General features: G+C 67.0%; 48 protein-coding genes (1 of these 48 running past the window's edge). 18 read left to right on the top strand and 30 right to left on the bottom strand.

Annotation, left to right across the window (positions count from 1 at the left end):
• On the top strand, positions 1-370 hold the 3' portion of the coding sequence (locus PI246_RS13140) for a DUF2461 domain-containing protein (protein ID WP_320551759.1). The gene continues 320 nt to the left of window position 1, outside the view; the window shows 370 of its 690 coding nt (coding positions 321-690); the start codon falls outside the window, past its left edge; it ends in the stop codon at positions 368-370.
• Between the two features lie 150 nt (positions 371-520).
• Here the strand turns inward: PI246_RS13140 and gloA2 are convergent, their stop codons facing one another.
• From gloA2 to ligA, 3 genes are read right to left on the bottom strand one after another with little or no spacing between them, the layout of a single operon-like run.
• Positions 521-904 carry an SMU1112c/YaeR family gloxylase I-like metalloprotein gene (gene gloA2 / locus PI246_RS13135; RefSeq protein ID WP_320551758.1) on the bottom strand — a complete coding sequence of 128 codons (384 nt, stop codon included), beginning with the start codon at positions 902-904 and terminating at the stop codon, positions 521-523.
• A 1-nt stretch (position 905) separates the two neighbouring features.
• Positions 906-1,859 (bottom strand): EF-P lysine aminoacylase EpmA, encoded by a 954-nt coding sequence (gene epmA, locus PI246_RS13130; protein ID WP_320551757.1) that lies wholly within the window; start codon positions 1,857-1,859, stop codon positions 906-908.
• Positions 1,856-4,246 carry an NAD-dependent DNA ligase LigA gene (ligA, locus tag PI246_RS13125; protein WP_320551756.1) on the bottom strand — a complete coding sequence of 797 codons (2,391 nt, stop codon included), beginning with the start codon at positions 4,244-4,246 and terminating at the stop codon, positions 1,856-1,858. The genes epmA and ligA overlap by 4 nt, the downstream gene beginning before the upstream one ends.
• Before the next feature lie 105 nt (positions 4,247-4,351).
• Here ligA and PI246_RS13120 point away from each other — a divergent pair, with 105 nt between their 5' ends.
• Positions 4,352-5,824, top strand: a complete 1,473-nt coding sequence (locus PI246_RS13120) for an MFS transporter (RefSeq protein WP_320551755.1) — start codon at positions 4,352-4,354, stop codon at positions 5,822-5,824.
• Positions 5,825-5,866: 42 nt separating this feature from the next.
• Positions 5,867-7,054: a cation:proton antiporter gene (locus PI246_RS13115; RefSeq protein ID WP_320551754.1), complete on the top strand. Its 1,188-nt coding sequence runs from the start codon at positions 5,867-5,869 to the stop codon at positions 7,052-7,054.
• Here the strand turns inward: PI246_RS13115 and PI246_RS13110 are convergent.
• Positions 7,020-8,435 carry a cryptochrome/photolyase family protein gene (locus PI246_RS13110; protein ID WP_320551753.1) on the bottom strand — a complete coding sequence of 472 codons (1,416 nt, stop codon included), beginning with the start codon at positions 8,433-8,435 and terminating at the stop codon, positions 7,020-7,022. The two genes, PI246_RS13115 and PI246_RS13110, sit on opposite strands and share 35 nt — an antisense overlap.
• A 116-nt stretch (positions 8,436-8,551) precedes the next feature.
• Between PI246_RS13110 and PI246_RS13105 the strand changes: the two genes are divergently transcribed.
• Positions 8,552-9,001 (top strand): glycine zipper 2TM domain-containing protein, encoded by a 450-nt coding sequence (locus tag PI246_RS13105; RefSeq protein WP_320551752.1) that lies wholly within the window; start codon positions 8,552-8,554, stop codon positions 8,999-9,001.
• 71 nt (positions 9,002-9,072) lie between these two features.
• On the opposite strand, the gene PI246_RS13100 is transcribed toward PI246_RS13105, so the two are convergent.
• The 8 genes from PI246_RS13100 to PI246_RS13065 all read right to left on the bottom strand — a co-directional run bounded on the left by PI246_RS13100 (position 9,073) and on the right by PI246_RS13065 (position 20,544).
• Entirely contained in the window at positions 9,073-9,693 is a 621-nt protein-coding gene (locus PI246_RS13100) for a hypothetical protein (protein WP_320551751.1), read from the bottom strand.
• 140 nt (positions 9,694-9,833) lie between these two features.
• Entirely contained in the window at positions 9,834-10,760 is a 927-nt protein-coding gene (lpxK, locus tag PI246_RS13095; RefSeq protein WP_320551750.1) for a tetraacyldisaccharide 4'-kinase, read from the bottom strand.
• 57 nt (positions 10,761-10,817) lie between these two features.
• Positions 10,818-12,596 carry a lipid A export permease/ATP-binding protein MsbA gene (gene msbA / locus PI246_RS13090; protein WP_320551749.1) on the bottom strand — a complete coding sequence of 593 codons (1,779 nt, stop codon included), beginning with the start codon at positions 12,594-12,596 and terminating at the stop codon, positions 10,818-10,820.
• Positions 12,593-13,018, bottom strand: coding sequence for an ExbD/TolR family protein (locus tag PI246_RS13085; RefSeq protein WP_320551748.1), 426 nt, complete (start codon positions 13,016-13,018; stop codon positions 12,593-12,595). The genes msbA and PI246_RS13085 overlap by 4 nt, the downstream gene beginning before the upstream one ends.
• A gap of 3 nt (positions 13,019-13,021) precedes the next feature.
• Positions 13,022-13,681, bottom strand: coding sequence for a MotA/TolQ/ExbB proton channel family protein (locus PI246_RS13080; RefSeq protein WP_320551747.1), 660 nt, complete (start codon positions 13,679-13,681; stop codon positions 13,022-13,024).
• Between the two features lie 232 nt (positions 13,682-13,913).
• Positions 13,914-17,261: a GH92 family glycosyl hydrolase gene (locus tag PI246_RS13075; protein WP_320551746.1), complete on the bottom strand. Its 3,348-nt coding sequence runs from the start codon at positions 17,259-17,261 to the stop codon at positions 13,914-13,916.
• Between the two features lie 80 nt (positions 17,262-17,341).
• Entirely contained in the window at positions 17,342-19,585 is a 2,244-nt protein-coding gene (locus PI246_RS13070; protein WP_320551745.1) for a DNA internalization-related competence protein ComEC/Rec2, read from the bottom strand.
• Positions 19,586-20,304: 719 nt separating this feature from the next.
• Positions 20,305-20,544: a hypothetical protein gene (locus tag PI246_RS13065; protein ID WP_320551744.1), complete on the bottom strand. Its 240-nt coding sequence runs from the start codon at positions 20,542-20,544 to the stop codon at positions 20,305-20,307.
• Here PI246_RS13065 and PI246_RS13060 point away from each other — a divergent pair.
• Positions 20,543-21,199 carry a hypothetical protein gene (locus tag PI246_RS13060; RefSeq protein ID WP_320551743.1) on the top strand — a complete coding sequence of 219 codons (657 nt, stop codon included), beginning with the start codon at positions 20,543-20,545 and terminating at the stop codon, positions 21,197-21,199. The genes PI246_RS13065 and PI246_RS13060 overlap by 2 nt on opposite strands.
• Positions 21,200-21,313: 114 nt before the next feature.
• On the opposite strand, the gene PI246_RS13055 is transcribed toward PI246_RS13060, so the two are convergent.
• Entirely contained in the window at positions 21,314-21,919 is a 606-nt protein-coding gene (locus tag PI246_RS13055; RefSeq protein WP_320551742.1) for a rhomboid family intramembrane serine protease, read from the bottom strand.
• A 126-nt stretch (positions 21,920-22,045) separates the two neighbouring features.
• Between PI246_RS13055 and PI246_RS13050 the strand changes: the two genes are divergently transcribed.
• The gene (locus PI246_RS13050; protein ID WP_320551741.1) at positions 22,046-22,918 is read left to right on the top strand and encodes a PhzF family phenazine biosynthesis protein; all 873 of its coding nucleotides are present in this window, start codon (positions 22,046-22,048) and stop codon (positions 22,916-22,918) included.
• 69 nt (positions 22,919-22,987) lie between these two features.
• On the opposite strand, the gene PI246_RS13045 is transcribed toward PI246_RS13050, so the two are convergent.
• From PI246_RS13045 to PI246_RS13035, 3 genes are all read right to left on the bottom strand, one after another.
• Positions 22,988-23,269: a hypothetical protein gene (locus PI246_RS13045; RefSeq protein WP_320551740.1), complete on the bottom strand. Its 282-nt coding sequence runs from the start codon at positions 23,267-23,269 to the stop codon at positions 22,988-22,990.
• Between the two features lie 70 nt (positions 23,270-23,339).
• Positions 23,340-24,221 carry an NAD(P)-dependent oxidoreductase gene (locus PI246_RS13040; RefSeq protein ID WP_320551739.1) on the bottom strand — a complete coding sequence of 294 codons (882 nt, stop codon included), beginning with the start codon at positions 24,219-24,221 and terminating at the stop codon, positions 23,340-23,342.
• A 15-nt stretch (positions 24,222-24,236) separates the two neighbouring features.
• Positions 24,237-25,412, bottom strand: coding sequence for a BaiN/RdsA family NAD(P)/FAD-dependent oxidoreductase (locus PI246_RS13035; RefSeq protein ID WP_320551738.1), 1,176 nt, complete (start codon positions 25,410-25,412; stop codon positions 24,237-24,239).
• Between the two features lie 84 nt (positions 25,413-25,496).
• Here PI246_RS13035 and PI246_RS13030 point away from each other — a divergent pair, with 84 nt between their 5' ends.
• Positions 25,497-25,979 (top strand): YajQ family cyclic di-GMP-binding protein, encoded by a 483-nt coding sequence (locus PI246_RS13030; RefSeq protein ID WP_320551737.1) that lies wholly within the window; start codon positions 25,497-25,499, stop codon positions 25,977-25,979.
• 6 nt (positions 25,980-25,985) lie between these two features.
• Here the strand turns inward: PI246_RS13030 and PI246_RS13025 are convergent, their stop codons facing one another.
• The 4 genes from PI246_RS13025 to PI246_RS13010 form a co-directional block, all read right to left on the bottom strand.
• Positions 25,986-29,075 carry a ligand-binding sensor domain-containing protein gene (locus tag PI246_RS13025; protein WP_320551736.1) on the bottom strand — a complete coding sequence of 1,030 codons (3,090 nt, stop codon included), beginning with the start codon at positions 29,073-29,075 and terminating at the stop codon, positions 25,986-25,988.
• On the bottom strand, positions 29,065-30,510 hold the full coding sequence (locus tag PI246_RS13020) for a putative bifunctional diguanylate cyclase/phosphodiesterase (RefSeq protein ID WP_320551735.1): 1,446 nt from the start codon (positions 30,508-30,510) through the stop codon (positions 29,065-29,067). The genes PI246_RS13025 and PI246_RS13020 overlap by 11 nt, the downstream gene beginning before the upstream one ends.
• Before the next feature lie 261 nt (positions 30,511-30,771).
• Positions 30,772-32,811: a S9 family peptidase gene (locus PI246_RS13015; protein WP_320551734.1), complete on the bottom strand. Its 2,040-nt coding sequence runs from the start codon at positions 32,809-32,811 to the stop codon at positions 30,772-30,774.
• A 129-nt stretch (positions 32,812-32,940) separates the two neighbouring features.
• Entirely contained in the window at positions 32,941-33,234 is a 294-nt protein-coding gene (locus PI246_RS13010; RefSeq protein WP_320551733.1) for a GNAT family N-acetyltransferase, read from the bottom strand.
• Positions 33,235-33,323: 89 nt separating this feature from the next.
• On the opposite strand from PI246_RS13010, the gene PI246_RS13005 reads away from it, so the two are divergent.
• The 3 genes from PI246_RS13005 (at position 33,324) to PI246_RS12995 (ending at position 36,043) form a co-directional block, all read left to right on the top strand.
• A complete protein-coding gene (locus PI246_RS13005) occupies positions 33,324-33,749 on the top strand; it encodes an OsmC family protein (RefSeq protein ID WP_320551732.1) in 426 nt (141 codons plus the stop codon).
• A gap of 33 nt (positions 33,750-33,782) precedes the next feature.
• Positions 33,783-34,742, top strand: coding sequence for a CorA family divalent cation transporter (locus PI246_RS13000; RefSeq protein ID WP_320551731.1), 960 nt, complete (start codon positions 33,783-33,785; stop codon positions 34,740-34,742).
• Between the two features lie 233 nt (positions 34,743-34,975).
• The gene (locus PI246_RS12995; RefSeq protein WP_320551730.1) at positions 34,976-36,043 is read left to right on the top strand and encodes a GGDEF domain-containing protein; all 1,068 of its coding nucleotides are present in this window, start codon (positions 34,976-34,978) and stop codon (positions 36,041-36,043) included.
• Between the two features lie 91 nt (positions 36,044-36,134).
• Here PI246_RS12995 and sodC read toward each other — a convergent pair whose 3' ends face one another.
• The 4 genes from sodC to PI246_RS12975 all read right to left on the bottom strand — a co-directional run bounded on the left by sodC (position 36,135) and on the right by PI246_RS12975 (position 40,095).
• The gene (gene sodC, locus PI246_RS12990; RefSeq protein WP_320551729.1) at positions 36,135-36,662 is read right to left on the bottom strand and encodes a superoxide dismutase [Cu-Zn] SodC; all 528 of its coding nucleotides are present in this window, start codon (positions 36,660-36,662) and stop codon (positions 36,135-36,137) included.
• A 73-nt stretch (positions 36,663-36,735) separates the two neighbouring features.
• Positions 36,736-37,443, bottom strand: a complete 708-nt coding sequence (locus PI246_RS12985) for a pseudouridine synthase (protein WP_320551728.1) — start codon at positions 37,441-37,443, stop codon at positions 36,736-36,738.
• The gene (locus PI246_RS12980; RefSeq protein ID WP_320551727.1) at positions 37,440-38,495 is read right to left on the bottom strand and encodes a class I SAM-dependent methyltransferase; all 1,056 of its coding nucleotides are present in this window, start codon (positions 38,493-38,495) and stop codon (positions 37,440-37,442) included. Before PI246_RS12980 ends, PI246_RS12985 begins: the two co-directional genes overlap by 4 nt.
• 46 nt (positions 38,496-38,541) lie before the next feature.
• The gene (locus tag PI246_RS12975) at positions 38,542-40,095 is read right to left on the bottom strand and encodes a protein adenylyltransferase SelO (RefSeq protein ID WP_320551726.1); all 1,554 of its coding nucleotides are present in this window, start codon (positions 40,093-40,095) and stop codon (positions 38,542-38,544) included.
• Between the two features lie 132 nt (positions 40,096-40,227).
• Between PI246_RS12975 and PI246_RS12970 the strand changes: the two genes are divergently transcribed.
• A complete protein-coding gene (locus PI246_RS12970) occupies positions 40,228-40,860 on the top strand; it encodes a hypothetical protein (protein WP_320551725.1) in 633 nt (210 codons plus the stop codon).
• Here the strand turns inward: PI246_RS12970 and PI246_RS12965 are convergent.
• Both PI246_RS12965 and gspD (PI246_RS12960) read right to left on the bottom strand, forming a co-directional pair.
• A complete protein-coding gene (locus PI246_RS12965) occupies positions 40,845-42,500 on the bottom strand; it encodes a putative bifunctional diguanylate cyclase/phosphodiesterase (protein ID WP_320551724.1) in 1,656 nt (551 codons plus the stop codon). The two genes, PI246_RS12970 and PI246_RS12965, sit on opposite strands and share 16 nt — an antisense overlap.
• 65 nt (positions 42,501-42,565) lie before the next feature.
• Positions 42,566-44,848, bottom strand: a complete 2,283-nt coding sequence (gspD, locus tag PI246_RS12960) for a type II secretion system secretin GspD (protein WP_320551723.1) — start codon at positions 44,846-44,848, stop codon at positions 42,566-42,568.
• A 178-nt stretch (positions 44,849-45,026) separates the two neighbouring features.
• Here gspD (PI246_RS12960) and PI246_RS12955 point away from each other — a divergent pair, with 178 nt between their 5' ends.
• On the top strand, positions 45,027-45,161 hold the full coding sequence (locus PI246_RS12955) for a hypothetical protein (RefSeq protein ID WP_320551722.1): 135 nt from the start codon (positions 45,027-45,029) through the stop codon (positions 45,159-45,161).
• A gap of 35 nt (positions 45,162-45,196) precedes the next feature.
• Here the strand turns inward: PI246_RS12955 and gspD (PI246_RS12950) are convergent, their stop codons facing one another.
• Positions 45,197-47,554 (bottom strand): type II secretion system secretin GspD, encoded by a 2,358-nt coding sequence (gspD, locus tag PI246_RS12950; RefSeq protein ID WP_320551721.1) that lies wholly within the window; start codon positions 47,552-47,554, stop codon positions 45,197-45,199.
• Positions 47,555-47,729: 175 nt separating this feature from the next.
• A complete protein-coding gene (gene gndA, locus PI246_RS12945; protein WP_320551720.1) occupies positions 47,730-49,151 on the bottom strand; it encodes an NADP-dependent phosphogluconate dehydrogenase in 1,422 nt (473 codons plus the stop codon).
• Between the two features lie 141 nt (positions 49,152-49,292).
• Here gndA and PI246_RS12940 point away from each other — a divergent pair, with 141 nt between their 5' ends.
• From PI246_RS12940 to ykgO, 4 genes are all read left to right on the top strand, one after another.
• Complete coding sequence (locus PI246_RS12940; protein WP_320551719.1) at positions 49,293-50,012, top strand: CoA transferase subunit A; 720 nt, start codon at positions 49,293-49,295, stop codon at positions 50,010-50,012.
• A 12-nt stretch (positions 50,013-50,024) separates the two neighbouring features.
• On the top strand, positions 50,025-50,666 hold the full coding sequence (locus tag PI246_RS12935; RefSeq protein ID WP_320551718.1) for a 3-oxoacid CoA-transferase subunit B: 642 nt from the start codon (positions 50,025-50,027) through the stop codon (positions 50,664-50,666).
• A gap of 511 nt (positions 50,667-51,177) precedes the next feature.
• Positions 51,178-52,095 (top strand): LysR substrate-binding domain-containing protein, encoded by a 918-nt coding sequence (locus tag PI246_RS12930; protein ID WP_320551717.1) that lies wholly within the window; start codon positions 51,178-51,180, stop codon positions 52,093-52,095.
• Positions 52,096-52,183: 88 nt separating this feature from the next.
• Positions 52,184-52,309, top strand: coding sequence for a type B 50S ribosomal protein L36 (ykgO, locus tag PI246_RS12925; protein WP_029213509.1), 126 nt, complete (start codon positions 52,184-52,186; stop codon positions 52,307-52,309).
• A 79-nt stretch (positions 52,310-52,388) separates the two neighbouring features.
• On the opposite strand, the gene PI246_RS12920 is transcribed toward ykgO, so the two are convergent.
• Both PI246_RS12920 and PI246_RS12915 read right to left on the bottom strand, forming a co-directional pair.
• Positions 52,389-54,164, bottom strand: coding sequence for a GGDEF domain-containing protein (locus PI246_RS12920; RefSeq protein ID WP_320551716.1), 1,776 nt, complete (start codon positions 54,162-54,164; stop codon positions 52,389-52,391).
• A 338-nt stretch (positions 54,165-54,502) separates the two neighbouring features.
• Positions 54,503-56,146 (bottom strand): OFA family MFS transporter, encoded by a 1,644-nt coding sequence (locus tag PI246_RS12915; RefSeq protein ID WP_320551715.1) that lies wholly within the window; start codon positions 56,144-56,146, stop codon positions 54,503-54,505.
• Positions 56,147-56,386: 240 nt separating this feature from the next.
• On the opposite strand from PI246_RS12915, the gene PI246_RS12910 reads away from it, so the two are divergent.
• Entirely contained in the window at positions 56,387-57,025 is a 639-nt protein-coding gene (locus tag PI246_RS12910) for a hypothetical protein (RefSeq protein ID WP_320551714.1), read from the top strand.
• A gap of 42 nt (positions 57,026-57,067) precedes the next feature.
• The coding region (locus tag PI246_RS12905; RefSeq protein ID WP_407069816.1) for a lipase family protein at positions 57,068-57,671 on the top strand (604 nt) is incomplete at its 3' end.

The following is a 57,671-nucleotide window of genomic DNA, read 5'->3' as shown; positions in this document are numbered from 1 at the left end:
CTTTTACCTGCACATCCAGCCCGGCGAATGCTTCGCCGGCGCGGGGCTGTGGCATCCGGAGCCGCCGGTGCTGAAGAAGCTGCGCGAGTTTCTGGCCGACAACCCGGGGGCGTGGAAACGGGCGACGCACACGAAGGCTTTCCGCGACCGTTTCGCATTCTGGGGCGAGAGCCTGTCCCGGCCGCCGCGCGGGTTCGACGCCAACCACGAGCTGATCGACGACCTGAAGCGGAAGAACTTCGCGGCCGGCCAGAACATCGACGAGTCGATGGCCTGTTCGGCCGAGTTGCTGCCCTTCGTGGTCGACACCTTCAAGCGACTCGCGCCGATGGTGGATTACCTGTGCGCGGCGCAGGAGCTGGAGTTCTGAGGCAACGGCCCGTCGACGGTTGCTGCGCGCCCGACGCGCGATTCCCCGCTGCCGCAAGGCAGGAAAGCCTGTCGCCGATACGATCGGCGATGCGCCGCGCCTCGACGGCTAGCCCACCTCAGGCACGCCTGGCAACGCCCCCGCGCGGACTCAGTCCTCGTAAAGCTCGATCGGCAAATCGTCCGGATCGGCGAAAAACGTAAATCGCCGACCCGTGTACTCATCGACGCGGATCGGCTCGCACGCCACGCCATGCGCGGCCAGGCGATCCACCGCCTCGTCGATATCACCTACCGAAAACGCCAGGTGCCGCAGTCCCTGGGCCTCGGGCCGCGACACCCGGGGCGGCGGCGCGGGAAACGAAAACAATTCGACCTGCACGCCCGGGCTCACTTCAAGATCGAGCTTCCACGAATCGCGCGCCTCGCGATACGCCTCATGCACCACGCGCAAACCGAGCACCTCGGTATAAAAGGCTTTCGACCGTGCGTAGTCCGAACAGATGATTGCCACGTGGTGGAGGGCCCGCAGCATCTCAAGCCTCCGCGAACGGGTAGGCCATGACGTCGGCGATGGCGTCGGTATCGGCCAGCACCATCAGCAGGCGCTCGATGCCGAGGGCCACGCCCGCGCAATCGGGCAGGCGGTCGAGCACCGCGAGCAGGCGCTCGTCGATGGGCACCTCGCGTGCCCCGCGTTCGCGCCGTACGGCGTTGTCCCGTTCGAAACGGGCCCGCTGTTCGCCGGCGTCGTTGAGCTCGTGATAACCGTTGGCCACTTCGTAGCGCCCCAGGTAGACCTCGAAGCGTTCGGCGACCGGCGGGTCGCCCGGTCGGATCCGCGCCAACGCGCACTGGCTTGCCGGGTAGTCGTAGATCACGGTGATGCGGTCGCGCGGAAAATCCGGCTGGATGCGATGCGTCATGAGCAGGTCGAGCCAGTCGTCCCGCCCGAGACCGTCAGGGTCGATCGTCACCTCGCCCAGTGCCTCGCGCAGCCGATCGACCGACGCCGTCAACGGATCCACGCCGAGCCGGCCCATGTAGAGGCTCCGGTACTCGGTTTCCACCACGTCGACCGTTCGACCGGCCTGCAGCATGAAGCGTTCGAAGAGGTCGATCACCTCGCGCGCCAGTCGCGTGTGGTCCCAGCCGACGCGGTACCACTCGAGCATCGTGAATTCCGGGTTGTGTCGTCCCCCGGCCTCGCCGTCGCGAAATACCCGGCCCAGTTCGTAGCAGTCGCCCATGCCCTCGGCGAGCAGCCGCTTGAGCGGAAATTCCGGCGACGTGCGCAACCAGCGCTCCGCGGCCCCGGCGTCGACGTGGCCGGTAAAGCACGTGCTGAAACTCTGGATGTTCGGATCGGTATTGCCGGCGGCGGAGAGGATCGGCGTCTCCACCTCGGTGACCCCTCGCTCGGCGAAGAAGGCGCGCAGACGCGCGTAGGTCTTCGCGCGCAGACGCAGGCGATCCAGGCGCACCGTCACGGTGCCACCCCGTGTTCGGTCAGCAGCGCGAGCAAGTCGGCCTCGCCATGCACCGGCACGCCCAGCTCGGTCGCCTTGTCGAGCTTGGAACCCGCTGCCTCGCCCGCGAACACCGCCGTGGTCTTCTTCGATACCGAGCCGGCCACCTTCGCCCCGAGCGATTCCAGGCGCTCGGTCGCGTCGTCACGCTTGAGCGAGGCCATCGTGCCGGTGATGACGTAGGTATGCCCTTCAAGCGGCAGCGCCGCGGCGGACTTGGCGGGTAGCCGGTCGAGCAGCCACTGCATGTCGGCGAAATCGTTGACCAAATGGCGGTAGTGGGTGGAATCGCTGACGTACGCCCAAAGATGGGTCGCCGCCGCCGTCGGCACACCGGCTACGATCCACTGGTGCTCGCCGGCCTGCACGAGGTCGGTCACGGTCGCGTAGGTCTTCGCCAGCAACGCGGTGCTCTTGGGCCCGAGCTTGGACACCTTCGCCGCGTCCAGCAGCACGTCGAGGCCGAGCCGCTCGCGCAGCTTCGGCGACGGCGCGCCCTCGTCGGCAAAGGTGATACCGGCGCCGAGCAAGGCGTCGACCACCGCCTGGTTGCCCTCCTGCCCAAAGAATGCCGCGATCGACGTGGCGACCTCGTCGCCGATGTCCGGCAGCGCGCGCAGCACGGACGCGGGTGCCCGACGCACCGCCTCGAGCGAGCCCAGCCAGAGGGCGAGCGTCTTCGCCGTGCTTTCGCCGATGTGCATGATGCCCAACGCGAACAGGAAGCGCGGCAAGGTGGAGCGCTTGCTCGCCTGGATGGAGGCCACGAGGTTCTCGGCCCACTTGGTGGCGACCTTGCCCTGTTTGACCGTTTCCGGCGTGGTGCCGTCGCGCTCGTCGGCCAGTCGTTTCATCTGGACGAAACGCTCGACGGTCAGCTCGTAGAGGTCGGCCGGCGTGTGCACGATGTCCAGTTCGACCAGCGCGTCGACGAAGCGGTCGCCCAGGCCGTCGATATCCATCGCCCGGCGCGACGCGAAGTGGATGATCGCCTCCTTGCGCTGCGCCGCGCAGACGAGGCCGCCGGAGCAGCGATAGGCGGCCGCGCCCTCCTCCCGCAAAAGTTCGGAATGGCACACCGGACAGGCCGCCGGCATCGACCACGGCACGGTGCCTTCGGGGCGGCGCTCGTCCACCACCCGTGCCACTTCGGGAATCACGTCGCCCGCACGGCGCACGATCACCGTGTCGCCCACCCGCACGTCCAGTCGGGCGACCTGGTCGGCGTTGTGCAAGGTGGCATTGGTCACCGTGACGCCGCCGACCTGCACCGGGGCAAGACGGGCGACGGGCGTCGCCGCGCCCGTCCGGCCGATCTGGATCTCGATGCCCTCGACCGTGGTCGTCTGCTCCTGCGCGGGGTATTTGTGCGCGATGGCCCAGCGTGGGGCGCGCGATACGAAACCCATCTCGCGCTGGCCCTCGTAGTCGTCGAGCTTGTACACGACACCGTCGATGTCGTAAGGGAGGCTGTCGCGCTTGTCGCCGATCCGGCGGAAATAGCGGATGAGGCCGTCGAAGCCTTTCGCCGTGGAAACGTCCGGGGATATGGGAAAACCCCACTCGCGCAGGCACGCCAGGGTCGCCGAATGCGTCGGCGGCAACTCACCACCCTCGACCAACCCGACCGCGTAGGCGAAGAAGGCGAGCGGCCGCTTCGCCGTCACCGCGGGGTCGAGCTGGCGCAGCGAGCCCGCCGCGCCGTTGCGTGGATTGGCCAGCGGCTTCTCGCCCGCCTCACGTGCGCGCGCGTTGAAGGCATCGAACGCGGCGCGCGGCATGATGACCTCGCCGCGCACCTCCAGTACGCGCGGCCAGCCCTCGCCGCGCAACCGCAGCGGAATGGCTTTCACGGTGCGAAGGTTGGCGGTGACGTCTTCACCGACCGCACCGTCGCCGCGCGTCGCCCCCTGCACGAAGACGCCGTTCTCGTAGCGCAGGCTGATCGCCAGGCCGTCGAGCTTGGGTTCGACGGAAAACACCGGTTCGCGACGTCCCAGCGTCTGTTCGATCCGTCGCTCGAAGTCGGCGACGTCACGGTAGCGCTCGCGATCGCTGTCGCCCTCCTGCTCGAACGCGTTGCCCAGCGAGAGCATCGGCACCGCGTGGGTCACCTCGGCGAAACCGCCCTGTGCCCGTGCCCCGACTTTGCGCGTGGGCGAATCGATGGCGGCGAGGTCGGCGTACTCGGCTTCCAGGGCTTCCAGCTCGCGCATCGAGCGGTCGTAGTCGGCGTCGGTGATCGTCGGCTCGTCGAGCACGTGGTAGCGATAGTTCGCCTCCTCGATGAGGCGCCGGAGCGTAGCGGCGCGTTCGATGGCCTCGGCGGGAGCGGTGGGCTGGGACATGTGGAGAATCCGTGATGGGGCGACCGGGCGCGAGCGGCCGACAAATGTCGGCCGGGGACGGTCCAAAAGCAAGCGGTCGACAACGACGCTATAATGTGACACGCCATGCCCCTACAAGACGTCATCGACTCCCCCTCCGAGAACGACGTCCACCGCCTGCCTTCCGACCGACCGGCCCTCGCGCCGGCCGAGCCGTCGAGCCGTGTCCGCTACCGCGGGCTCATCTGGCTCGTCGCGGCTGCGTTCTTCATGCAGGCGCTGGACTCCACCATCGTCAACACGGCGGTGCCTGCCATCGCGCGCGCGCTCGACGTGTCGCCGCTGAGCATGCGCACCGCGCTCACGAGTTACGTGCTGACGCTAGCGGTGTTCATCCCCATGAGCCCGTGGCTGTGCGACCGCTTCGGCACACGTCGCGTGTTCGGCGGCGCGATCCTGGTGTTTTCGCTGGGCTCGCTGCTTTGCGGCGTGGCGCAGAACCTTCCCCAGCTCGTCGGCGCGCGCGTCGTGCAAGGCCTGGGCGGGGCGGCGCTGCTGCCGGTCGGACGTTACGTGCTGGCGCGCAGCATCGACCGGCGCGAGTTCGTCGGCGCGATGACCACGGTAGCCACGTTCGGTCTGCTGGGTTCGGTCTTCGGCCCGCTGGTCGGCGGCACGTTGGTGGAATTCACCAACTGGCGCCTGATCTTTCTCATCAACGTGCCGGTGGGGCTGATGGGGCTGTGGCTCAACCGGCGCGAAATGCCCGACTACCGGCTCGACCGCGCGAACCGGTTCGATACCGTCGGCTTCGTGATGTTTGCAGGTGCCTCGGCACTGCTGCTGATGGCCGCGGAAACCGCCGGCAGCGATGGCCAGTGGCTGCGTGTCGGCGCGTACGCGCTTCTCGCGCTCGGGCTGGGCGCGCTTTACGTCCGCCATAGCCACCGGGTGCCTCACCCGGTGAGCGACCTGTCCCTGCTCAGGGTGCGCAGCGTCTGGGTGTCGCTGGCCGGCAACCTTTTCACCCGGCTCGGCGTATCGGGCATGTACCTGCTGCTGGTGCTGTTCCTGCAGATCGGCTGCGGTTGGTCGCCACTGGCCGCGGGCATGATGATGGTGCCGCAGGCCATCGGCTCGATCAGCGTGAAGCCGTTCATCGACCGCCTGCTGACCCGCTTCGGCTACCGGCGCCTCCTGCTCGGCAACACGATCGCCGTGTCGGTGGTGCTCTGCGTTTTCGCCCTCCTCGGCCCGGGCACCCCTACCTGGGTGATCGCCGGATGGGTGTACGTCTACGGGGCCTTCATGTCGCTGCAATACACGTCGATGAATACGCTGACGTACGTCGACCTCGACGTGCGTTACGCCTCGATGGCCTCGTCGATGGCCTCCACGGCCCAATACCTGTCGATGAGTTTCGGCATCGCCCTGGCGTCGCTGTTGATGGAAGCGTTTCTCCCCTCCCACGCGCCGTCGGCCTATGTCGGCGCGTTTCGCGGTTCGGTGATCGTGCTGGGCATGGTCACGCTCGCCGCCAGCTGGATCTTCAGCCGATTGCGCGACCCCAGAGCGTCGGGAGCCCACGGCGCGATGTGAGCGGTTACCCTCGGGGGGTGTGTTTTGCTCGAAGGATCTTCCATGCACGACTCCGCAGGCATCCTGCTCACGCTCTTCATCCTCTTCGTGGCCTCGCAGGTGGGCGGCGAAATCGCCCAGCGACTGCGTTTACCCGCCGTCGTCGGCGAGATCGCGGCCGGGTGCGCGATCGGGCCGTCGGCCCTTGGATGGCTCTCGGCACCCGACATCGCCGCCGGCACACCCCTTGACGTCCTGGCCGAAATCGGCGTGATTTTGCTCCTTTTCTCAGTCGGCCTCGAAACACGGCTCGACGATCTCAAGCGCGTCGGCGCCAGCGCGTTTCTCGTGGGCGTGCTCGGCGTACTCGTGCCGTTCGGCCTCGGCGCCCTCTGGGCGCACGGGTCGGGCTTCGACTGGATCCGCTCGATGTTCGTGGCCGCCGCCTTCGTCGCGACCTCGGCGGGCATCACCGCTCGCGTGCTCCAGGAACTGGGCGTGCTGCAACGCCAGGAAGCGCGGATCATCCTGGGCGCCGCGGTGATCGACGACATCCTCGCCATGCTCCTGCTCGGCGTCGTCTCGTCGCTGCAAGGCGGCGGATCGGTCGACGTGGGCAGCCTGGTCGGCACGCTGCTCGGCGCGATCGGTTTCGTGGCGGTCATCGGCTGGGGCGGCACGCGCATCATGCGACGCGGCTCAGGCTGGCTGGAAAAGCCGCGAAGCCGGATGTCTCCGCTGACGATTGTCCTTGCCCTGTGCCTCGGCCTCGCCTTTCTGTCGATGAAATTTCATCTGGCAGCGATTATCGGGGCGTTTCTCGCCGGGATGATCGCGTCGGAGACACGCCAGCGCCACCAGCTGGAAGAGCAGACAGCCCCCCTGCTCGCCTTTCTGACCCCGTTCTTCTTCGTGGTGACGGGCGCGAAAGTCAATCTCGCCGAACTCGGCAGCGTGGATGCCCTGATAATGCTGGCGGTGGTGACCGCGATCGCCGTCGTGTCGAAACTGGCCGGCGGCTTTCTCGGCGCGCTCTCGATCGGTCGACGCGGCGCCACCATCGTCGGATTCGGCATGGTGCCGCGGGGCGAGGTCGGCGTGGTCATCGCCAGCCTCGGCCTCGCGGCAGGCGTCTTCGACGAGCGCATCTACGCAGTGATCGTGGCGATGTCGCTGCTCACCGCCATGATCACGCCGCCGGTGCTCTCGCTGCTGCTCAGGGATCGTGCTTCAGGCCCTGATACGCCGTGAGGGCCGCCTCGCGGGTCGCTTTGAGGTCGACCATCGGCGCCGGATAACCCGAGGCCTTGAGAAACGCCTCGTCCTCCCAAGGGGCGTGGACGAGGTGTCCCGGGGCGTCGACCAGTTCGGGAATCCATTGGCGGATGTAGGCACCGTCGGGATCGAATTTCTGCGACTGCGTCACCGGGTTGAAGATGCGGAAATACGGCGCCGCGTCGGCACCGCTCCCCGCCACCCACTGCCAGCCCATGGCGTTGTTGGCGAGGTCGGCATCCACCAGGGTGTCCCAGAACCAGTACGAACCGAGCACCCAGTGCTGGCGCAGGTTCTTGGTGAGAAAGCTCGCGGTGAGCATGCGTACGCGATTGTGCATCCAGCCGGTGGCCCACAACTCGCGCATACCCGCGTCGACGATGGGAATGCCGGTCTGGCCACGTTGCCAGCGACGCAATGCGTGGTTGTCGCGTCGCGCCCAGCGGAAGCCGTCGAAGCGCGGGTTGAAATTTTCTTTCGTCGTCTTCGGAAAGTGATAAAGCAAGTGGTGACCGAACTCGCGCCAGCCGAGCTGGCGCAAGTAAGGTTCGATATCCACGGCGTTGCGCCGACGGGAGAGGCGCTGACGCAAGCCGGCAGCGACCTGTCGTGGCGATATCTCGCCGAAGTGCAGGTGCGGTGAAAGGCGCGACGTGCCATGTCGCGCGGGCATGTCGCGACTTTCCGCATAGTGGCCCACCGCGTCGTCCGCGAAGAGGTCGAGCATCGCCTGGGCACCCGCCTCACCGGGAGTCCATGCCTTGAAACCGCGGGCCCAGTCGAGCGAGGGGAGCAGGTCCAGCGACGCCAGCGTGGCGGCGTGAGGCAGGGCGGCCAAGGAAAGCGGTGACGGCTCGGCGATGGCCTCGACCTCGTCGATGCGCGGCCTCAGGCTGCGCCAGAACGGGGTGAATACACGGTAGGGCTCGTCCTGCTTGGTCGCGATGTCCCACGGCTCGCACCACAACGCCGCGTTGCAGGTGACCACCTCGATGCCGTCGTCCTCCAGCGCGTCGAATACGGCCTTGTCGCGCCGTCGCGAGGCCGGATCGTAGAGGCGGTTGGCGTACACGGCCGTGGCGCCGGTCGCCTGGATAGCGGCCCGGAGCGCGTCGAGCGTTCCGCCATGGAGCACCTGCAGGCCGCCGCGATGGCGCCGCAACCCAGCATCGAGGGCATGCAGGGAGTGATGCAGCCACCACCGGCTCGCGGCACCCGGTGCCCATTCGCCCTCCTCCTCCGGTGCATGGATATAGAGCGGCACGACGTGCGCATGCGCCGCTGCCGCGGCGGCCAGGGCGGGATTGTCGGCGAGGCGGAGGTCGCGGCGGAACCAGTGGATCGCGGTCGTCGTCATGGAGGTACCAGCAGGGGCGGGAGGTGGCATCGTACTAGCGTTCCGTTCAGTCGCACCCTTTAGACTTGGACGGGCGACGGTCGACGTTCTATCGGCCGATGAAACAAGGAGACCGCATGAACATCAAGACCATCCTGGGCATCCCCCTGGCCGCCCTTCTCGCCACCGCGATGATCGCCCCGGCCTCGGCGAAGGTGCTGCAGCAGCGCGACGGCATCTACGTGCGTTGCGACCAATGCGGCGTGGTGCAGAGCATCGACCACAACGTCGTGCAGGGTCGCGACCACGGTACGGCGGGTGCAGTCATTGGCGCGATCGCCGGTGGCGTGCTGGGCAACCAGGTCGGACGCGGCAACGGGCGCAAGCTGGCCACGGTGGCGGGTGCGGTCGGTGGCGGCTTTGCTGGCAACGCCGTGGGCAAGGGCGGCGGCAGCGACAGCTACACCCTGCGCCTGAAGATGGGCACTGGTGGCTACACCAACGTCGAGGTGAAGGACGCCTCGGCGATTCGCGAAGGCGATGTCGTCGTCGTCGACGAACAGGGCAACGTCACGCGCGTGCAGTAAGTCCAACCAGGGACGTGACCCGCGAGTGCGGGCCACGTCCTTGGGGTCACGTGAGCACGTTGGACGTGCCGTTACCTGTGACGCGGCGGTTCAGGGATGTCATAGTTGGGAAGGCTGAACGTCCCATCGGTGAACCGGTGGAAGATGGGCAGGTCGTCCTCGGCCTTCGTATCGAAACGGAAGCGCCCCTGCGCCCAGGACCGACCACCGGAAAATTCGAACTCGATCGATCCCTGGTAGCCCTCGGAGACGACAAACCTCATGCCGTCGTCCGTTTCTTCCATCGCCATGAAGATGGCCGTGAAATGGCCATCCGGCTTCGCTTCCCCGCCGCCTTCGAACACGCTGATGGCATAGGTTCCCGATTCGACGCGCCCGCGTGATCGCCCCGTGTTCTCGATGATGATCCGCCTCTGGGCGGCATCGTCCTTTATGACGAATCGGTGCGACTTGACGTCGGCGTAGTACGATTCGCTCATCAGCACGTCTTTGCTGGTAAAGGGAACCCCGTCCAGCACCATCGATGCGGACCCGCCCAGATCGTTCGCCCGAAGCCGGCAGGCCATCATGTCCCTCGCGGCCTCGAGGACGACTGCGTCGATGCGCTCAACGCCCCGGCGTGACACCGACCCGGGCGCCTGCGGCATCGGTAGGTAAAACGTATACGTGCCCCGCGTTTTCTTCGTGTGCATGGCTTCATTCCGTGAAAAGCCCCCTGCCGCACAAGTATCCGGACCATCGCCGCCGGCAGGCAAGGCACGTTTCAGGCAACGCCGGCCCCGCGACCGCGACGCGCCACACGTTTGTCGACGGACCTACGCCGAAAGGCCGATCAATCCACCCGCGTCACCCGCCCAGCCACCGCGTCGTAGAACGTCGAGGGAAGGCGCGCCGTCACCGGTACGCGCCACCAATTCGCGCGGGCAAAGCCGCGGCATTTCACGGCGTCCTTGTCGGTCATCAGCACCGGACACCCATCGGCAAACGTGAAGTCGTCGCGTTGAAAGGCGTGATGGTCGTCGAACGGATGACCGTCGACGACGATGCCGTGGGCGGCCAGGCTCGCGAAAAAGCGTGCCGGATTGCCGATACCTGCGACGGCATGCGCAGGCCGTCCGGCAAAGTCCGACAACGGCGCGACTCGCGTGGGGTCGTCCAGGTTCACTGCCACGCCACCGTCGAGGGCCATCGGTACCTCGCCAGCGAGGGGGATACCGCCATTGACCACCACGAAGTCGACGTCGTCGAGGCGGGTGGCCGGTTCACGCAGTGGGCCCGCCGGCAACAGGTGGCCGTTGCCGAGACGGCGTTCGCCGTCGATGACGCAGATCTCCACGTCCCGCCCCAGCCGGTGATGTTGCAGGCCATCGTCCGCCAGCACGAGATCGCAACCGGCGTCGATGAGCAGGAGAGCGGCTTCGGGCCGCTGCCGGCCGATGGCAACCGGCACCCCTGCCTGCCAGAGCAGGCTCGGCTCGTCGCCCACCCTGGCCGGCTCGTCGCCGTCGCGCAACAGATAGGGACCTCGCTCGCTGCCCCCGTACCCCCGGCTCACCACGCCGGGACGAAAGCCCCGGTCGGCCATCGCGCGCGCGAGGGCCGCGATCAACGGCGTCTTGCCGGTACCGCCCACGGTGATGTTACCGACCACCACCACGGGCACGGGCAGCGTGACCACCTGCTCGGGATGGTCGCGGAACGAACGCGCCCGATGCGCGACGAGTCGGGCGTAGAGCGCTTCGAGTGGGCGCGTCCACACAGGGGGCGCGCCCCCGTCATACCAGCGTTGCTGCAAGGACGCGCCGAACGACACGGCTCAGGCGCCCGTGGCCTGCTCGTGGAACTGCATGCGATGCAGGGCGGCGTATTGGCCGCCCATGGCGAGCAGTTCGCGATGCGTGCCCAGTTCCACGATACGCCCCTGGTCCATCACGGCGATCTGGTCGGCGTGTTCGATGGTGGACAGGCGATGCGCGATTACGAGCGTCGTGCGATCGCGCATCAGTCGGGTCAGCGCGTCCTGGATGAGCCGCTCGGATTCGGTGTCGAGCGCGCTGGTCGCTTCGTCCAGCACCAGGATCGGCGCGTTCTTGAGGATCGCCCGGGCAATGGCGATGCGCTGACGCTGGCCGCCGGACAACGAATTGCCCCCCTGCCCGATCGGCGTGTGCAGGCCCTGCGGCAACCGCTCGATGAATTCCATCGCGTTGGCCGCCTGTGCCGCCGCGGCGATGTCCGCCTCGCTGGCGCCCGCCATTTCGCCGTAGGCGATGTTCGCCGCCACGGTGTCGTCGAACAGCACCACGTGCTGGCCGACCCAGGCGATCTGCTTGCGCAACGACGCGAGCGTGTAATGGGTGTAATCGCGGCCGTCGATGAGGATGCGGCCTTCGTCCGGCTCGTAGAACCGCGGCAACAGGCTGACCAGGCTCGACTTGCCGCTGCCCGAACGCCCGACCAGGGCGGTGACCGTGCCCGGCGCGCAATCGAGCGTGACGCCACGCAGGGCCACGTGGCGGTTGCGCTCGTAGACGAGGTGGATGTCCTCGAAGCGGATGCTGCCCATGGTGCGTTCGAGTACCGCCGTGCCGGTGTCGACCTCGGGGGGCTGGTCCATGATCTCAAAGAGATCTTCCGCCGCCGTGACGCCCTTCTGCAGGCTCGCCTGGATGCCGGCGAGGCGCTTGAGCGAGGGCATCATCGCCCCCATGGCCGTCAACACCGAGGTGAAGATGCCGGGGGTGATGGTGTTGAGGATGTGCGGCCGCGTCGCCAGGAACACCAGCATCGCCAGGGCCATCGCGCCGACGGTCTGGATGGTGGCGCTGGACGCCGCACTGGTGGCGGACACCTTGAGGTTCAGGTGGCGCTGGCGCTCGGCCACGTGCCCGAAGCGCTCGGCCTCGCGGGACTGGCCGCCGTAGATGCGCACTTCGCGGTTCGCGGCGACGGCTTCTTCCACCGCGCTCGTCACGGTGCCCATGTTGCCCTGGATGCGCTTGCTGATCTTGCGGTAGCGGCGGCTGATCACCGTGACGATCACGACCACGCAGGGCACCAGCACGAGCAGCGCAAGCGTCAGGTAGGGGCTGTAATAAAGCATCACCCCGAGCATGCCAATCACGGTGAAGCCTTCGGTGATCGCGACCTTCAGCGAATCGGCCGATGCCGACGCGACCTGCTCGCTGGTGTAGGTGATGCGGGAGATCTGCTGGCCGGACGGCTCACGGGCGAAGAACGCGGACGGCAGGCGCAGGTAGGCCGCGAACACATCGATACGCATGGCCTGCACGACGTTGCGCCCCACGTAGGCGATACCGTAGTCGGTGACGTAGGTCGCCACGCCACGCACGAGAAAGATGCCCACGATCCAGATCGGCATCCAGAAGATGATATGCGCGTCCTTGTCGACGAACAGCCTGTCGATCAGCGGCTTGAGCAACCCGGTGAATACCGAGAGGCACAGCGGGTCGACGATCATGCCGACGATGGCCACGTAACCCGCGCTGCGGAATCGCCGTGTATAGGTGAGCAGGCGCTTGTACGTCGCCAGGGTCTGGGCATCCCAGACCGATGTCTTCTTCGGACCGCTCACCGCGCCGGGGCCTCGCTCGGCGTCGTGGCAATCGACAGATGAGTGAAGCCCAGCTGGCCCAGCGCGTCCATCGCCCGAACGACGTTCTGGTGGGCGGTGTTGGCATCCGCCCGGATGACCACGACCCGGCTGCGGTCAGGGCCGGCGACGCGTTCGAGCGTGGCCTTCAGCGGTTCGATGCCCTCCCCCATGACTTCGTCGCTGCCGACCGCATAGTGGCCGTCGCGGTCGACCATCAGGGTCAGCGCGTTGTCGGTGGACTCGCGCGCCTCCGCGTCGGCCTTGGGCAGATCGACCTTGACACGCGAGTGCTGGATGAAGGTGGTGCTCAGCACGAAGAACATCAGCAACGTGAGCAGCACGTCGATCAGCGAGATCACGTTGATCTCGAAGTCATCGTCGCGACGGGAACCGATACGCATGGATCAATCGGCCTGCGCGGTGGCGGCGTCGCTCGCGTGACGACGGCGCGGCGCGGCGGCGCGCGGCGCGGACAGGTCGTCGAGCAGCGCGGTGGCCTCTTTTTCCATCTGTACCACATAGCCGCCGACCTTCGAACGGAAATAGCGGTGCAGCACGTAGGCCGGAATGGACACGACCAGGCCGAACGCGGTGCAGATAAGCGCCTCGCCGATGCCCCCGGCCATCCGGGTGGGATCGCCGATGCCGCCGGCCATGACACTGAGGAACATCCGGATCAGCCCGACCACGGTGCCCAGGAGGCCCAGCAGCGGGCCGATGAGGGCGATGGTGCCGAGGGTGTTCAGGTAGCGCTCCATGCGGTGCACCACGTGGCGGCCGGTGTCCTCGATGCGCTCCTTGATGAGTTCACGGGGGCGGTCGCGCACCGCGAGAGCGGCGGCGAGCAATTCGCCCAGGGGCGAGCCCTTTTCCAGCGCCTCAAGGTGCGCGGCGTCGAGCTTGGCCGACCGCGCCCACTCGCGCACCTCGGCGCCCAGGCCCGGCGGCAGCACGGCCGCGCGACGAAGGGCCCAGAAGCGCTCGAGCACGATCGCCAGGGCCAGCAGGGAACACACCACGATCGGCAGCAAGGCCCAGCCGCCAGCCATCAGGATCTCGAGCACGGGGAACCCCGGATTCAACGAATGCAGACGTCAATGATAGCAGGGCGCGCCCGGGGGACCGAGATGGCATTCACAGGCGAGGGCGCTCGCCGGGCGCGGGTGAGCGCGGACCGTGTCCGCGAACCCTCAGGGCGGCAACGACGCGGGCGAGGCCGTTGCCGCCATGGTGCGAGAGCCCGGCGTCTCCCGCTTGATGCCGGCTGCCGTCGGGCTGGCCCCTGGGTGAACGGGTCTAGCGGGCTAGGAACTCCAGCTCTGCCACCTTGGCGGGACCCTGAAACGCCACGCGGTAATAGGCGTACGCCGCGGGCGCTTTCAGCGCGAAGGCGCGGGTCTGGCGGTTCCATGGGAACGACTCACCGTGGCGTTCGTCGAGCATGGTCCAGCGCTTGCCGTCGCTTGAGGCTTCGACGGTCCATGAGGTCGGCGCCTCGTTCGCGTGGGCCGGCGAGGTGATGGTGTACATCGCCACCGTGACGGGCGCGTCCAGCCGATCGACCAGCACCGTCCTGCCCCCCGGAAGCGACAGCTCGGTGGACGAATCGTTATCCACGGCGGCAGCCAGCGAGCGCTTCGACCCGCCCTCCACGCGCAGGTCGGCCTCGCGCAGCACGTCGTGCAACGGCGACGGCTTTTCGCCCTCCGCCGTGATCGACGCCGGCATCGCGTCGGGCCCGGTACCCCAGGTGGACGGCTTGGGGCCCATCGTGAACTCGAGCGTGGCACCGTTGGCCAACAGGTCATGCGGCAGCGTCACGCGATGCCACGGCTGCCCGTTGACCTTCAGCGACTGCACGTAGCGGTTCGTGTCGCTGACGCCCGGCGCGCGGATGTCGATGACCTTGCCGCCGTCGAGGGTGAGCGTCATGTGCGGGAAATACGGCGCGCCGATGACGTATTCGGGCGTGCCCATGCGCAGGGGATAGAAGCCGGCCGCGCCGAAGATCCACCACGCCGACATCTCGCCGTTGTCCTCGTCGCCCGGGTAGCCCTGGCCGATCTCGCTGCCCACGTAGAGGCGCGACATGGCGTCGCGGAGTTTATCCTGGGTCTTCCACGGCTGACCGGCCTGGTCATACATCCAGATGATGTGGTGCGCTGGCTGGTTGGAGTGGCTGTACTGCCCCATGCGCACATCGCGGGCCTCGAGCATTTCGTGGATCACGCCGTCGTAATCGCCCACCTCGAAACGGCCGGACGCGTCGAAGTAGGCATCGAGCTTCTTCGCCAGGCCTTCGCGACCGCCATAGAGCGTAGCGAGCCCCGCGCCGTCCTGCGGCGCATGGAATGCCATGGTCCAGCCATCGGTTTCGGTGTAGTCGCCGCCCCAGCGGAAAGGGCTGAACTGATCGGCTTTCCAGCGCCACGCCCCTTTCGGATCCCGGCCGACGAAAAAGCCCACATCGGGGTCGAACAGGTTCACGTAACCCAGCGCGCGGGAGCGATACCACTGCGCGTCGTCGGCATAACCGGCGTAGCCGTCATGGGACGGCCGGTCCCGGGCGAGGGACTGGGCGAGGTTGCCGATGGCGAAATCGTTGATGTAGCCGTCCATCGACCACGACAGCCCCTCGGCGACCTTGTCGTCGGTATAGCCGTTGAAGAGCGCGCGCTCGATGCCCTTTCGGCCGGTCCCCTTGACCTCGCTCACGGTGGAGGCGTTGCGGATCGCCGACTGGTAGAAGGCCGACACGTCGAAATTGCGCACGCCCTTGAGCCACGCATCGGCAAACGCGACGTCGGAACTGGTACCCACCATCAGGTCGGCGTAACCGGGAGACGACCAACGGGCGATCCAGCCGCCGTCGCGGTACTGCTGCACGAAACCGTCGATCATGCGCCCCGCCTCGTTGGCCGTGAGCAGCACATACGCGGGCCACGCGGTGCGGTAGGTGTCCCAGAAGCCGTTGTTGACGTAAGGCTGCCCGTCGAGGACGCGCGCCCCGGTATGCGTCGGCGTGGTCTCCCCGACCGGTGCGGAGAACGGGCTGGCGTACTTCCACACCGGCGCCGCCTGGGTGCCGGTGTTTTCGTAGGCCATGTTCGGATACAGGAACAGACGATAGAGGTTGGAATACAGGATGGTCAGCTCGTCCGGCGTCGCGCCTTCGACTTTCGCGATGCCCAGGCGGGCGTCCCACGCCCTGCGCGCCCGCTCGCGCACGCTGTCGAACGTGTCGGCCCCGGCGATCTCCTGGGCGAGGTTCGAGCGTGCCTGGTCGACGCCGATCAGCGAGGTAGCGATGCGCATCGTCACCTGCTTGTCGTGGCCGCCCCGGGTGTCGAAACCGAACCACGCCGAGGCCGCGTCGCGCTTTTCACCGGTCAGGCGACCGCTCTCGGCGACGGGCCGATCGAACGTGGCGTAGAAATACATGCGCGTCGCACCGGCGGACAGCCGGCTCTTCACGTCCGACCACCCCTGGAGGCTACGGCCCTGGGGATCGAGCGTGACCGACGCGTCGCCGTTGACGTTGTCGAACACCAGTTGCCCGCGCGTGCCCGTGAAGGTGAAGCGGAACATCGCGGCATGGTCGGTGGGCGTGATCTCGGTGACGATGCCGTCGTCGAAGCGCACGCGGTAATAGTCCGGATGCGCGACCTCGTCATCGTGGCTGAACGACAGCGCGCGCGTATCGCGCTTCAGCGGTGGTGCACCGTCGGTGACCTGGGCCGGCATCACCTGGAAGGTCTGCCGGTCGCCCATCCACGGGCTGGGCTCGTGTGACAGCGAGAAGGCCTCGATGCGTGGCCGGTTATCGGCGCCGTTACGCGCTTGATACTGGTAAATCCAGTCGGAACCGGCGTTCGTGGTCGGCGTCCAGAAGTTGAAGCCATGCGGCATCGCCACCGCGGGAAAGTTGTTGCCACGCGAGAACGAGGCGTTGGCGTTGGAACCGCGCCGCGTATCCACATGATCGGTCGGACGGTCTGCCGAGGATGCCGGCACCGGGGCGATGCGCACGTCGTCGAGCCAACCTTCGAACGCCTTGCCGGCGGGCGCATCGACACTCACTTCGATGGCACGCACATGGCGTCCCTTTGCCGCGGAGAGGTCGACCCTGACGTCGTTCCACTGGTCCGGGTAAAGCACCCTGCCCTCGCCCTGCCCCTTGGCCGACGCCGGCACCCGATGCTGATCGCGCGCGCCCAGCGACGACAATCGCGAACCATCGTCGAATACCAGATCGATGGTGACGTAGTTGGCAGGGTTGGTCAGGTCGTCGTCGTTCGAGCGCGGGAAGACACGCCACGAGAGCTGCATGCCGGGGATGACGGTGAGATCGGTGGTGAAAATCGTGCCGATGAGGGGCCGGCCCGTGGCTGTGCCGCCATACCGCAACGCATGGGTGCCGGTGAAGCCGACATGGGCTTTCGCCGTCAGCACCGCTTTCTCCGGCGGACCGCCGACCACGCTCAGCGACAGGCCGTCCGACGGCCCGATCGACGGCGGGGGATCGCCGGCTTCGAACGACGACGCGAAGCGCTGCCCTGCGGCGACCGCCGTGCCGGATGCCAACGCGGCCAGCAACGCGAGACCGAGCGCGGTCCTTCCCACCACCTGCTTCGATGCCGTCACGTGGTTCCCTTCGAATCGATAGACATCGATTTAAATCGTTCTAAATTGACGATGTCAAACCGCAGCGCAACACAGACCGTTCACTCCCGCCAATAACGATCCCGTGGTCGGCGCCACTCGCGGGACACGAACGGCATGCCATCAGCGGGGAAATCCACCGCGATCGCGCCGCTGGACGCGGTAACGAGAACGATGGCACCGACGCTGCGATGGCGTGCAAGCACGTCGGGATGCGGATGGCCGAAGCGATTGCGCCACCCGGCCGATGCGATCGCGAGCATGGGTCGCACGCGGTCGAGCCAGGCGGTCCCGGAGGAGTGGCGGCTGCCGTGGTGCGCCATCGTGCTCACGGTCGGGCGATCCGATAGCGGCAGGTCGGTGAGCATGCGCCGCTCGCTGGCATGGCCGATATCGCCGGTCAGCAGCAGGCGGCCAGCGCGTCCGTCGACCACCAGCACGCATGAGCGCTCGTTCGACTTGCGCCCGGCAGGACCTTCCACAGTGTCGAAGCGAAAGCTGACACCGTCCCATCGCCATGTCACCCCGTGCGTGCAGGGTGCCGATGGGAGGGGCGAACGTTCCGGTTCGCCCGCCCAGCGAGACGCACCGGGATGACGACGGGCGACAGTGTGGGCGCCGCCGGCATGGTCGTTGTCGCCGTGACTGACCACCAGCGCATCCACGCTATCCAGACCCAGCGCCTGTAACGACGGCAGTACGACACCCGCCCCGGCGTCGCCGCCGGGGTAGGCCGGCCCCGCGTCGTAAACAAGCGTGTGGTGGCGCGTGTGCACGAGCACGGCGAGCCCCTGTCCGACATCGAGCACCCAGGCCCGGAACGCGCCTTCCGGGAGCGCGGCGCGTGTCGGCCAGAGCAAGGGCAGGAACAGCGCCGCGCCGTGCAGGCGCAGCGGAACCCCTCGGGGAACGAACAGCCACGCGGCACCGACCGTCGCCAGGAGCACCGGCCACCACGTCGTCACCGGCGCGGCGATGCGCGATCCGGGCCATTCCGCCATGGCCTCGAGTACGCGCCACTCCCACGCCATCGCGTCCGCCGCGACCCGCCACGGCACCGTGGCGATGTCGGGCCACGCGGCAAAGACGCAACCGATGAGCGCCAGCGGCACCACCACGACGCTGACCAGGGGCGCGGCCAACAGATTCGCGGGAAACGCCACGAGCGACGTGCTGCCGAAAAGGTAAAGCGACAACGGCAACAAGGCCACGCTCATCGCCGCCTGGGCACGCAACGCGGCGAGCACCCGTGCGCGCCATCCGCGACCGTCCCCCGAGACGCACAGCATCAGGAAACCCACGCCGGCGAATGACAGCCAGAAGCCCGACGACAACACCGAGAGGGGATCGGCGGCAAGCATCGCGAGCGCCGCGAGGGCGAGCAGGTGCGCTCCACGCCCACGCCGTCGTGCGATGCCGATCAGGACGAGCGAGGCGGCCATCAGCAGGCTGCGCACGGTCGGCAGGCCAAGGCCGGCAAGAACGCCGTAGCCGGTCGCGACGACGAGTCCGGCCACGGACGCCGCGAGTGATCGCGGCAACCGCGACCCAAGGCGTGGAAAAAGCGCGTACAGCAGACGCACGAGCAGCACGCCGCCACCGGCCGCGACACCGACATGAAAGCCGGAAATGGCAATCAGGTGGGACGTGCCGGTGGCTCGGGCGACGTCCCAATCGCCGGCGTCCAGACCCCGCGTGTCGCCGACGGTGAGCGCCTTGAGGATGCGGGCGTCATGCGGACCGAGGCGATTGTCGAAGGTGCGTGCGATCGCATCGCGCCAGCCGTCGGCGCAAGGCGCCACGCCGAGTCGACGGTTATCGGCCGACGCACGCACGCTGGCGGTGGCGACGATGCCACGCAGCAGGGCCACGCGTTCGCTATCGCCGCCGCCGGGATTGACGGTGCCGCGCGGGCGGCGCAGGCGTAGCGACAGCGACCAGCGTTCGCACGGCCTGGGCGTTTCGTGGGTGCGATACCACGTGACGCGAACAGCACCGCGCGCCTCCGACGGCATGGCATCGGGAACGAAAACGAAGGTCACGTCGCCGCCCCGCCGACGCGGCAGTTCGACGATGCGCCCTTCGATGCGCGCGTCGTGCCCCTCGAAGGCGGACGGCAGCCGGGCCTGCATGGCCCGCTCGCCTTGCCCCGCCGTCCACGCGGCGAAGGCCAGGAAGATCGCGGCATAGCGCCACCATGACGAACGCCACGCGGCGAGCGATGCCAGGGCGAGCGCGGCCACCGCGAAGGACACCGGCCAGGACGGCAGAACCGCCAGCTGCTGGACGGAAAGGCATCCGGCCACGGCGACGATCGCGGCGGCTGGGAGTGAGAAAGGCAGGGCAAGGATTCGCGGCACAGCCCAGCAAGGCTAAGCGCGACGTAGCAACGCGGTGCCCGCCATCAGGGGAAGGCGGATGCCGCTGCGTTCGTGTGGAAAACGCCGTCAGCGACCGTCGTGTCCGTTCCCGCCCCCATGCCACCCATCGCCGCGGTTACCACCGTGCCAGCCGCCCGGGCCTCGCCCGGGATTACTTCGCCAACCGCCGGGCGGGGGGCGACGATCAGGACCGTGCGAATACCATCCTCCCGGGGGTGGGCGCCGATCGCCACCACGCCAACCGCCCGGCGGCGGGTAGCGGTGCCAGTCACGGTAGCGGCGATCGTCGTAACGGTCGTGATACCAGACCGCACCCACGCCGACACCCGAGTAGCAACAGCCTGGACCGTAACCATAGCCCCCGACGTATCCGAAACCCGGGTCGTAGGCGTATCCCGGGCCGACCACCGTCGTGGTCTGGGTGCCGTAATAGACGTCGGCACCGGAGCCATTACGCACGTAGCCATAACCGGGGTCGTAATAACAACCCGCCAGCGGAAAAGCGAGGCCGAAGGCCAGCAACACACGCCGCACGCGCACCATGACCGACTCTCCCGCGGAAGATGGTGCCTACGCTGCGCCCGCGAGATTGAACCCCTCTTAAAAGGCACCCTCCCTGGCACCAATGCGGCTGCGACCGATGGTCAGCCCTTGCTCTTCTGCTGATCCCCGCGCTCGTGCGCCATGGTGGGGACGGTCGCTTCGGGCGACGGAGAGGTCGACGCCGCGCTGCCGCTCTGCAACGGCTGTGAAGGGGGCGCCCCGTTCGGCTCGCTGCCCGGCCAATTCGGCGGCTGGCGGTCACGCTCGCGCTTGGCATCGAGGAGGGCCTGGATATGGGCGACGGCCTCTTCCTGGCTGATGTGCTGGACTGGCTCCGGCATGGCCGCGGGCTTTGCTCGCGGGGGCGAGCGGCGGTTCGAGGTCGCCGGCGCTTTTTGCACCGTGGCTGGTGCAGCGGCCTTTCGCGCGCTCCCCTTGGCGACGGACGACGATGCCTTGCGAGCCGGTGCTTTTGTCGTGGCGGCCTGGCGTGCGACTGGTGCCTTCGCGGTCTTGCCCGCAGGAGAACGGGTGGACGATGTCGTGGTGCCGGTGGTGCGTGCCGGCGTTTTCCGGGTCGCGGCGCGAGCCGTCGGGCCCTTCGTGGCCACCTTGCGGGCCGTGGTCTTCGTCACTTTTTTCGCGGAGGCGGCCTTGCGGACAGGCGCCTTCTTCGAGGGCGATGTCCTGGTCGACGCCTTTTTCGCCGCCGGCTTCCTGACGGCGCCCTTTGCTAGGGCCGTCTTTTTCGCGGGGGCTTTCTTCGTCGCGGCTTTCTTCGCCCCCACCTTCTTTACAGCGGCCTTCTTCACGGCGGCCTTTTTTGCGGCAGTCTTTTTTACCGCGGCTTTCTTCGCCGGCGCTTTCTTTACGGCGGCCCTCTTCGCGACGGCTTTCTTCGCGACGGTGTTTTTCGATGCCGCCTTGCGTGCCGCGGACGTCTTCTTCGCGGCGGACTTACGGGTCGTTGCCATGCGTTCCTTCCTCCTGCGGTAGTTGCCGACGCGAACCACCCCACCGGGGGAAACCCGCGTGCATCCGGACCAGTGCCGGCGGCGGCCATCATCTAACAGCCGTCGCGGGAAGTCACATGAAACCGTTTGACGCCGTTCAGAACAGCCGCGGCTGGGAGATCAGCGAGAGGAAACGAGGCAGCACGGCGGGATTGATCGCGACGGTAAAGATCACCCCGTAAGCGGCACCCCACAGGTGGGCGCTGTGGTTGACGTTGTCCCCACCGCGTTTGTCCATGTAGACCGAATACACGACGAACAGGATCGCGTAGAGGATCGCCGGCATCGGCAGCACGATGAGGTAGATCTTCGACCAGGGCGCAAGCAGGATGAAGGCGAACAGGATCGCCGAGACCGCACCCGAGGCGCCCAGGCTGCGATAACCCGCATTGCGCCGGTTGGCGAGGTAGGACGGGAGGATCGAAAACACCAGGGCGCCGATGTAGAACGTGACGAAGCCCAACGGGCCCATCATGCTGGTGAAGAAGTTCTCCATGATCCGCCCGGCGAAATAAAGCGAGAACATGTTGAAGAAGAGGTGCTGCCCGTCGGCATGCACCAGGCCGTAGCTCACCAGGCGGTAGTACTCGCGGCTGCGCGAGAGCGCGGGCGGCCAGAGGATGAGGTCGTCCATCAGGCGCTGGTTGCGGAAAGCGACGATCGAGACCACGCAGGTCACGAGGATGATGAGCAAGGTGGTCATGCGCGAACCGACGTCCTGTGCGGATAAAACCAGCGCGCATCTTGGCGGCTGGCGGCCATCGGGACAAGTCTGCCGACACGGGCGGGAGTATCATGGCGGGCCCTCCTCCCCCCGGCACCGTTCCCGATGTCCATCCGTTACAAGCAGCTCGACGTCTTCGCCGCCCGTCACGGCGGCGGCAATCCTCTGGGCGTGGTGGTCGATGCGCAGGGCTGGTCCGACGCGCGCATGCAGCGCTTCGCGCACTGGACCAACCTCGTGGAGACGACGTTCCTGCTCCCTCCCGAGGCCGCCGGCGCCGACTACCGCGCCCGCATCTTCACCCCAAGCAAGGAGATCCCCTTCGCCGGGCATCCCACCATCGGCAGTGCCCATGCCGCGCTGGACGCCGGGCGGGTGCGCCCGAACGCCGACGGCATCGTGTGGCAGGAATGCGGCGCGGGCGTGCTGCCGATCCGTGTCGAAGGCGACGGTCCAGACCGCGAACTGTTCGTGCAGGCACCCAAAGCGCGTGTCGTGCGCGACGCGGGGTGCGGCGGGGAGACGCTGTCGGCCGTGCTCTACGGCGTTCACCTGGGCGCCCTGCCCCCGGTCTGCGTGGAAGGCGGTCGCCGCTGGTGGGTCGCCGAATTCGCCGACGAAGCCGCGCTGCGCGCATGGCACCCGGATCACGCGGCGATACGCGCGCTGGCGCTAGCGACCGACACGCTCGGCCTGTGCGTCTTCGCGCGCTCGCCGGGCGGCCTCGCGGTGCGGGCGTTCCCCGCGGGCGTGGGCATCGTCGAAGATCCCGCCTCTGGCGCGGCCAACGGCCTGATCGCCGCCTACGTGGCCCTGCACGACACGTCGGGAACGCTGTCGCGGGGCTACGTGGTGAGCCAAGGCCGCGAGGTGGGCCACGACGCGCGCATCATCATCCGCATCGAGGGCACCGACGTGTGGGTCGGCGGTCGCACGAATACGATCGTCGACGGCGTCGTGGACTGGCGCGACGCCTGAACGGCGCCGCGGCCGTACGAACAGCGGCATCGCGCCACCACCCGGGGGTGGTCGGCGCGCTCGGTGGAATCAGGCCAGCCCATCCATGATCGCGGACACCGCATCGGACGGGAAATGCAGCTTGCGCAACGCCTCCTGGAGACCCTCGCGCGAGGTAGCTTCGCTTTCGACCGGCTCACCCACGCTGCTCGGCGATACGTGCACGAAGGTTTTGCCGTCCTGGTAGGCACCGCCGTCTTCGTAATAGTTTTGCGTGGTAAGGACCTTGAAGGTGCCGTCGTTGGATTCCTTCACCGTGACCGATCGGCCCTCATGCTGACCTTCGTACACCGTTTTCCAGCTCGCTGACATGCCATCACCCGTCGAAACCGCACGACATCGTGCGGCTTCGACTATGGAGCATGCTTCGTGAAAATCGCCTTCAATCCTCGAGATGGGCGCGTGCGGCGGCGACACGGGCGAGGCCGGAAAAGTCGATGTCGGCGTCGCCGCGCGCCAGCGACTCCAGCAACGCGTCGTGCAACACGCTGGCGAAGGGCATCGGCACACGCTTGGTGTCCGCCGCGGCGCGAGCCAGCCCGACGTCCTTGAACCCGAGCGCCAACGTGAATCCGGGCGGTGTGTAGCGCTCTTGCGCGATCATGCCGCCGTAGTTCTTGTAGACCGGCGAGGCGAACAGCGTGTTGGTCACCACGTCGAGGAATTCAGCGGCCGAGACGCCGTGCGCCCGGGTCAGGGTGGTGGCCTCGGCCATCGCCTCGATCGCCGCGCCGATGAGAAAGTTGCCGGCGATCTTGACGATGCCGGCCCGTAACGGATCGTCGCCCATCGGCCAGACCCGGGACGCCAGCTGCTCAAGCAGGGGCTGCACGCGTGCGACGGCATCCGGCGCGCCCGCGGCCACCACCTGAAGGTTGCCCGACGCGGCCACGTCGGGACGACCGAACACGGGCGCGGCGACGTAGCCGACGCCCCGCGCGGCATGACGCTCGACCAGCTCCGTCGCCAGCGCGATCGAGATGGTGGCATGGTTGACGTGGACCGCCCCCGGTGCCAACCCTTCCAGCACCCCGCCCTCGAACACCACCTCGCGCAACGCGGCATCGTTCGCCAGCATGCTGTGCAGCACCTCAGCGTCGCGCGCCGCCTCGGCGGCGGTCGTCGCGACACGAGCCCCTTGCGCCTGGAGGGGCGCCGCCGCCTCGGGCGAGCGGTTCCACACCGTCACCTCGTGACCCGCCTTGATGAGCTGGGCGGCCATGCCGGCGCCCATGCTGCCCAGACCGATGAAACCGATGCGCATCGCGTTTGCTCCGTATCAGACGGCCTGGCCGGCGGCGTTGCCTGAGGCCCAGGCCCATTGGAAGTTATAGCCGCCAAGGTGACCGGTAACGTCCAGCACCTCACCGACGAAAAAGAGCCCCGGCTGGCGTCGGGACATCAGCGTGGACGACGACACCTCGTCGGTATCCACGCCGCCGAGCGTGACCTCGGCGGTGCGATAGCCCTCGGTGCCGCTGGCCGTCACCGGCCAGTCGGCCAAGCGTGCCCCCATGTCGCTCAATTCCGCGTCGCGGAACTGGCGCATCGGACGATTGGGCAACCACACCTCGCACAGACGCTCGGCCAGGCGTCGCGGCAACAGGCCGGCCAGCACCGTCTTCAGTTCGGCGGCCGGCCGTTCGGCCCGGCCCTGGCGCAGGGCGGCGGCGGCGTCCAGGCCAGGAAGCAGGTCGAGGTGGAGGTCGACGCCGGGCTCCCAGTAGGAAGACACCTGAAGGATGGCCGGGCCGCTCAGGCCCCGATGGGTCACCAGCATCGCATCGCGGAAGGACGCCCCGCCGGCGCGGGCCTCGACCGGCAATGAAAGCCCTGAGAGCCCCTCGAAGCGCGCCTGGTGCTTGCCGCTGAGCGTGAGCGGCACCAGGCCGGCGCGGACGGGCAACACCGTGTGGCCGAACTGGCGGGCGATCTCGTAGCCGAACCCGGTGGCACCGAGGCTGGGAATCGACAGGCCGCCCGTGGCGACCACCACGGACGCCGCACGCACCGCGCCCAGGGCCGTTTCGACGGCGAACCCGCCGTCGACGGCGCGCAAGCGATGCACGGCGACGCCGGTCTCCACCCGCGCGCCCGCGTCGGCGCCTTCGGCCAGCAGCATGCGCACGATGAGCTTGGAGGATTCGTCGCAGAACAGCTGGCCCGGCGATTTCTCGTGCCAGGCGATGCGATGGCGGTCGACCATCGCGATGAAGTCCCAGGGCGTATAGCGCGCCAACGCCGACTTGCAGAAATGCGGGTTGGCGGAAAGGAAATTGGCCGGCGTGGTGTTCGTGTTGGTGAAATTGCAGCGCCCGCCGCCCGACATCAGGATCTTCTTGCCGGCCTTGTTGGCGTGGTCGAGCACGAGCACCCGGCGGCCGCGCCGGCCCGCCACGATGGCCGTCATCAGGCCTGCCGCACCCGCGCCGATGACCAGGACGTCGTATTCCATGGAGACTTCTTGACCGTACAAACGCACATGGTACCGCCGTCGCGTAGACTTGTCGGCCCGACCGGCTCACGAGGAATCCCGCCCATGCCCTCCTTCGACATCGTCTCGGAAGTCGACAAGCACGAACTCACCAACGCGGTGGACCAGGCCAACCGCGAAGTCTCCAATCGCTTCGACCTCAAGGGTACCGGCGCGACGTTCGAACTGGACGACAGCGTCATCACCCTCAAGGGCGAAAACGAGTTCCACCTCACCCAGATGCTGCCGATCCTGCGCGCCCGCCTCGCCGCCCGCCAGATCGACCTGCGCGCGCTCGACGAAGGCAAGGTCGAGACCAACCTCGCCGAAGCCCGGCAGAAGATCACCGTCAAGCAGGGCATCGAACAGGCAGCGGCGAAGAAGATCATCGCCAGGATCAAGGACGCCAAGCTCAAGGTCGAGGCGCAGATCAATGGTGAAAAGGTGCGCGTCACCGGCAAGAAGCGCGACGACCTCCAGACGGCGATCGCCCTGCTGCGCAAGGCCGACGTCGAGGTACCGCTGCAGTTCGAGAATTTCCGCGACTGACGCGGCTCAGAGCCCGGCGAAGCGACTGCAGTTGCGGCCGTCGTTCTTGGCCTGGTACAGCGCCTCGTCGGCGCGGCCCAGCAAGGAGTTGAGCGATTCCGGCGAGCGCCATACGGCCACGCCGGCGCTCACGGTGATGCGGATGCGGTAATCGCCGTGCACGATCACGAGGGCGCCGAGCGCATGCCGTACGCGCTCGGTAATGTCCATCGCATGCTCGCCCAGCGCCCCGGGAAGGCAAAGGATGAACTCCTCGCCGCCGAAGCGTCCGGCCAGATCGTCCGCGCGGCACATCGACGAAATCACCCGCATCGTTTCGCGGATCACGGTATCGCCGGCCAGGTGGCCGAAGGTGTCGTTCACCACCTTGAAGTCGTCAATGTCCAGCAAGACGATGCTGAACGGAATGCCGTCGCTGGCCGCCCCCTGGCGCACCCGTTCGGCCTGCTCGAGGAAACGGCGGCGGTTGAGCGAGCCGGTGAGCTCGTCGGTACCGGCCAGGTGCGCCAGGCGCTCGTTGGCCGCCTTGAGGTCACGCGTGCGCGCATCGACCTGGGTCTGCAGCAGTTGGGCGCGGCGGCGCAGGTAGAGCGTGCGCAGGTAGACCAGTCCAAAAAACGCCACCACCCCGAACAGCACCGCCGCGAACAGCGTCCACATGCTCTCATACCAGCGTGGCGTGACCACGATGCGCACGGTGGATTCGACGGTGCGAGGATCCAGCCCGCGCGTCGTGGCGCGCAGGTGCAGCATGTAGGTGCCGCTGGCGAGGTTGGTGTAGATGGCGCTTGGCGGAATGCCGTGGGCCACCTCGTTCCAGGCATTGTCCGCGCCGTCCATGCGATAGGCGTAGCGGGTCTCGTACGGCGCCCGATAGTCGAGCAGCGCGAAATCCACGCGGAGATTGCGCGCACCGTCGTCGAGCAGGATGCGGCCGCCGTTGTCGGGGATATCCTCAAGCGCCGACGGGCGGTCGTTGAGGGTGACGTGGGTCACGGCCAGCCGGGCTGGCGCGGCATCGGGCGCCTTCCAGTAAGGCCTCACGACGGTGAGCCCGCCGAGGCCGCCGAACATCAGTTCGCCGCCCGGCGCTTCGGCAGCCGAGCGGTGGATATAGCTCGGGATACGCAGGCCATCGCGCACGCCCAGGTCGAACACCCGATGGCTGTCGGCCTCGACCATAGCGACGCCGTTGGCCATCGACGCCCAGATCCGATCGTCGTGGTCGACCAGCAAGGCGTTGATCTTGGTGTTGGTAAGCCCTTCGCGTGCGCCGATCACGCCGAAGCGGAACGGCCCCCTCGGATGGAACTGATCGATGTACGCGATGCCGCCGAACGTCCCCAGCCACAGGCGATGCTTGGAGTCGAACACGATCGAGCCGGTGTAGTCCTGCGGCAGGCTCGTCGGGTCGGCGGGATCGTGACGCAGGTTCACGAAACCCTTCTCGCCGTCGTAGGCGATGCTGATGCCGCTGATCGTGGCGAACCACCAGGCGTCCGGCATGCGCACGATATGGCGCACCTGATCGCCCACCAGGCTGCGCGGGTCGGCGGCATCGTGGCGCATCTGCACCAGCGTACCCGTGACGGTGTCGTAGCGAAACAAGCCGTCGTAGCTACCGATGAGGATGGCGTCGCCATCGCGCTGCATCGACAGGATCAGGCACCCGTCGAGGGAGGGAATCAGCGAACTACGCATCTCTAACGTGTCCGGATCGATGCGCGAGATGCCCTGCGCCCCCGCCCAGATCGAGCCGTCGGGCGCCACGACGAACGACTGCACGTCGCGTTCGGCTTGCTCGCCGCCCAGTTGGAGGTGGCGCATGCCGCCGGTGGCGAGGTCGAGCACGTCGATACGGCCCATCCCCAGGCCCAGCCAGATCCGGCCGCGCGGGTCGACGAACACCGAATGCACGTTGGCGTTGGACAACGTGTGCGTTTCGAGCGGTGAGGGCATCACCGAAAACACCTTGCGGCCGTTCGGGTCGTAGCGCGCGGCGCCCAGTTCGGTGGCGACCCAGATATTGCCCGTGGTGTCCTGGTAGATGTCGCGGGTGATGTCACCCGGCAACGACGAGGGCATCGCCGCGTCATGGCTGAGGGTGCGCAGGCGGCCCGTGTTGAAGTCGTAGGTGATGATGCCCGCGCCGTCGGTCGCCGCCCAAAGCACGCCCTGGGGCGTCTCGTGGAAATCGCGGATGGTGCGGCGGCGGGCCAGGCTGCCCTTGCCGGAGAATCCGTCGATGGCGTGCGCCTTGCCCTGGCCGTCGAGGTAGATGGCCCCCGACTGGCCGGTGCCCACCCACATCCGGCCACGGTCGTCCTCGCGCAACGCCCAGACCTGGTCGTGGAGGATCGCGTCGAGCGCGGGATCCTCCGACGTCACCCGCTCGAAGTGACCGCCAGGGCGGCGCATGAACAGGCCGTTGTCGGCGCCCACCCAGAGCTTGCCCGCGGCGTCTTCCGCCACCACGAAGCTGCGCGCCAGCATGTCGGAGGCATCGCCCGGCTTCACCGACTCGTGGGTGATGCGTCCGGTGGTGACATCGATGCGGTCGACGCCGCCCTCGGTGGCCACCCAGAACACGTTCGGGGTGCGAGACTTCGCGATGGCGAAGATCTTGCCGTTCGATGTGCCGCCCTTGCCCACCGGATACACCTGGAACCGCGTGGTCGCCGGATCGAAGCGAACCAGGCCTCCGGCGTTGGTGCCGATCAGCAGCCCGCCGTCGTCCAGCGGCATGAGCGCACGCACGTACGAGTCGGGCAGCACCGCGCCGCCGTAGGAATCGGGCTCCTGGCCGAACACCTGCATGCGATAGCCGTCGTAGCGCACGAGACCGCCGAAGGTGCCGATCCAGATCAGCCCCCGGCGATCCTGCACGATGGCGGTGGTCGTGGAGTGCGGTAGCCCGTCGGCCACGCTGACGGTGTCGAACCAGGCGGTCTCGAACACCGCCCAGGGATCGACGTGCGGCGCGCCCTGGGCGCGTGCGCCGATCGCGATCAGCACGCAGAACAGGGCGACGGCGAGGGACGGCAGCAGGCGAAACGGCGACACGCGACCCGGCCGCGACAGGCGGTCAACCGGCATAGGCGACCGTGGGATCGAGATAACGGCTGAACGCCGCGGCCGTCATCGGGCGGGCGAAGAAATAGCCCTGGCCGACGTCGCAGCCCAGTTCGCGCAGCCAGTCGGCCTGTGCCTCGGTTTCCACGCCCTCGGCGATGGTACGCATGTTGAGCTTCTTCGCCAGGCCCACGATGGCTTCGGTGATTTCGCGATCGGCGAGGTTCGATTGGCTGCCGCGCACGAACGACTGGTCGATCTTGATCGTGCCCACCGGCAGCTCGCGAAGGTGGCCGAGGTTCCAGTAGCCCGCGCCGAAATCGTCGATCAACAGGTCGAAGCCGTGCGAACGCAGCTTCACGAGCTGCCGCAACGTTTCGCCCGGCTCGCGCATCGCCGTGGACTCGGTCAGCTCGAAGCGGATACGGGTGGGGGCCACGCCGTAGGAGCGCACCACCCGGTGCAGCGTGTCGACGAAGGCCGGACGGCTCAGTTCGTGCATCGACAGGTTGATGGCCACGTAGTCGATGCACTGGCCGGCCTCGTCCCACGCGTTCATCTGGTTAAGCACGCAACGCAGCACGTATTCGCCCAGCGCGTGGATCAGGCCGGACCGCTCGGCGATCGCCACGAAGATCGACGGCGGTACGTCACCGCGGGTCGGGTGGTGCCAACGCGCCAGCGCCTCCACGCCCGCGAGGGTGCCATCGCGAAGGTTGCGCTTGGGCTGGTATTCCACGTCGAGCAGACCCTGCTGCAGGGCCTCGCGCAGCTCGACCGTGAGGGCCAGCCGCTCGCGCGCCTGTTCGAGCATGCCTTCTTCGTAGAAACGGAAATCCGCCTTGCCGGTTTCCTTCACCGCGTACATCGCGGCGTCGGCGTTGCGGATGAGGGTCTGCGCGACGGTGCCGTCCTTCGGCGCCACGGCGACGCCGATGCTGGGGCTCACCGCCACGAACTGACCGGCCACGTTGACCGGTTGCGACACCAGGTCGAGCACCTTGCGGCAGACCCGCACAAGGTTTTCCATGCCGTTATACGACTGCACCACCACCACGAACTCGTCGCCTCCGAAGCGCGACACCGTGTCGCGGTCGCGCACGCTGCTGCGCAACGAGCGGGCCACCGCTCGCAGGAACGCATCGCCCGCTTCATGGCCCAGGGTGTCGTTGATCGACTTGAAACCGTCCAGGTCGATGAACATGACAGCGATGGAGTCGACATCCGGCCCGGCGAGCGCATGCTCCAGCGCCTGCATGAGGTAGGCGCGGTTGGGCAAGCCGGTGAGGTTGTCGTGGTAGGCGTGGAAGGCCAGTGCGTGGCCGGCGTGGTCGCTCGGATGCAGGCGTCGGCCGGCCTGCCGCCGCTGGCCCATGAGCCAGGCGGACACGACCGCGACCGCGGCGCCGGCCACCGCCAGGGCGATGAGCCAAGCTTCGACGCTAAGTTGTGTCAGCACGCCACGCTCCGGCCTCGTCCGCAAGGCACGTCTCGGGACGGAGCACCATGCCCCGCCCCGTGGAACCACCCGATTTAACCACCACCCCAAGGCCCCCGGCGCGAATCCGGGCGAGTAGGACGATTTTCCATGGGATATCGGCCACTTCCTTCTCCGACTTTAGCGTCTCACGGACAGCCTCGCCGCCATCGGGGCGGCGAGGTTCCGGCCGGCCCGACAGCGAATGATGATGGGTCGGCGGAAAAACGCAATCCGTCCCGTTCAGTGGGTGCCGCTGGCGGGGAGATACCGGTCGAACCACGCCAGCGCGCGCGCCAGCACGTCACGCCGATGGGCTTCCTGCGCAAACCCGTGGCCCTCGCCCGGATACACCACCAGCGAGGTGGGCACGCCCTGGGCACGCAACGCATGCCAGAACTCGAAGGACTGCGGTGCGGGGCACTCGGCGTCCTGTTCGCCCACCACGACGAGGGTGGGGGTCTTCACATCCTTGATGAAGTTGATCGCCGAACTCTTTGCATAGACAGCCGGATCGTCATACACCGACGCCCCGAAGAAGGGCTTCATCCATTGGTCGATGAGGTTTTCGCCATAGTAGCTCTGCCAGTTGGCGATGCCGGCGCCGGCCACCGCGGCATGGAAGCGCTGGGTCTGGGTGACGCCGAACATGGTCATGAAACCGCCGTAGCTCCAGCCGGTGAGGCCGAGGCGGTTATCGTCCACGGGATGGTTCTTCTCGATCACGTCGACGCCGGCCAGCACGTCGCGCATGTCGCCGTAGCCGAAATCCTTGCGGTTGGCCTGGACGAAAGCCTCACCCTGGCCGAAGCTGCCGCGTGGGTTGGGCATGAACACGAAGTAGCCCAGGGCCGAAAGCGGCGCCGCGCCGTAGCCGACACCAGGCCAGCGCGGCAGGACGGCGGCGGCAGGCCCCCCGTGGATGGAGACGATCATGCCGTAGCGCCTGGCCGGGTCGTAGTTGGCCGGGTAAAGCAGCCAGCCCTGCACCTGATGGCCTTCGTTGGTCCACGTGATGGACTCGGCCTTGCCCCACATCGGCTTGAGGCCGGCATTGAAGCGGGTCACCGCCGCGGGCGCATCGTGTGTGGCGAGGTCGGCCACGTGAACCTCGTAGCCCGTATCGAACGAGCTGGCGATGAAGGCGGCCTTCTCCGCCTTGGCATCCAACGACAGCGACATGGCGAACCGGCCGTCGCCGAGGGACATCGGCAGGTCGAACAAGGTGGTGGCTTTCGCGGCGCCCTGCGTCGGCAGCGCGTAGCTGGACACGCGGCTTGAGCCGCCCGCCACCTCGGACACCACCAGGCGATCCGTGCCCGCCCAGGCGAGCCAGGCCGGCGTCGTCTGGATGCCCGGCGTGACGTCGACCGGTTCCGCGCCGCCGTTGGCCGGCACCACCCAGATGTCGCCGCCCGTCGAGCCCTGGTCGCTCATCAGTCCGCCGATGAAGGCGACGCGCGAGCCATCGGGCGAGAAGCGCGGCACGGCCACCTGCAGGTCCTTCAGGGGCCCCTTAAGGGTCGACGTATCGACCAGGGTGACCGGTTTCTCGCTGCCACCCACCGACTGGGCGTAGAGCTTGGCGACCCACCAGTTGTTGTCGCCCGGAGGCGGCGCGGCCACGTAAGCGATGCGACCGCCATCGGCGGAGAAGGCGTATTCGTAGACGTGCAGGCCGCCGGGGGTGAGGGTGCGCACGGCGCCGCCGGTGGCATCGACCATGGCGACCTGCTGCACCTGGATGTTGTCCACCCCGATCTCGCCGACCTGGGCGCCGGTGGCGGCTGTCGCACTGGCGCGGCGCGTGGCGTTGGGCACGTAGAGGAAGCCGAGCGCCTTGCCGTCCGGGCGCCAGTCCAGGTCGGAGACGTAACCCTTCAACTGCGTGATGCGCTTGGGCGGGGCTTTGCCGGCGGTATCGGCCACGTAGACGTCGTTCTGCTTGCCCTGCTCGATGCCCGGCTTGCCACCGGCGCAGTCGGACAGGAAGGCGAGGCGGCGGGAGTCCGCCGCCCATGCCACCGAGAGTTCGCGGCAGTCGCGGGTGGCGGTCAGTCGGTGCGCGTTGCGGCCATCGGCATCGGCCACCTCGATGGCCACGCCCTTGCCCGTCTTCACCGCCCAGGCCAGATGACGGCCATCGGGCGACAGCGCCACGGAATCCACGGTGCGCACCTTGCCCAGGGCCTCGAGGATGCTCGCGATACGGGGATCGGTCGCGGTCTTTCCGGCCGCCGGGGCCTTCTCGGCATGCGCTCCGGCCGCACAGGCAAGGGCCATGGCGGCAGCTATCCACGTGTAACGCATCGGTCGTGCCTCGACGGTGTGCAGGAAGCGTGAAACCTAACACGTAGGTAACCGGTTACGCGACTACCGGACGACCTCCCTCGCGACGCGCCGGCCAGGAGGCTAAGGCGCCAGCAGATGGGCATACGAGGGGTTGCGTTCGAACCATACCCGCGCGTAGGAACAGGCCGGGCGCACGGACCATCCCCGGGCCTCGGCCACGCCCACCGCGAAGCGGGTCAGCCGCGCCGCGATGCCGCGCCCGCCGACGGGCTCGGGCACGCCGGTATGCAGGATGGTCATGGTGCGGCCGTCCAGGCGGTAGTCGATCTCGCAGGTGTGCCCGTCGACCATCGTGGTGAAGCGATGCATCGCCTCGTCGTGACGGATCTCCAGGGGCGTGGCGGCGTCGTTCATGGCGTGTCTCCGGTCGAAGGTCTTCGCATTCTCTGGATGAGCCTGCGGCTAGCGTTCGGCGAATCTACCAACCGATGGGAGTGCAGGCCATGAAGAAGTGGGGTTCGGCGATCTGGAAAGGCGGCATCAAGGATGGCCAGGGCGTGATCTCGACGCAGACCGGCGTGCTCAGGGAAGCGCCGTATGGCTTCGCGGCCCGCTTCGAGGATGGCCCGGGCAGCAATCCCGAAGAATTGCTGGGCGCCGCGCACGCGGCGTGCTTCAGCATGGCGCTGTCGCTGATGCTGGGTAACGCCGGCCTGACCGCCGACAAGATCCAGACCAAGGCCGAGGTGACGCTCGACAAGGACGGCGAGGGTTTCTCGATCACCAAGGTGCACCTTACCGTGCACGCGCAGGTTCCTGGCACCGACCAGGCCGGGTTCGAGGCGATCGCCACCCAGGCCAAGGAGGGGTGTCCGCTGTCCAAGGTGCTCAACGCCCGGATCAGCATGGACGCTACGCTCGACGCGTAAACTCCCGGCAGCGCTTCCAAGGATCCCCCGCACGTGCTTACCCTTCACGCCCAAGGCCGGAAGGCGGTCGTCTGGACCGCCGGCATGGACCTGCCTTCGCTGCCCGTATGGATCGACCTGTATGACCCCACCGACGACGAACGTCGGTGGGCGACCGAAGCGACCGGGCTGCGCGTGCCCGAGCGGTCCGACGTCACCAGCCTCGCGCTGTCCAGCCGCATCCGCACCGACGACGACGACACGATGTACCTGTCGATCCCGTACTTCGCGGACACCAACAACGGGCACCGCCCCGGCCCGATCGGACTGGTCGTCACCGGGCGGGTACTGCTGACCCTCCGCTTCGCCGATTCCCGTGCGTTCGAACTGGCGGCGAACAGCTGCCACGAACACCACTGGGAAACCAGCGCCGACGTCTTCGCGACCCTCGTGGAGGCGATCGTGAACCTTGCCGCCCAGCGCATGGAAGACGTCTCCACCGAACTGAAGCAGTTATCCGACCACGTGTTCTCCCCCTCCCGCCTGGGCACGCCCGAGCTGCGCACCTGCATGTTGGAAGTGGGGCGGCTCGAAGGCATGCAGGCCCGCAACCGTTCGTCGATGCTCGGCGTGCAGCGCGTGGTCTCCTTCACCCGCGCGCGGAAGCCCGCCTGGATGTCCGACCAGGTGGAAGTGCGCCTGCGCGTGGTCGACCATGACCTGCGCACCCTCGACGAGTTCGACGACCAACTGACCAACAAGCTGCAGTTCGTCCTCGACGCCACGCTCGGTTTCATCAGCACCGACCAGAACCACGTGATGAAGGTGCTTACCGTCACCTCCGTGGCGACGATCCCGCCCATGATCCTGGTCGGTATCTGGGGCATGAATTTCAAAGACATGCCCGAACTGAACTGGCCGATGGGCTACCCGATGGCGCTTGCGGCCATCGTGGTCAGCATGGTGATCCCCGTGCTCTTCTTCAAATGGCGGGGCTGGTGGTCGGGCGATTGAGCCTTACTTCACCAACGGGCCACAGGGAAGACATGTAAACCTGAACTGATTCACAATTTTTACAATCCACCGGCCTTTTGCCCTAAAGTTGGCGTTTGCCTGGCCGCTATCTCCTGCATACGGCGTCAGGCGGGCGATCATTGACGCGAAGGCGGGCCCTGCGCGGGCCCATTCGGGAGGAAGTGCTCGGTGTCCGTTCTCAGACTTAGCGACGTTGCAAGGAAGCCACGGTCATGAGGCCCTCGCGGCAAGCCGCCACCGGCCAGGTGCCCGATTCGCGCCTTTTGGCGTCGGTGGCGGAATTCACGCATCACCGCGACATCGACGCGCTGGATCACAGCCTCGTGCTGTCCTTGGCCGAACTGGTCAAGGTCAAGACGGTCACGCTGTGCAAGCGCGGCGAGAGCGCGCAGTTTCCCGTGGACTCGATCGTCGTGTGCACCCATGGCAACGGCCAGGGGTTCGTGGTCGAAGCGGTGGATCCCTCCCCCGACGACGAATCGGTGCAGACCATCATCCGGGCGATGGAAACCGTCTCCACCGTCAGTGACACGACGCCCGCCGGCCTGCACCGGCTGGTGATTCCGATCCGTCGCGACCAGGCCGCCATCGGCGCGTTGATGCTGGAGTCGGACGAAGCGCTGGAAGGCGTGCGCGACCTGGTGGAGGGTTTCGCGCGCATCTACTGCAACTACATCGCCCTGCTCAACGAGAGCGAGCGCGACAAGCTCACCGGCCTGTACAACCGTCGCAGTTTCGATCGCCGCCTACAGCGCATGCTCAAGCATCGCCGCCTGCGCGCGCGCGCCCTGGCCGAGGGCCACGTGGAGCGTCGCCAGTTTCCCGGCGACGGCCCGCACGTCTACCTCGCCATCCTCGACATCGATCATTTCAAGCGCATCAACGATACCTACGGGCACGTCTACGGCGACGAGGTGATCCTGATGCTCGCCCAACAGATGCGCACCAATTTCCGCCAGGGCGATGTGCTGTTCCGTTTCGGCGGCGAGGAATTCGTGATGTTGCTGGCGGCCCAGGACGAGCGCACGGCGCACTCCGCGCTCGACCGCTTCCGCAGGTACGTCGACGGCCACGCGTACCCGCAGGTCGGCCACGTGACCGTGAGCATCGGTTACGCCCGCATCACCGAGAACGACTATTCCGAGATCGTGCTGGACCGCGCGGACAAGGCCCTCTACTACGCCAAGCAGAACGGCCGCAACAGCGTGCACGGGTACGAAAACCTCTCCAGCACCGGCGAGCTCGCCCCCGTCGCGCTCGGCAGCATCGACCTGTTCTGACTCGCGCCGACGATCGAAACCGGACCCGCAGAGCGACGGCTCCCTACCGAAGGGACGGGAGCCCACTGCGCCATGGATGCCCGGCGGCGGTTTACTTCACCACACCGCACGCGATCCGGGCACCGCCACCGCCCAGTGCCTCCGGCTGGTCGGAGTAGTTATCGCCCCCGGCGTGGATCATCAGGGCATGCCCCCGCAACGTCGCCAGGCTCTTCAGCCGCGGCGCCGTGACGGCTGTGGTATCCGTGCCATCCGCCCCCACCGTCAGCTTCGGCAGGTCGCCTTCATGCCCCATGGCATCGGGCCCCTCGTGCTTGCCCGTCTTCTGCGGATCGTAATGGCCGCCCGCCGCCAGCGCCGCGCCCTTCTTGCCGTTCTTCTCGCCCGGCGCACAGCTTGGCTTCTCGTGCAGGTGAAACCCATGCTCGCCCGGGGGCAGGCCCTTGAGGTCAGGGGTGAACACCAGACCGCCCGCGCTCTCGGTCACGGTGACCTTGCCCACCGACGTACCACTACCGTCGGCGGACACCATCGTCATCGGCACCACCACGCTCTTTTCGGCCGCCTGGGCCGCCGCGCAAACAAACAGGCCCGCCGCGACGATCGCGATCTTCTTCATCGTGCACTCCTCCTCAGGGGTCAGGTCCTTCGGGATACTGCACCTGGCGTGCACGTCGCGTCCACGCGCACCGTCAGCGTGGCGGAGAAAATACCCGCTCGACCTCTGCGTGCGACAGCGCCCGCCACTCCCCCGATGGCAGGCCGTCGAGCGACAGGCCGCCCACGGCCACGCGCCGCAGCGCCTGCACATGGTTACCGACGGCGGCGAACATGCGGCGCACCTGGTGATAACGCCCTTCGGTGAGCGTAAGACGCGCCGAACGCGGCCCCAGCACCTCGAGCGTCGCCGGTTCGAGCGGATCGGTTTCGCCGTCGAGCATAAGGCTGCCCGATGCGAAGATCGCCGCCTCGTCGCCCCGCAGATCGCCGCCGAGTTCAGCCTCGTAGATCTTCGCCACCGACGCGCGCGGGGAGATGATCCGGTGCAGCAGGCCGCCGTCGTCGGTGAACATCATGAGGCCCGAGGTGTCCCGGTCGAGCCGGCCCACGGTGGAGAGCACGGGCTGGCGCAGTGCGAAACGGGGTGGCAGCAGGTCGTAGACGAGGCGGCCGACGTCCTTGCGCGAGCACGTGTAGCCGATCGGCTTGTGCAGCATCAGCACCAGGCCCTGCGGGGGATCGAGCGGTTCGCCGTCGAACCGCACGTCGGCGTGATCGACCTTGTCGTCGGCGTAAAGCACCTCGCCCGACGCGTCGGTGACCCGCCCCTCGCGGAAGATCATGGCGACCTGTTTGCGGCTGCCGTAGCCGAGATTCGCCAACAGGCGGACAAGTTTCACGGGCGGGGCTCCCTTGCTTCGATCACTTTGAATCCGTCGCGCTCGACCACGGTACGCACCGCACCGAAACAGGCATCGAGCGTGCCTTCGTAAGCCAGGTGGCGATTGGCCACCATCCAGAACCGGCCGCCCGCACGCAACGCCCCGGCCGCGGCGGTGATGAAGGCGCGGCCCAGATCGGGTTCGCCGGGGCGCCCCTGGTGGAACGGCGGGTTGGACAGCACCACGTCAAACGCCCGCACGACGCCCTGGGTGACGTCGTGCCAATGCACGGCCGACGTCACCTCCCGACCGGCCCGGGCCACGACCTCGTCGAGATTGCGGCGCGCGGGGCCGAGCGCACGGGCTTCGGCTTCGTACAGGTCGACGGCGACCACGCCCGGGCACCGCGCGATGGCTTCGCAGGCGAGGTAGCCGAAGCCGGCGCCCAGGTCGGCGAGCCGACCTGACAGGTCGCCCGGCAGCACGCTCGCCAGGAGCGCCGAGGCGGTATCGACGCGATCCCATGCGAACAGGCCACGACGGCTCGTATAACGTCCCCCATCGACGCTCACCGGCGCATCCAGCGCGTTCCACCGATCGAGCAGCGCGTGATCGACATCGGCCTCGTTCGCCGACCAGAACACCCGGCATTTATGCTTGGACAGCATGCCGATGCGCCCCGCCAACCGGGCGAAGTCGGCTTCGGCGGTCTTCGCGCCCTCCGCGTTCGCGACGCTGGCCAGCACGACGCCACCCGGCGCGCGGTGGGCGATCGCCTGGGCGAACAGGGCCTGGGTCTCTTCCCTCTGGCGTGTCGGCAGCACCATGACCAGCGGGTAGCAGGCGCCGGGTACGTCCGCCACCACGTCGAATCCCGACCGCTGCAACGCATCCGCCGCCGGCTTGAACGACTGCTGCATGAGCCAGCCGGGGCGGCGCCGTTCGCGCAACGCGAAACCGTCGCGTGCGCGCAGGATCAACGCACCGTCGACCGGCAGGGTCAGTTCACCGGTCGCGAACGGAACGAACAGGGCGTCGAGGGCGGCGTCGGAGGCGGAACCGGCTGACACGGAGGAAGGGGCTCATGGCAGGTGACAGCCCGACATTCTAACGCCCTCAGCTGCTGCACGAGAGCATCGAGCAACCCACGCGGTCGCGGGCCCAGTCGGGACGTCGCCCGGCCAGATGCTCCCGTCCCGGCTGCTCGTCGTACGGGCGGCGCAGCGTGTCGAGCAGCTCGTGGACCCCTGTGTCGTCGCCCTGCTCCGCCCTGTCGATGGCCTGCTGGGCCAGGTAATTACGAAGCACGAAGCGGGGGTTCGCCGCGTGCATCAGCGCCTCGCGTTCGCGATCGCCCGCGTCGTCATCGCGTACCCGCCGCGCGTAACGGGCGAGCCAGCCCGCGAAGCCTTCTTCGACCGCCGCGCGGCGCGGCGCCTCGTAAAACGCGCCGTCGAACGTCTCCAGCCGCGGCGCGCAGATCGCCAGACGGGGCAATTCGCGGAAGAACAACGTCATGTCCACGCCACCGGCGGCAAGCAGGCCACGCAGGTCGTCGATGAGCAGGGCATCGTCGTCGCGCGCCTGCGACAGACCCAGCTTGGCCGACCAGAAGTTGAGGTCGGTGGCCTCGAACACCTCGACGTAGCGATCCAGGCCCGCCTGCAAGGGCGCATGGTCGACGAACAGCGGCGCAAGCGCCTGGGCCAGGCGCTGGAGGTTCCACAGGCCCACGCCAGGCTGGTGGCCGAACCGGTAACGCCGCTGCTGGCGGTCGGTGGTGTTGGGGGTCCACTCGGGATCGAAATCGTCCAGCCAGCCGTACGGACCGTAGTCGATGGTGAGGCCCAGGATCGACATGTTGTCGGTGTTCATCACCCCGTGCACGAAGCCCACGCGCATCCAGTGCGCCATGAGTCGCGCCGTGCGCTCGCACACCTCGCCGAAGAAGGCACCGTCGCGCTCCGCTGGCGGCAGCGCGTCCAGGTGCGGGAAGTGCGTGGCGACGGTGAAGTCGACCAGGCGGCGCAACAGGGCCACGTCGTTGCGTGCCGCCGGCAGCTCGAACGATCCGAAGCGCAGGAAACTCGGTGCCACGCGGCAGACGATGGCCCCGGGTTCCGGGGCCGGATGCCCGTCGTAGAGTACGTCGCGGACCACCGACTCGCCCGTGCTCACCAGCGAAAGCGCACGGCTGGTGGGCACGCCCAGGTAATGCATGGCTTCGCTGCAGAGAAACTCGCGGATCGACGAGCGCAGCACCGCTCGCCCATCCGCGCCGCGCGAATACGGCGTGCGCCCGGCACCCTTGAGCTGGATTTCCTGCCGCCCGTGATGACGGGTGAGCACCTCGCCCAGGCCGATCGCGCGGCCATCGCCGAGCTGACCGGCCCAATGGCCGAACTGGTGGCCGCCATAGGCCATCGCGTAGCCGGTCATGCCCGGCCACGCCGCGTTGCCGGCCAGGACCCGGGCGACGTCCTCACCGGACGGGTCGATACCGAGCATGTCGGCCACCTCGGGGGACACGGCCCGCAGGCGCGGCGCCGCCACCGGCGTCGGGTCGACCCATGAGAACGCGGCGTCGGCGACCTGGCGCGGCGCGTTGCGGGTATCGGGGTCGGCGGGAAGTTCGCGGACGAAGGCGTTGTCGAAACGGAGATCGGTCATCGGCAGGGACGCTGATACGTTGAAAGGCAGATATCCGGGCGGTCGCGCGACATGCAAGGCCTCCACGCCCATCCTCGCTCACGGACCCCTGAAGTCGTGCAAACTAGCGCACCCTCGCCCGTCACGTTCCGCATGCGCCCGCACGCCTTCCTCGCCACCCTGCTCGTCCTGCTCGCCCCCGCCACGGGCGCCGAGCCTGTGGCCGCGGTGCCGCGCAGCGACAAGACGCTGGTGGAGCTCATCAACGGCACCATGGGCACGTTGCCCAACGCGATGGACCTGCTCTCGGACAAACTGCCGGGCGGGCTGCATCCCACGCCGGACGCGCCGCCGCAGATCGTGCGTAGCCAGCCGTTCGTTACCCGTGACGGGTACCGGGTCAGCGCGTTCGAGGCGCGAGGGGTCAACGAGGGCGGCGACGTGCCCATCGTGCGCTTCACCTCGATCCAGCTCGAGCAACGGCCGTGCTTCTCGCGCAACGACCTGCCGGAGGCGTTCCACGCTACTTCATCGGAAAAGCGCCTGCCCGCCGCGCCGTCGATGCTGCCCAACCGCTACACCGTCATGCAGATGCCCTGGGGCCGGCTTTCGTTCGGCACTTCGCAGGAAAGCGGCGCCTGCGTGATCGCCATCGTCGGCGACGCCACCGGCGGCGACGGCGCGGCGCGGTTGCCCCTGCCCTTGCCGCAACCGACCTCGGTGCCGGGTATGCCCGACCTGCGCCACACCTGGCCGATGCCTTCGGGCGCCTACGCCGACGGGTAGCCGTCGAGCAGTTCATCAAGGCGATCCCCGGGCACCCCGGGCGACAGCAGGTAGCCCTGCAGTTCGTCGCAGCCTGCGTCGCGAACGAAGCGTCTCTGCGCTTCCGTTTCCACGCCTTCGGCGACCACGCACAGCCCCAGGGCCGCACCAAGGTTGGACACGGCGCGCACGATGGCGGCGGAGTCGTCGGCCAGGGGCGCCTGCTGAACGAACGAGCGATCGATCTTGACCTTGTCGACGTCGAGGTCCTTGAGCAGCGCCAGGCTGGAATACCCCGTGCCGAAGTCGTCCAGCGAGATGCGCACGCCAGCGGCGCGAAGGCGTCGCAAGGCGGCGGCGGCGGCGCCTTCGGCATGGACGATCGCCGTCTCGGTGATTTCCAGTTCAAGCCGGTTCGCCGGCAGGCCGGCCTGTGCGGCCGCCTCCAGCACCCGGGCATCGAAACGTTCGTCGCGTAGCTGCACCGCGCTGACGTTCACCGCCACGAAGAGATCCGGCACGCGCGCGATGCGTGAGCAAGCCGTCCTGAGCACCCATTCGCCCAACCGGACGATAAGCCCGGTCTCCTCCGCGAGAGGAATAAACTGCGCGGGAGGTACGACGCCCAGTTGAGGGTGCCACCAGCGGCACAGCGCTTCCACCCCGACGACGCGTCCGTCGCTGACGCGAACCATCGGCTGGTAGTGGCAACTGAGCCCTTCCCCGGTGGTCATGGCGGCACTCAGCGCGCCTTCCATCGCCCGGCGATGATTGAGCGCCATGTCGAGCTGGTCGGTGTAAACGACGTAGCGATGGCGGACTTTTTTCGCCTCGTAGAGCGCGCTGCCCGCCTTGCGCACGATTTCGCCCGCGGCGACCGCATCCGCGCCAACGCGAACCACCCCGACCGATGCGCCCCCGGCGATGGCCGACGACAGGCCCTCGGCGGGCAGCGTCGCCAGTTGCACCACGCGCTGCGCCATGGCGTCGATATCCAGCGTGCCGTCGTCCTCGACGAGCATCGCGAACTCGTCGCCGCCGATGCGGGCCACGGTATCGCCGGGGCGCACGGCGCCGCGCAGGCGCGCGCCGAAGGTCACGAGCAATTCGTCGCCGGCGAGGTGACCGAAGGTGTCATTCACCTTTTTGAAGCTGTCCAGGTCGAGGGAGAACAGCACGGAACCGTACCCCCCGGACGCGGCGCGTGAGACGGCCGCGTCGAGCCGGCTGAACAGTGCGGTACGGTTCGCCAGCCCGGTCAGCGCATCGTGGCAAGCCAGCCAGCGCACGTGAGCCTCGGACTCGCGCAGCTCGGTGATGTCGGTCACCGAGGCGAGCACGTGGGGCGCGCCATCGAGGTCGATGCAGGTCTTGCGGGTGAGCAACGTGCGCTGCCGTCCCTGGGCATCGACGATCACGTCTTCGCTTTCCACCACCTCGTGGCCGCGCAGCGCGGCGTCGTCGCCCAGGCCGAACCGGGCGGCGCGCTCGACGGGGAAGACGTCTTCGTCGCGTTTGCCGAGAACCTCCTGCTGCGATACGCCGAAGTACTCGCAGCCCATGCGATTGACGAACACCCAGCGGTGCTGGGCGTCGCGCACGAACATCGCCGTGGGCATCAGTTCCAGCACCTTCGACCAGCCGGCCAGATCTTGGATCACACGTTTCCCCCCGGAACGGACCCGCCCAATCTGCGACGGGTCCCGTGACGCGAGTGTATGCGGTCTCAACCCGCCGGTGGGCGCAGCAAGGGCCGAAGCGACTCGAATTTGCGCTGGTATTCGTCGGTGACCTGCTTGGCGTCGCTGCCGTCGCTGATCACCTTCGGGGTGATCAACACCAGCAATTCCGTGCGCGCGCTGGATCGCGAGGTGGAGCCGAAAAGCCTGCCGAAAATGGGTATGCGGTTGAGACCGGGAATGCCCGTATCGGTGAGGTCGTCGTTCTGCTGGATCATGCCACCCAGCAGCACCGTCTGCCCGCTCTGCACCGCCACCTGCGTGGCGACTTCACGCTGGTTGATCGGGAAATTGCCCGACGTGGGATCTTTCGCGCCGGGCGAGCTCACCACCTGGCTCACGTTCATATAGACCAGGCCACCCGGATTTACGCGCGGACGCACGTTGAGGATCACGCCGGTGTCCTTGTATTCCACCTCGCCGAAGGTGTTGTTTGTGTTCGAGTTGGTGTTGACGAAGGTCTGCGTGATCGGGATCTGCTCGCCGACCTGGATGTGCGCCTTCTGGTTGTTCATCACCACCAGCGACGGCGCCGAGAGCACCTTCGTGTTTTCGTTCTGCTCGAGCGCGTGCAAAGCAACCGCGATCTTGTTGTTGACGAAAGAATAGAAGAACGCGTCGTTGGACGGGTTGTAGACATTGCCCGCGTTGCCCAGCGCCCACTGGTGCTTGTTGCCGGGCTGGCCGACCGAGCCGTTGGTGCCGCCGACGAGACCTTCGAGGTACCACTGCACGCCGAACTGGAAGTCGCCGGAAAGTTTTACTTCGAGGATGCGGGTCTCGATCTGCACCTGCAACGGCACGGCGTCGAGACGCTTGATGGCCTGCTCGATTTCCGCCCATTGGGACGGACGGCAACGCACCATCAGCTGGTTGTTGTTGTCCACCGAACTGATGCGCACGCCGTCCTGCGTCGTCGTGCTGGCGTGCCGGCTCGTGCCGCCCCCCGCGTCGTTGCCACCACCGCTGCCGTCACTCACGCCACCACCCGCCAAGCCACCCGAAGTGCCGCTACCGTTGGTGCCGTTGAAGCCGGTCGATGTGGACAGGCCCGACGAGGACGACGTCGACGGCGTGTTCCCGAACGCGCCGGTGGTGCTGCCCAGGCCGGGGCCGCCGCGGTTGCCGAGGTCGCTGTCGCTGCCGCCCAGCGTGCCAGAGCTCAATCCCGGACCCACCTTGCCACCCGTGTCGCCGGAACGCCCGCCGCCCGAACCGCTGCCGTAGATGTCCGACAGGTAGTCGGCCAGGTCGGAGGCCTGCACGTTGCGCACGTCATACACGTAGAGCTGCGGCTCGTTGCCACCGCCCCGGTCGATCCGGTCGATCCAGCTACGCACCTCGTCGAGATACGCCGCCTGCGGGCTGATCACCACCAGCGAATTGGTTCGCTCGATAGGGATGAAGCGCAGCATGCCCGCCATGGGCGTGTTGCCCTTCTCGCCGAACAGGGCATCGAGTTGGGGCGTGAGGTCTTTGACTTCCGCCCGCTGCAGGCTGAACACGCCCACCGACATGCCCTTGAGCCAGTCGACGTCGAACGTCTTCACCGTGCGGTCGTAGTTATCCAGCTCCGACGGCGTGCCCGCCATCACCAGCACGTTGCGCGTGGGATCGGCCAGCAACGTCGCATCCGGCCGCGCGAACGGCTTGATCAGCTTCTGCATCTCGGTAGCCGAGATGTAGTGCAAGGGATACAGCCGCGACTGCAGGCCACCCGCCGGCGCGCTCGCGCCGATGCTGGGCACCACGTTGCCCGCCACGGCGTCCTTCGCCGGCATCACCACATAGCGGCCGTTGGTGCGGACCAGCGCGTTGTTGGTCCACGACAGCAAGGTTTCCAGGATCGGCAACGCCTGCTCCGCCGTCACCGGCTGCGAGGTCGAGAACGACACGTTGCCCTGCACGCCCGGCACGATCGAGTAGTTCTCGTGCAGCAGATCGCCCAGGATCGCCTTCACCACCGATTCCACCGGCTGGTTCTCGAAGTTGAACGTCACCGTGCCCTCGCCCGCCGCCACCGGGCGCGGCTTGGCCAGGCCCACGGAGCGGACGAACTGGCCGGTGCCACGGTCGATGTCCGGCGCGGCCACGGCCGCCGCGGGTGCCGCGTCATCGCTGCCGACCCGGAGCGGTCGTGGCACGGGCTTCTCGGTGCCCGCGGTGGCCTCCCGTTGCAACGCGCCATCGTCGTTCGGCTGCGGCAGCGTGGAACAGCCCATCAGGACGGTGGCCAGGGCGATCGAAGCGGAAAGGTGAAAGGTACGCATACGCCGGAGTGTCGCAGCGCCAGATGACAGGAACAAGGGACGCATGTCGCAGCCCGACGATCGACGCGAAACGGCAAGATTTTGCGCCTGTGCCGGGACGTTCGCAGCGCGATCAGCGCAGCGCCTGCGCATCGCTCCCGGCCTCGACTCCAACGCACCGATTGCCGGACAGGTGGGCATGACGAAACTGTCCAGCCAATCCCTCGGCCTCTACAACGCCAGTAGCCTGCGCAACCGCCTGGGCACGCATCTAGGCACGTCGGTGCAACCCTATCGTCCCAGCGTGACCTACCCGCCACCGCTGGGCCATTGACGAAGAACGCCCCGGGCACGCCGGGGCGCATCACCTCAGTGGAGCGGTATGGTGACCGTGGGCTCGCCGTTGCCGAGTCGCGGGGTGCCCGTTGACGTCGCGGACCCGGTATAAGGCCGGAGCGACTCGAACTTGCGCTGGTATTCGTCGGTGACTTGCTTGGCGTCGCTGCCGTCGGTGATCACCTTGGGCGTGATGAGCACCAACAACTCGGTGCGGTCGCGCGTGCGCGAGGTGCTGCCGAACAGTCGGCCGAAGATGGGGATGCGGTTGAGCCCCGGGATACCCGTGTCGGTGACGTTGTCGTTCTGCTGGATCATGCCGCCCAGCAGCACCGTCTGTCCGCTCTGCACCGCCACCTGCGTGGCGACCTCGCGCTGGGTAATCGGGAAGTTGCCCGAGGTGGGATCCTTCTGGCCCGGCGAGCTCACCACCTGGCTCACGTTCATGTAGACGAGGCCGCCCGGATTCACGCGCGGACGCACGTTGAGGATCACGCCCGTGTCCTTGTATTCCACCTCGCCGAACGTATTGTCGGTATTCGAGTTGGTGTTCACGAACGTCTGCGTGATCGGAATCTGCTGGCCGACCTGGATGTGCGCCTTCTGGTTGTTCATCACCACCAGCGACGGCGCCGACAACACCTTGGTGTTGCCGTTCTGCTCGAGTGCGTGCAGGGCCACCGCGATGTTGTTATTGACGAACGAATAGAAAAACGCGTCCTTGCTCGGGTTGTAGACGTTGCCCGCGTTGCCCAGCGCCCATTGCTGTTTGTTGCCGGGCTGGCCGACCGAGCCGTTGGTGCCGCCGACCAGGCCTTCGAGGTACCACTGCACGCCGAATTCCAGGTCGCCGTGCAGGGCAACCTCGAGGATGCGGGTCTCGATCTGCACCTGCAACGGCACGGCGTCGAGGCGCTTGATGGCCTGCTCGATCTCGGCCCATTGGGACGGGCGGCAACGCACCATCAGCTGGTTGTTGTTGTCCACCGACGTGATGCGCACGCCGTCTTCGGTGGTGACCGGGCCGCTACGTTGGCGGCGCGGCGTGTCGAGGTCGCCGAAACCGCTGCCCGCGAAGCCACCGCCGCTGCTACTGTAGCTGCCGCCGCCGAGGCTACCGTTCGAACCTGACGACGACATGCCGAAGCCGTTGTTGTTGTTGGTACTGCCGAGGACGCCATTGCCCGATGAAAGGCCACCGCTGCCGAACGACCCGGTGGTGCTGCCCAGGCCAGAGCCGCCGCGGTTGCCGAGGTCGCTGTCGCTGCCGCCCAGCGTGCCAGAGCTCAATCCCGGACCCACCTTGCCACCCGTGTCGCCGGAACGCCCGCCGCCCGAACCGCTGCCGTAGATGTCCGACAGGTAGTCGGCCAGGTCGGAGGCCTGCACGTTGCGCACGTCATACACGTAGAGCTGCGGCTCGTTGCCGCCGCCCCGGTCGATCCGGTCGATCCAGTTGCGCACCTCCTCGAGATACGCCGCCTGCGGGCTGATCACCACCAGCGAATTGGTTCGCTCGATCGGGATGAAGCGCAGCATGCCCGCCATGGGCGTGTTGCCTTTATCGCCGAAGAGCTTGTCGAGCATGGGCGTGAGGTCTTTGACTTCCGCCCGCTGCAGGCTGAACACGCCCACCGACATGCCCTTGAGCCAGTCGACGTCGAACGTCTTCACCGTGCGGTCGTAGTTATCCAGCTCCGACGGCGTGCCCGCCATCACCAGCACGTTGCGCGTGGGATCGGCCAGCAACGTCGCGTCCGGTCGCGCGAACGGCTTGATCAGCTTCTGCATCTCGGCGGCCGAGATGTAGTGCAAGGGGTACAATCGCGCCTGGAGGCCGCCGGCCGGTGCATTGGCGCCGATGCTCGGCACCACGTTGCCCGCCACGGCGTCCTTCGCCGGCATCACCACGTAGCGGCCGTTGGTGCGAACCAGCGCGTTGTTGGTCCACGACAGCAAGGTTTCCAGGATCGGCAACGCCTGCTCCGCCGTCACCGGCTGCGAGGTCGAGAACGACACGTTACCCTGCACGCCCGGCACGATCGAGTAGTTCTCGTGCAGCAGGTCGCCCAGGATCGCCTTCACCACCGATTCCACCGGCTGGTTCTCGAAGTTGAACGTCACCGTGCCCTCGCCCGCCGCCACTGGGCGCGGCTTGGCCAGGCCCACCGGACGGACGAACTGACCGGTGCCGGCGGTGATCTGCGGCGGGGCGACGGTCGCCGAAGGCGACTCGGCCGTGGGGCTGACGATCTTCGGACGCGGGGCGGGCTTCTCCGTGCCGGCCAGCGCTTCGCGCTGCAATGCGCCATCGTCGTTGGGTTGCGGCAGCGTCGAGCATCCGGCAAGCGCGACCGCGAGCGCCGTGGCGATCAGCGTACTTCTGAACATGGAGCAACGTTCTCCCTCGTTGATGCGGCGCAAGCCGCTCCTCCGGCCCTGCGCCGAACCTCCCAACTCTATAGGGAGGTTCGCTACAAACGCTAGCTTCACGCCATCGATGACGCGACGCAGGTCCGCTCGAGGAAGCAGGACACGGCGGTCCCGGCCGCCGCTCCCAACGCTTTCAGTCGTCGGCGGGGCTCCATGCCTCGTGGAACGATCCCTCCCGGTCGATCCGCTCGAACGTGTGCGCGCCGAAGTAGTCGCGCTGGGCCTGAATGAGATTGGCCGGCAGCACGGCGGCACGATAGCTGTCGTAGTAGGCAATGGCCGCGGCGAAGGCGGGGACAGGCACGCCCACGCGCACCGCCTGCGCCACCACCTCGCGCAACGCCGCCTGGTAGTCACGGGCCACGTCACGGAAGTAGGGGTCGAGCAACAGGTTTTTCAGGCCCGCGTCTCGTGCGTAGGCATCGGTGATCTTCTGCAGGAAACGCGCCCGGATGATGCAGCCCGCGCGGAAGATCTTCGCGATCTCGCCGTAGCGGAGGTCCCAGTGGTGCGCCGACGACGCGGCCTGGAGCTGGGCGAAACCCTGGGCGTAGGAGATGATCTTGCTCAGGTACAGCGCCCGGCGAACCGACTCGACGAAGGCCCGGCGGTCGCCGTCGAATGCGGCGGCGTCCGGGCCGGACAGGTGTCGAGCTGCCTCGACGCGCTCCGCCTTCATCGACGACAGCACCCGGGCGAACACCGATTCGGTGATGAGGGTCAGTGGCACGCCCAGGTCGAGGGCGCTCTGGCTGGTCCACTTGCCCGTGCCTTTTTGCGCGGCGCGATCGAGGATTACGTCGACCATGGCCTTGCCCGTCTCCGGGTCCTCGTGCCCGAAGATCTTCGCCGTGATCTCGATGAGGAAGCTATCCAGTTCGCCCTGGTTCCACTCACGATAGGTGGCGGCCAGTTCGTCGTTGGACAGGCCCAGTACGTGTTTGAGCACCGCGTAGCTTTCGGCGATGAGCTGCATGTCGCCGTATTCGATGCCGTTGTGCACCATTTTCACGTAGTGGCCGGCGCCGTCCGGGCCGATGTAGGTGACGCATGGTTCGCCGTCAGGAGCGCGTGCGGCGATCTCGATGAGGATCGGCGACACCAGGTCGTAGGCGTCGCGCGGGCCGCCTGGCATGATCGATGGCCCCTTCAGCGCGCCCTCCTCCCCGCCGGACACCCCGGTGCCGATAAAGTGCAGGCCGTGCTTCTTCAGATCTTCGGCGCGGCGGATCGTGTCCTTGTAGAACGTGTTGCCGCCGTCGATGAGAATGTCGCCCTCGTCCAGCAGGGGCACCAGCTCGTCGATCACCGCGTCGGTACCCTTGCCCGCCTGCACCATCAGCAGGATGCGTCGGGGTATCTCCAGCGACGCCACAAAGGCCCGCAGGCTGTCGGTAGGCACCAGGCGCCGGCCTTCGCTTTGCGCCATCACCTCGTCGGTGCGGGCCTGGGTGCGGTTGTAGATGGATACCGCGTGGCCGCGGCTCTCGATGTTCCAGGCGAGGTTGCGGCCCATCACGGCCATGCCGATCACGCCGATCTTCTGCTTGCTCACGGGTGCGTCTCCGATGTCGGGTCAATGCCGTCCGTCATCTAACATGCGCCTGCATACCGCCATGAAACGTGATGACGGCGGTCGGCTATGATGGGCGGCGAACCGTCGGCCGGACCGACCGGATTGGGACTGGAAGAACGCATGAACCAGGTCAAGTCGCACAAGCGCGACAAGCGCGTCGCCTCGGCCCAGGAGGCCCTGGCCGGCCTCGTGGCCGACGGCCAGACGATCGCCGTGGGGGGCTTCGGCCTTTGCGGCATCCCCGAGCGGCTCATCGAGGCGCTGCGCGACTCGGGGGTGAAGAACCTCACCGCGGTCTCGAACAACGCCGGTATCGACGGCGTGGGCCTGGGCCTGCTGCTGGCGACCCGGCAGATCCGCAAGATGGTCTCGTCTTACGTGGGCGAGAACAAGGAATTCGAGCGCCAGTTCCTGGCCGGCGAGCTCGAGGTGGAGTTCACGCCACAGGGCACGCTTGCCGAGAAGTTGCGCGCCGGCGGCGCCGGCATTCCGGCCTTCTTCACCCGCACCGGCTATGGCACGCAGGTCGCCGAAGGCAAGGAAACCCGCGAGTTCGACGGCCACATGTACGTGATGGAACGCTCCATCGTGGCCGACGTGGCGTTGGTCAAGGCGTGGAAAGCCGATCCGAGCGGCAACCTCGTGTACCGCAAAACCGCGCGCAACTTCAATCCGATGGCCGCCACGGCGGGCAAGGTCTGCGTGGCCGAGGTCGAAATCATGGTGGAGATCGGCGAACTCGACCCCGACCAGATCCACACCCCCGGCATCTACGTCGACCGCATCGTGCACAATCCCGCGCCGTCCAAGCGCATCGAACAGCGCACCGTGCGCGCCTGAAGGAGCCCTCCCATGGCCTGGACCCGTGAACAGATGGCGCAGCGCGCCGCCCGAGAGCTCTCCGACGGCGATTACGTCAACCTCGGCATCGGCCTGCCGACGCTGGTGGCCAACCACCTGCCCGATGGCGTCGACGTATGGCTGCAGTCCGAAAACGGCCTGCTCGGCATCGGCCCGTTTCCCACCGAAGACGAGGTCGACGCCGACCTCATCAACGCGGGCAAGCAGACGGTGACCGCGCGCCCGGGCTCGTCGTTCTTTTCCAGCGCGGACTCCTTCGCGATGATCCGCGGCGGCCACATCGACATCTCCATTCTCGGCGCCATGCAGGTCACCCACGAAGGCGACATCGCCAACTGGATGGTGCCCGGCAAGATGGTCAAGGGCATGGGCGGTGCGATGGACCTCGTCGCCGGCGTCAAGCGCGTGGTGGTTCTCATGGAGCACACCGCGAAAGACGGATCGCCGAAGATCCTCCGCGAGTGCGACCTGCCGCTGACCGGCAAGGGCGTGGTCAATCGCATCATCACCGACCTGGCCGTGTTCGACGTCACGCCTGAGGGCCTCGCGCTGGTGGAGCTCGCGCCGGAGGTGACCGAAGCCCAGGTGCGCACGGCCACGGCGTGCGATGTCGTGTCGCGGCTGACCGTTTAAGCCGCCGCGCTGGACAAAATGCGGGGCGGGCGTCGGTCGCTACCGATCGCCCCCACGGCGGGGATCGGAGCGGACCATGTCCGCGAACCCGCGGCTGCCCAGAGCCCATGACGCCCTGCACCCGGTCGAAACGATAGCGTGGGGCCGATCGCATCGCGGATGCCGACGACAGCCGGCCAAAGGTAAGCCGCGGCATCGCTCGCCCAATGCGGCCCCGAGGGTTCGCGGACACGGCCGCGCCTGCCTGCCCGCTGCCCGTGGCGCGTTTCCGACGAAAAAAAGCCCCGGTCTTTCGACCGGGGCCTAGAAAAGAAGTCGCCCCGCGGGGAGGACGCCTCGACATGGGCCTCGGGGGGGGAGGTAGGCCAGATGCCGGATGATAGCGTCGCCGCGGGGCGAGGGACCTACCGACCCAGGGGGAGGGGTTGGTGGTAGGTCGAGGTGAATCATAGATTTCCTAGGAAATGTTCGCCAATATATCTTTCTGCGGCTACTTATATAAAATTCGACTATGTTCGATCTTCGCCAGCTGCGTTATTTCGTCGAGGTGGCTGAGACCCTCAGCTTCACCCAAGCCGCGCAGCGCCTGCATATCTCTCAGCCCCCGCTGTCCCAGCAGATCCTCGCCCTCGAGGGCGACCTGGGCGTACGTCTGCTCGACCGCAACCGGCGCCGGGTCGCGCTCACCGAGCCCGGGCGCATCTTCCTGGCCGAAGCCAAGGCGATCCTGGCCCGGGCGGAAAGTGCCCGCACGATCGTGGCCGAAGCGGCCGCCGGGTTCACGGGCCAGTTGAAGTTGGCCTATGCCGCGTCAGTCTCGTTTCATCCCGCCCTGCCCGAGACCCTGCTGCGCTTCAGCCATGCGGCGACGGGCGTCAGCCTGCACCTGGGCGAGATGCCGACAAAGGCGCAGTACGACGCCATCCTGAGCGGGCAGATCGACCTCGGCTTGCTTCGTGCCCAGCCCGAAGGCATCGCCAACGCCCGGCAGTTGAAGGTCGAGGTTATCGACCACGAACCCCTGGTGGTCGCCCTGCCCGCCCGTCACCGTCTCGCCGGGCGCGATCGGGTCCGCATGGAAGACCTCGCGAAAGAACGCTTCGTGGCACCGCCGAGAAGCCAGGCCGCGACACTGATCGACCGTCTCACGCTGCTGGCGGAAAAGGCGCGCTTCCGCCCGAACGTGCGGCAGGAGGCCCAGCAGATCCCCTCACTCTTGCCGCTGGTGGCCGCCGGCCTGGGCCTGGCACTGGTGCCGGCCTCGCTTCGCGCGGTGCATCTGCAGGGCGTCACCTTCGTGTCGCTGGACGATCCGGAAGCCTATCTGCTCCTGGCCGTGGCGAGTCGCGTGGACAATACATCGCCCGTCCTGGAGAGTTTCCTGCGCACCGTCAGGGAGGCCCGGACGAGCCTGGGGTTGGCCTGCTGAAAGCCGAAGCATTACCGGGGCTTGCGTGCGCCTCACGTGATCGCTACAATTCCGTTTTTCCTTGTCTGCAATATCTCAGGAGCTGGCCGTGAAGGTGCTTTCCTCTTTGAAGTCCGCGAAGTCGCGTCACCGTGACTGCAAAGTCGTGCGCCGTCGCGGCAAAGTGTTCGTGATCTGCAAGAGCAACCCGCGTTTCAAGGCTCGTCAGCGCTGATTCCAGCCGCGACGGGTGATCGAAAAAGGCCGCGAAAGCGGCCTTTTTCTTTTCCGGATCATCCACGACACGCCTGCACCTAGCCCCTGATCTCGCCCATCAGGTAAGGCGAGTCGGGAATATCGGCCGTGTCGCCCAACGTGACGCAGTTACGCCCCGCGCGCTTGGCGCGATAGAGCGCGGCATCGGCCACGACCAGCAGGCGATGCAGTTCGAAGCCGCATTGGAGGGTGGAAGCCACGCCGAAACTGGCCGTCACGTGAAGATGCGGAATCGACGGTGTCGCCGCCGTCGCGGCGATGGAAAGACGTAACTGTTCGGCACGCGCCCTCGCCTGGGCAGGATTGCAGTCGGGCAGCAACACAGCGAACTCCTCGCCCCCCAGCCGGCCGAACACATCGCAGGCATGCAGGGCCCTTCCGCAGACGTCCACGGCGCGCTTGAGCGTTTCGTCGCCGACGGCATGGCCGTAGGTGTCGTTCACGGCCTTGAAGTGGTCCAGGTCGAACAGGATGAGGCAAGCACCACGATCGGAGCGGGCGCCGTAAGCCAGCACACGCCCCGCCTGTTCGACGAAATGCTCGCGGTTGCAGATGCCGGTCAGGCCGTCGCGCCGCGCAAGCTTCATGAAGCGCAGTTGCGAGCGCCGCAGCCACAGCACGATCCAGACAATCAGCGCGAGGCACACGAGCAATACGAAGATGTAGAGCCGTCCGGTTTCGACTTCCTTGTTCGCGAGCGCCCCGGTGAGGCGAAGGATTTCGTTCTGCCGATTCAGCGCCTCCACTTCGGTCTTGCGTGCACGCAGTTGCTGGTCGACCACCTGGAACGCGAGGCTGCGCGCGCTGATGTCATCCAGGTAGGCTTTGTCCGCCGCCATGAACTGCTCGTGATAGGCCAGTGCCGCATCGCTGTGATTCAGGCGCTGCTCCACCTTGTAAAGCACTTCAAACGCGGCGCGTCTGGCATCGGTAAATTCACCGGGCACGCCCACCGCGAGCGCCGCGAGGGCGCTTCGCCGCGCATGCGCCAGGTCGCCCAGGTTCAGATAGGCCCGCGCCAGCAGGCCCTCGAATTCCGACGTGAGGATCGCGTACTTGAGCGCGCTCAACGCCTGGAGATTCGCCGTGAGCAGCGTCACGGCCTCTGCGGGGCGTCCGCGGGCGATGTAGAACGCGGCCATGTCGGCGTGCATGGTCTGGGCGAACACGGCGTCGTCCGGTCGCGTGCATGACGCGATGGACGTTTGGTAGAGCGATTCGAGCGCATCCAGGTGACCGTTCTCCCGCCGGGCGCGCAGCAGGTGCTGGGCACCCTTGCAAAGGGTCTCGCCGGGCGGCGGGTCGCGCATCATGTCCAGGGCATAGCTCTCGGCCTGGTCGAACTGCCCGGCTGAACTGAGCAACTGCGACGCCTCGGCTTGTCCCGCAAATCGGGCTCGCCTGTCGCGGATCGACGGCATCATCTCCTGCAGGCGCGCCAGACGCAGGTATGCCTGCTCGTAGCGGTGCCCCACCCCCAACAGGTTGATGAGCGTGGCCGTCGCGCGGAACCGCAGCACGGGATCGGCCGCCCCGTCCGCCACGCTTTCAAGCAAGGGGCGCCCGGTTTCGTAGTTGCCTTCCCAGGTAGCTCGCCATCCGCGCATGAAGTCCAGCCAGGCGCGATCGTGCGGCGAAAGCGACATCGCCTGGGCATCGCGAATCAATCGCTCGAAACGGACGTCGTCGAAGCCCTTGACCACGTCGGCCTCGCTGAGCACGGCGTATGCCCCGTCGTCGTCGCCCGACGTCGTGGCGCGCGCCATGACGCAGAACATCGTCATCGCGATGGCGCAAAGCAGTCGCCGGGGCATCGTCGGCCTGGCCACGACTAACGCAGCGATGCCGCGCACGGGCGGCCTACCCGCGTAGGCGCACCACGCGCCCAGGCGCAACCCGCGCGCGGTCGCGGCGACGCGCCGCGGTCCCAACGCACGAGAATATCGATGACGTCGTCCATTCCCCGCCCCCGGGACGCCGAGCTCCCCAGCCCGTCGCCCATCCACGCCTCCCCTTGAGGCATCCCGTCGCGGATCATAGAGCGTGCGTACCGTGCGGAGTAGTAGGCCGGAGGTCATCGGCCGAAGACGCGTGACGTCCGTCACTGTCCGCAACGCGACGGCCGGTTCGCGACGGCCGTCACCCGAGAGAATCAGAGCAGGGCCGCGGCCTTCTGGAGGGCGATCCAGACCCCGATGAGGAACGGCACACCGACCGCTAGCCAGGCCAGCACACCCACCACGCCGAACGAGCCCCGGGCCGCCGAGGCCAGGCTGGCATCCGACGCCTGCGTCTCACGCTGCAGCGAGCGCTCGTGGCGAAGCTGCTCGTCGCTCATGTGGTGCCGGGCATCCACTGGCTTCACCAGAAGGTTGCAGACCAGACCGATCAGGAGCAGGCCCGCGAGAATGTAGAGGGTGCGGTCGTAGACGAGGTTCTTCGGCACGTCCGCGGCGAGCTGCGCCTCACGGATGCTGGCGATCAACACCGGTCCCACCACACCGGCCACAGACCACGCGGTGAGCAGCCGTCCATGGATGGCGCCGACCATCTGCGTGCCGAAGATGTCGGCCAGGTAGGCGGGCACCGTGGCGAAACCGCCGCCGTACATCGAGATGATCACGCAGACCGTGATGACGAAAAGCGCCGCCATGCCCTGGTGGCCCATCGTCGGCAGAAGGCAATACAGAACGATGCCCAGGATGAAGAACACGCAGTAGGTGAACTTGCGGCCCAGGAAATCCGAGGTCGAGGCCCAGAACAGGCGGCCGACGCTGTTGAACAGGCTGATGAGACCGACCAGGCCGGCAGCCGCGGCGGCGATGGCGGCCTTCTGCGCATCGGACAGGACGGCTCCGGTATCGGCACCCACCAAGCGGCCACCGAAGACGTCCTGCAGCATCGGGCTCGCCATCGAGATCACGCCGATGCCGGCCGTGACGTTCATGCACAGAACGCCCCAGATCAGCCAGAACTGCGGGGTTTTCCACGCTCGGCTCAAGTGCACATGGCCTTGCGTAATCAACGGCGCCTTCGTCGAGGCGGCATCGCCGGGCTGCCAACCCAGCGGCTTCCAGCCCACCGGCGGCACGCGAAACCCGAAGGCGCCCAGCGACATCACCACGAAGTAGAGGCCGCCCATCACCATCAGCGTCGTGGCGACACCGGCCACGTCGCCCTGGCGGAACACCTCCATCAGTTTCACCGCGATCGGCGCACCGATCATCGCGCCCCCGCCGTATCCCATGATGGCGAACCCGGTCGCCAGGCCGCGACGATCGGGAAACCACTTGATCAGGGTCGACACCGGCGTGATGTAGCCCAGCCCCTGCCCGATGCCTCCCAGCAGCCCGCAGCCGAGGTAAACCAGCCACAGCTGGTGCATCGCCACGCCCACGCCCCCAAGGATGAGGCCGCCGCCCCAGCAGCACGCGGCGATGAAACCCGCCTTGCGCGGACCGGCGTGCTCAAGCCAGCCGCCCCAGATGGCGGCGGCCAGACCGAGCATGGCGATGAAGGTCTCGAAGACATGATTCACAGACGGCACGGTCCAGTTGCACGTGGTGGTGGTCAACTGGTCGAGGAACCCCTGGCTCGCGCACGCCGTCGCGTCGGCACCGGACACCAGATGCGTCATCGGCAGCCAAAACACCGAAAAACCGTAGGCCATGCCGATGCACAGGTGGATCGCCAACGCGGCGGTGGGCACCAGCCAGCGATTGAAGGACGGTCCCGCGATCGTGCGCTCGCGTGCCAGCAAGCCGGCATTACGGCCGGTCGTCTCTGAAGTAGCCATCCGTTACCCCGCCTCTGTCGTCGGTCTGTCCCCGGGTCGCATCTTAGGCGACTTTTGCTCGCGCGCCACTCGACCTTCGTGGAGCGACGGCAAGGCGTACAGAGCGGCAGGCATGCCTGACATCCCGCGGTGGTTGACGTAAACGCCAACCCATACGATAGTCATTGTCTACTTTGGAATGACGTACCGTCGATGAGACGACACGTGCACGGAGCCCCTGTGAGAAAAAAAACGACTGTGATGATTGATCGCTTGTGTGTGATGTGGCTGCTGGTGCTCTGGCCGACGGTAGCGTCGTGCAGCGATAAGGATTTCATTCCGCCACCGCTCAATCCCCATCCAAAGGAAGCGCTCCACGTCACCGTGACGTTCGATAATCCGGAGGATGCGAAACACTATCGCATCGAAATGAAAGCGCTGTATCAGAACCAGCAGCATGAATGCGGTTTCATCGACCCGCTCCGTGGTGGCAGCTTCATATACCCGAAAGAAACTGTCAATTTTACGAATGAAAGCAACAATCCGGCCGAATTAAAGTATTCCATTTATATCGACCGTTACAATAGCCAGACATGCAACTGGGAACTCGCCTCGCCTTACTTTTTTGTCCGCAACATTTCTACGAAAAGTTGGGCAAAAAACGACTGGGGAGCAGCACCACAAGATCTTGAACCCGGCTCAACCTACAGGCTGACCTGCTTATTCCAGTCGAACGACTTTCCACAGGCGTGCTACGGCCGGCGCCCTATGCCAGACAGAAAAGGAGATCGCGTCCCGATTCGTGTGCACGTCTCATTGGACTCATCGATTTTACGTGAACAGCCAAAAAGCTTTTTCCGATCGGAGAATTTCGTAAAACCGATTAATATTGAAAAATAAAAATGTCATCAAAGTAAAACTAAATTTTCCAAGGAAGTGGAAATGAACAATAAATCAGAACAACGTGCTTTCATCTCAACGGCAATTTACGATCACCCGAAAATCGGCCAAGAGCTAAGGAGTGACACGTCTAAATACTTAGTGATCTACGCATCACCCGGCTCCGCAACGAACTATTATGGAGCGGTTTTGGAAAACGACGCGACAAGCGAATTGATCGTGGTTAATAAAGGCACCGAGCCCTCGAATATCCACGACATCCAGGCCGATATCGCTATGATCGCGATGAACATGCCGAGCCAGTGGCCCGAAGCGGCGAATACGATGCGATGGGCGCTGGATTACGCGAAGCAACACAACATCCCCACCAGCCAGATCAGCATCACCGGCCACTCGCTCGGTGGCGCCCTCGCCCAGCTGCAGGCGTCCATGCCCGAAGCGGCAGGTATCCACGCCGAGACGTTCAACGCGTACGGCGCCCTCTCGATGGCGAGATCGTTGCACGCGAACCTCGACCCAGCCTCCGCCGCGGATCGCGTGGTAAACCACCGCATGTACCACGACCCCGTGTGTCCAAACACGTGGGTCGAACCGTGGACTATATGGATCGCGACGATTACGAGAGGCACCGCCAGGGTGGTTCGGC

This window comes from Luteibacter sahnii, from assembly GCF_034063545.1.
GTDB classification, from domain to species: Bacteria; Pseudomonadota; Gammaproteobacteria; order Xanthomonadales; family Rhodanobacteraceae; genus Luteibacter; species Luteibacter sahnii.
The sequence above is the reverse complement of the archived record's forward strand: the minus strand, read 5'-3'. Positions and strand labels throughout refer to the sequence as shown.

Coding starts and splice junctions, on each gene's coding strand:
- gloA2 (WP_320551758.1), bottom strand. CDS start 904: ATGCTGCGGGCCCTCCACCACGTGGCAATCATCTGTTCGGACTACGCA.
- ligA (WP_320551756.1), bottom strand. CDS start 4,246: ATGTCCCAGCCCACCGCTCCCGCCGAGGCCATCGAACGCGCCGCTACG.
- PI246_RS13120 (WP_320551755.1), top strand. CDS start 4,352: ATGCCCCTACAAGACGTCATCGACTCCCCCTCCGAGAACGACGTCCAC.
- PI246_RS13115 (WP_320551754.1), top strand. CDS start 5,867: ATGCACGACTCCGCAGGCATCCTGCTCACGCTCTTCATCCTCTTCGTG.
- PI246_RS13110 (WP_320551753.1), bottom strand. CDS start 8,435: ATGACGACGACCGCGATCCACTGGTTCCGCCGCGACCTCCGCCTCGCC.
- PI246_RS13105 (WP_320551752.1), top strand. CDS start 8,552: ATGAACATCAAGACCATCCTGGGCATCCCCCTGGCCGCCCTTCTCGCC.
- PI246_RS13100 (WP_320551751.1), bottom strand. CDS start 9,693: ATGCACACGAAGAAAACGCGGGGCACGTATACGTTTTACCTACCGATG.
- PI246_RS13085 (WP_320551748.1), bottom strand. CDS start 13,018: ATGCGTATCGGTTCCCGTCGCGACGATGACTTCGAGATCAACGTGATC.
- PI246_RS13060 (WP_320551743.1), top strand. CDS start 20,543: ATGGCCGCGGGCTTTGCTCGCGGGGGCGAGCGGCGGTTCGAGGTCGCC.
- PI246_RS13065 (WP_320551744.1), bottom strand. CDS start 20,544: ATGCCGGAGCCAGTCCAGCACATCAGCCAGGAAGAGGCCGTCGCCCAT.
- PI246_RS13055 (WP_320551742.1), bottom strand. CDS start 21,919: ATGACCACCTTGCTCATCATCCTCGTGACCTGCGTGGTCTCGATCGTC.
- PI246_RS13050 (WP_320551741.1), top strand. CDS start 22,046: ATGTCCATCCGTTACAAGCAGCTCGACGTCTTCGCCGCCCGTCACGGC.
- PI246_RS13045 (WP_320551740.1), bottom strand. CDS start 23,269: ATGTCAGCGAGCTGGAAAACGGTGTACGAAGGTCAGCATGAGGGCCGA.
- PI246_RS13040 (WP_320551739.1), bottom strand. CDS start 24,221: ATGCGCATCGGTTTCATCGGTCTGGGCAGCATGGGCGCCGGCATGGCC.
- PI246_RS13035 (WP_320551738.1), bottom strand. CDS start 25,412: ATGGAATACGACGTCCTGGTCATCGGCGCGGGTGCGGCAGGCCTGATG.
- PI246_RS13030 (WP_320551737.1), top strand. CDS start 25,497: ATGCCCTCCTTCGACATCGTCTCGGAAGTCGACAAGCACGAACTCACC.
- PI246_RS13025 (WP_320551736.1), bottom strand. CDS start 29,075: ATGCCGGTTGACCGCCTGTCGCGGCCGGGTCGCGTGTCGCCGTTTCGC.
- PI246_RS13015 (WP_320551734.1), bottom strand. CDS start 32,811: ATGGCCCTTGCCTGTGCGGCCGGAGCGCATGCCGAGAAGGCCCCGGCG.
- PI246_RS13010 (WP_320551733.1), bottom strand. CDS start 33,234: ATGAACGACGCCGCCACGCCCCTGGAGATCCGTCACGACGAGGCGATG.
- PI246_RS13005 (WP_320551732.1), top strand. CDS start 33,324: ATGAAGAAGTGGGGTTCGGCGATCTGGAAAGGCGGCATCAAGGATGGC.
- PI246_RS12995 (WP_320551730.1), top strand. CDS start 34,976: ATGAGGCCCTCGCGGCAAGCCGCCACCGGCCAGGTGCCCGATTCGCGC.
- sodC (WP_320551729.1), bottom strand. CDS start 36,662: ATGAAGAAGATCGCGATCGTCGCGGCGGGCCTGTTTGTTTGCGCGGCG.
- PI246_RS12975 (WP_320551726.1), bottom strand. CDS start 40,095: ATGACCGATCTCCGTTTCGACAACGCCTTCGTCCGCGAACTTCCCGCC.
- PI246_RS12970 (WP_320551725.1), top strand. CDS start 40,228: ATGCGCCCGCACGCCTTCCTCGCCACCCTGCTCGTCCTGCTCGCCCCC.
- gspD (WP_320551723.1), bottom strand. CDS start 44,848: ATGCGTACCTTTCACCTTTCCGCTTCGATCGCCCTGGCCACCGTCCTG.
- PI246_RS12955 (WP_320551722.1), top strand. CDS start 45,027: ATGACGAAACTGTCCAGCCAATCCCTCGGCCTCTACAACGCCAGTAGC.
- gspD (WP_320551721.1), bottom strand. CDS start 47,554: ATGTTCAGAAGTACGCTGATCGCCACGGCGCTCGCGGTCGCGCTTGCC.
- PI246_RS12940 (WP_320551719.1), top strand. CDS start 49,293: ATGAACCAGGTCAAGTCGCACAAGCGCGACAAGCGCGTCGCCTCGGCC.
- PI246_RS12935 (WP_320551718.1), top strand. CDS start 50,025: ATGGCCTGGACCCGTGAACAGATGGCGCAGCGCGCCGCCCGAGAGCTC.
- PI246_RS12930 (WP_320551717.1), top strand. CDS start 51,178: ATGTTCGATCTTCGCCAGCTGCGTTATTTCGTCGAGGTGGCTGAGACC.
- PI246_RS12920 (WP_320551716.1), bottom strand. CDS start 54,164: ATGCCCCGGCGACTGCTTTGCGCCATCGCGATGACGATGTTCTGCGTC.
- PI246_RS12915 (WP_320551715.1), bottom strand. CDS start 56,146: ATGGCTACTTCAGAGACGACCGGCCGTAATGCCGGCTTGCTGGCACGC.
- PI246_RS12910 (WP_320551714.1), top strand. CDS start 56,387: ATGATTGATCGCTTGTGTGTGATGTGGCTGCTGGTGCTCTGGCCGACG.